Annotated in this window: 58 protein-coding genes and 1 pseudogene (1 of these 59 cut by a window edge); 33 read left to right on the top strand and 26 right to left on the bottom strand. The window is 56.7% G+C overall.

All coding sequences use genetic code 11. From position 1 onward, the window contains the following. From EAH74_RS29715 to EAH74_RS29695, 5 genes are all read left to right on the top strand, one after another. Positions 1–457, top strand: the 3' end of a protein-coding gene (locus EAH74_RS29715) for an amidohydrolase family protein (RefSeq protein WP_140683691.1). It extends 503 nt beyond the left edge of the window; only the last 457 of its 960 coding nucleotides appear in the window; the start codon falls outside the window, past its left edge; it ends in the stop codon at positions 455–457. A 30-nt stretch (positions 458–487) separates the two neighbouring features. After that, positions 488–2,065 (top strand): aldehyde dehydrogenase (NADP(+)), encoded by a 1,578-nt coding sequence (locus EAH74_RS29710; RefSeq protein ID WP_140683689.1) that lies wholly within the window; start codon positions 488–490, stop codon positions 2,063–2,065. 124 nt (positions 2,066–2,189) lie between these two features. Further along, the gene (locus EAH74_RS29705; protein ID WP_140683687.1) at positions 2,190–2,762 is read left to right on the top strand and encodes a PPC domain-containing DNA-binding protein; all 573 of its coding nucleotides are present in this window, start codon (positions 2,190–2,192) and stop codon (positions 2,760–2,762) included. 101 nt (positions 2,763–2,863) lie between these two features. Then, complete coding sequence (locus EAH74_RS29700; protein ID WP_140683685.1) at positions 2,864–4,171, top strand: OprD family porin; 1,308 nt, start codon at positions 2,864–2,866, stop codon at positions 4,169–4,171. Positions 4,172–4,591: 420 nt separating this feature from the next. Next, entirely contained in the window at positions 4,592–4,909 is a 318-nt protein-coding gene (locus EAH74_RS29695) for a DUF2388 domain-containing protein (RefSeq protein WP_123366494.1), read from the top strand. A 51-nt stretch (positions 4,910–4,960) separates the two neighbouring features. Here the strand turns inward: EAH74_RS29695 and EAH74_RS29690 are convergent, their stop codons facing one another. Then, complete coding sequence (locus EAH74_RS29690; RefSeq protein WP_140683683.1) at positions 4,961–5,890, bottom strand: pyridoxal-phosphate dependent enzyme; 930 nt, start codon at positions 5,888–5,890, stop codon at positions 4,961–4,963. Between the two features lie 68 nt (positions 5,891–5,958). Further along, positions 5,959–6,750, bottom strand: a complete 792-nt coding sequence (locus EAH74_RS29685) for an SDR family NAD(P)-dependent oxidoreductase (protein WP_140683681.1) — start codon at positions 6,748–6,750, stop codon at positions 5,959–5,961. A 123-nt stretch (positions 6,751–6,873) separates the two neighbouring features. Here EAH74_RS29685 and EAH74_RS29680 point away from each other — a divergent pair, with 123 nt between their 5' ends. Next, positions 6,874–7,821, top strand: a complete 948-nt coding sequence (locus tag EAH74_RS29680; protein WP_140683679.1) for a GlxA family transcriptional regulator — start codon at positions 6,874–6,876, stop codon at positions 7,819–7,821. 135 nt (positions 7,822–7,956) lie between these two features. Then, a complete protein-coding gene (locus EAH74_RS29675; RefSeq protein WP_140683677.1) occupies positions 7,957–8,616 on the top strand; it encodes a methyltransferase family protein in 660 nt (219 codons plus the stop codon). Between the two features lie 104 nt (positions 8,617–8,720). Here the strand turns inward: EAH74_RS29675 and EAH74_RS29670 are convergent, their stop codons facing one another. The 6 genes from EAH74_RS29670 to EAH74_RS29645 all read right to left on the bottom strand — a co-directional run bounded on the left by EAH74_RS29670 (position 8,721) and on the right by EAH74_RS29645 (position 12,250). Beyond that, the gene (locus tag EAH74_RS29670) at positions 8,721–9,389 is read right to left on the bottom strand and encodes an HAD-IA family hydrolase (RefSeq protein ID WP_140683675.1); all 669 of its coding nucleotides are present in this window, start codon (positions 9,387–9,389) and stop codon (positions 8,721–8,723) included. Positions 9,390–9,501: 112 nt separating this feature from the next. Further along, positions 9,502–9,714, bottom strand: a complete 213-nt coding sequence (locus EAH74_RS29665) for a DUF1059 domain-containing protein (RefSeq protein WP_008156959.1) — start codon at positions 9,712–9,714, stop codon at positions 9,502–9,504. A 175-nt stretch (positions 9,715–9,889) separates the two neighbouring features. Beyond that, positions 9,890–10,297, bottom strand: coding sequence for a response regulator (locus EAH74_RS29660; RefSeq protein WP_140683673.1), 408 nt, complete (start codon positions 10,295–10,297; stop codon positions 9,890–9,892). Between the two features lie 182 nt (positions 10,298–10,479). Next, on the bottom strand, positions 10,480–10,776 hold the full coding sequence (locus tag EAH74_RS29655; protein ID WP_140683671.1) for a pentapeptide MXKDX repeat protein: 297 nt from the start codon (positions 10,774–10,776) through the stop codon (positions 10,480–10,482). A 71-nt stretch (positions 10,777–10,847) separates the two neighbouring features. Further along, on the bottom strand, positions 10,848–11,633 hold the full coding sequence (locus tag EAH74_RS29650) for a molybdopterin-dependent oxidoreductase (protein WP_140683669.1): 786 nt from the start codon (positions 11,631–11,633) through the stop codon (positions 10,848–10,850). After that, on the bottom strand, positions 11,630–12,250 hold the full coding sequence (locus tag EAH74_RS29645) for a cytochrome b/b6 domain-containing protein (RefSeq protein ID WP_140683667.1): 621 nt from the start codon (positions 12,248–12,250) through the stop codon (positions 11,630–11,632). Before EAH74_RS29645 ends, EAH74_RS29650 begins: the two co-directional genes overlap by 4 nt. Before the next feature lie 284 nt (positions 12,251–12,534). Between EAH74_RS29645 and EAH74_RS29640 the strand changes: the two genes are divergently transcribed. Continuing rightward, the gene (locus EAH74_RS29640; protein ID WP_140683665.1) at positions 12,535–13,473 is read left to right on the top strand and encodes a class I SAM-dependent methyltransferase; all 939 of its coding nucleotides are present in this window, start codon (positions 12,535–12,537) and stop codon (positions 13,471–13,473) included. A 97-nt stretch (positions 13,474–13,570) separates the two neighbouring features. On the opposite strand, the gene EAH74_RS29635 is transcribed toward EAH74_RS29640, so the two are convergent. Then, entirely contained in the window at positions 13,571–14,344 is a 774-nt protein-coding gene (locus tag EAH74_RS29635) for a helix-turn-helix transcriptional regulator (RefSeq protein ID WP_140683663.1), read from the bottom strand. Positions 14,345–14,455: 111 nt separating this feature from the next. Here EAH74_RS29635 and EAH74_RS29630 point away from each other — a divergent pair, with 111 nt between their 5' ends. After that, a complete protein-coding gene (locus tag EAH74_RS29630; protein WP_140683661.1) occupies positions 14,456–15,559 on the top strand; it encodes an extracellular solute-binding protein in 1,104 nt (367 codons plus the stop codon). Positions 15,560–15,763: 204 nt separating this feature from the next. Continuing rightward, the gene (locus EAH74_RS29625) at positions 15,764–16,891 is read left to right on the top strand and encodes a P1 family peptidase (protein WP_140683659.1); all 1,128 of its coding nucleotides are present in this window, start codon (positions 15,764–15,766) and stop codon (positions 16,889–16,891) included. Between the two features lie 253 nt (positions 16,892–17,144). Here EAH74_RS29625 and EAH74_RS29620 read toward each other — a convergent pair whose 3' ends face one another. Then, complete coding sequence (locus EAH74_RS29620; RefSeq protein WP_140683657.1) at positions 17,145–17,867, bottom strand: GNAT family N-acetyltransferase; 723 nt, start codon at positions 17,865–17,867, stop codon at positions 17,145–17,147. An 84-nt stretch (positions 17,868–17,951) separates the two neighbouring features. Beyond that, positions 17,952–18,521 carry a YceI family protein gene (locus tag EAH74_RS29615; protein ID WP_140683655.1) on the bottom strand — a complete coding sequence of 190 codons (570 nt, stop codon included), beginning with the start codon at positions 18,519–18,521 and terminating at the stop codon, positions 17,952–17,954. A gap of 205 nt (positions 18,522–18,726) precedes the next feature. Here EAH74_RS29615 and EAH74_RS29610 point away from each other — a divergent pair, with 205 nt between their 5' ends. Next, complete coding sequence (locus EAH74_RS29610; protein ID WP_140683652.1) at positions 18,727–19,482, top strand: SDR family oxidoreductase; 756 nt, start codon at positions 18,727–18,729, stop codon at positions 19,480–19,482. Position 19,483: 1 nt separating this feature from the next. On the opposite strand, the gene EAH74_RS29605 is transcribed toward EAH74_RS29610, so the two are convergent. The 3 genes from EAH74_RS29605 to EAH74_RS29595 all read right to left on the bottom strand — a co-directional run bounded on the left by EAH74_RS29605 (position 19,484) and on the right by EAH74_RS29595 (position 22,324). Further along, positions 19,484–20,167 (bottom strand): phosphoribosyltransferase, encoded by a 684-nt coding sequence (locus EAH74_RS29605; protein ID WP_140683649.1) that lies wholly within the window; start codon positions 20,165–20,167, stop codon positions 19,484–19,486. Between the two features lie 157 nt (positions 20,168–20,324). After that, on the bottom strand, positions 20,325–21,668 hold the full coding sequence (locus tag EAH74_RS29600; protein ID WP_140683646.1) for a HAMP domain-containing sensor histidine kinase: 1,344 nt from the start codon (positions 21,666–21,668) through the stop codon (positions 20,325–20,327). After that, entirely contained in the window at positions 21,665–22,324 is a 660-nt protein-coding gene (locus EAH74_RS29595; protein WP_046815239.1) for a response regulator transcription factor, read from the bottom strand. Before EAH74_RS29595 ends, EAH74_RS29600 begins: the two co-directional genes overlap by 4 nt. A gap of 132 nt (positions 22,325–22,456) precedes the next feature. Between EAH74_RS29595 and EAH74_RS29590 the strand changes: the two genes are divergently transcribed. The 5 genes from EAH74_RS29590 to EAH74_RS29570 all read left to right on the top strand — a co-directional run bounded on the left by EAH74_RS29590 (position 22,457) and on the right by EAH74_RS29570 (position 27,275). Next, the gene (locus tag EAH74_RS29590; RefSeq protein WP_033060166.1) at positions 22,457–22,780 is read left to right on the top strand and encodes a PepSY domain-containing protein; all 324 of its coding nucleotides are present in this window, start codon (positions 22,457–22,459) and stop codon (positions 22,778–22,780) included. A gap of 92 nt (positions 22,781–22,872) precedes the next feature. Next, complete coding sequence (locus EAH74_RS29585) at positions 22,873–23,343, top strand: DUF2271 domain-containing protein (protein ID WP_140683643.1); 471 nt, start codon at positions 22,873–22,875, stop codon at positions 23,341–23,343. Between the two features lie 25 nt (positions 23,344–23,368). Next, a complete protein-coding gene (locus tag EAH74_RS29580) occupies positions 23,369–25,549 on the top strand; it encodes a PepSY domain-containing protein (RefSeq protein ID WP_140683640.1) in 2,181 nt (726 codons plus the stop codon). Beyond that, positions 25,533–26,504: an FAD:protein FMN transferase gene (locus tag EAH74_RS29575; RefSeq protein WP_240050583.1), complete on the top strand. Its 972-nt coding sequence runs from the start codon at positions 25,533–25,535 to the stop codon at positions 26,502–26,504. The genes EAH74_RS29580 and EAH74_RS29575 overlap by 17 nt, the downstream gene beginning before the upstream one ends. 69 nt (positions 26,505–26,573) lie before the next feature. Next, positions 26,574–27,275, top strand: coding sequence for a VIT1/CCC1 transporter family protein (locus EAH74_RS29570; protein ID WP_140683637.1), 702 nt, complete (start codon positions 26,574–26,576; stop codon positions 27,273–27,275). A 36-nt stretch (positions 27,276–27,311) separates the two neighbouring features. On the opposite strand, the gene EAH74_RS29565 is transcribed toward EAH74_RS29570, so the two are convergent. Continuing rightward, positions 27,312–28,670 (bottom strand): MATE family efflux transporter, encoded by a 1,359-nt coding sequence (locus EAH74_RS29565; protein WP_140683634.1) that lies wholly within the window; start codon positions 28,668–28,670, stop codon positions 27,312–27,314. A 266-nt stretch (positions 28,671–28,936) separates the two neighbouring features. Here EAH74_RS29565 and EAH74_RS33155 point away from each other — a divergent pair, with 266 nt between their 5' ends. The 4 genes from EAH74_RS33155 (at position 28,937) to EAH74_RS29550 (ending at position 32,230) form a co-directional block, all read left to right on the top strand. Further along, the gene (locus EAH74_RS33155; protein WP_170206647.1) at positions 28,937–29,074 is read left to right on the top strand and encodes a hypothetical protein; all 138 of its coding nucleotides are present in this window, start codon (positions 28,937–28,939) and stop codon (positions 29,072–29,074) included. A 330-nt stretch (positions 29,075–29,404) separates the two neighbouring features. Continuing rightward, the gene (locus EAH74_RS29560) at positions 29,405–29,917 is read left to right on the top strand and encodes a hypothetical protein (RefSeq protein WP_140683632.1); all 513 of its coding nucleotides are present in this window, start codon (positions 29,405–29,407) and stop codon (positions 29,915–29,917) included. After that, positions 29,914–31,020, top strand: a complete 1,107-nt coding sequence (locus EAH74_RS33505) for a hypothetical protein (RefSeq protein ID WP_140683628.1) — start codon at positions 29,914–29,916, stop codon at positions 31,018–31,020. Before EAH74_RS29560 ends, EAH74_RS33505 begins: the two co-directional genes overlap by 4 nt. Before the next feature lie 94 nt (positions 31,021–31,114). Next, the gene (locus EAH74_RS29550) at positions 31,115–32,230 is read left to right on the top strand and encodes a PIN domain-containing protein (protein ID WP_140683625.1); all 1,116 of its coding nucleotides are present in this window, start codon (positions 31,115–31,117) and stop codon (positions 32,228–32,230) included. A gap of 343 nt (positions 32,231–32,573) precedes the next feature. Here the strand turns inward: EAH74_RS29550 and EAH74_RS29545 are convergent, their stop codons facing one another. Further along, the gene (locus EAH74_RS29545) at positions 32,574–33,995 is read right to left on the bottom strand and encodes an SIR2 family protein (protein ID WP_240050582.1); all 1,422 of its coding nucleotides are present in this window, start codon (positions 33,993–33,995) and stop codon (positions 32,574–32,576) included. 428 nt (positions 33,996–34,423) lie between these two features. On the opposite strand from EAH74_RS29545, the gene EAH74_RS29540 reads away from it, so the two are divergent. Then, a complete protein-coding gene (locus tag EAH74_RS29540) occupies positions 34,424–34,696 on the top strand; it encodes a hypothetical protein (protein ID WP_140683622.1) in 273 nt (90 codons plus the stop codon). A 607-nt stretch (positions 34,697–35,303) separates the two neighbouring features. Here EAH74_RS29540 and EAH74_RS33500 read toward each other — a convergent pair. Beyond that, positions 35,304–35,445, bottom strand: a pseudogene (locus tag EAH74_RS33500) (LysR family transcriptional regulator); the annotation flags it as partial. A 121-nt stretch (positions 35,446–35,566) separates the two neighbouring features. Here EAH74_RS33500 and EAH74_RS29530 point away from each other — a divergent pair. Further along, positions 35,567–35,998: a hypothetical protein gene (locus tag EAH74_RS29530; RefSeq protein ID WP_345789621.1), complete on the top strand. Its 432-nt coding sequence runs from the start codon at positions 35,567–35,569 to the stop codon at positions 35,996–35,998. A 123-nt stretch (positions 35,999–36,121) separates the two neighbouring features. Here the strand turns inward: EAH74_RS29530 and EAH74_RS29525 are convergent, their stop codons facing one another. Further along, the gene (locus tag EAH74_RS29525) at positions 36,122–36,976 is read right to left on the bottom strand and encodes a LysR substrate-binding domain-containing protein (RefSeq protein ID WP_140683620.1); all 855 of its coding nucleotides are present in this window, start codon (positions 36,974–36,976) and stop codon (positions 36,122–36,124) included. A 105-nt stretch (positions 36,977–37,081) separates the two neighbouring features. On the opposite strand from EAH74_RS29525, the gene EAH74_RS29520 reads away from it, so the two are divergent. Next, positions 37,082–37,777, top strand: a complete 696-nt coding sequence (locus tag EAH74_RS29520) for an FMN-dependent NADH-azoreductase (RefSeq protein WP_140683617.1) — start codon at positions 37,082–37,084, stop codon at positions 37,775–37,777. Here EAH74_RS29520 and EAH74_RS29515 read toward each other — a convergent pair. Then, entirely contained in the window at positions 37,754–38,080 is a 327-nt protein-coding gene (locus EAH74_RS29515) for an AzlD domain-containing protein (protein ID WP_140683614.1), read from the bottom strand. The two genes, EAH74_RS29520 and EAH74_RS29515, sit on opposite strands and share 24 nt — an antisense overlap. Further along, complete coding sequence (locus EAH74_RS29510) at positions 38,077–38,817, bottom strand: AzlC family ABC transporter permease (RefSeq protein ID WP_140683611.1); 741 nt, start codon at positions 38,815–38,817, stop codon at positions 38,077–38,079. Before EAH74_RS29510 ends, EAH74_RS29515 begins: the two co-directional genes overlap by 4 nt. 146 nt (positions 38,818–38,963) lie before the next feature. Here EAH74_RS29510 and EAH74_RS29505 point away from each other — a divergent pair, with 146 nt between their 5' ends. After that, a complete protein-coding gene (locus tag EAH74_RS29505; protein WP_193560157.1) occupies positions 38,964–39,917 on the top strand; it encodes a LysR family transcriptional regulator in 954 nt (317 codons plus the stop codon). Positions 39,918–39,967: 50 nt separating this feature from the next. Here the strand turns inward: EAH74_RS29505 and EAH74_RS29500 are convergent, their stop codons facing one another. Continuing rightward, entirely contained in the window at positions 39,968–40,312 is a 345-nt protein-coding gene (locus EAH74_RS29500) for a cupin domain-containing protein (RefSeq protein ID WP_140683607.1), read from the bottom strand. 491 nt (positions 40,313–40,803) lie between these two features. Between EAH74_RS29500 and EAH74_RS29495 the strand changes: the two genes are divergently transcribed. Next, on the top strand, positions 40,804–42,813 hold the full coding sequence (locus tag EAH74_RS29495; RefSeq protein ID WP_140683603.1) for a putative bifunctional diguanylate cyclase/phosphodiesterase: 2,010 nt from the start codon (positions 40,804–40,806) through the stop codon (positions 42,811–42,813). A 218-nt stretch (positions 42,814–43,031) separates the two neighbouring features. On the opposite strand, the gene EAH74_RS29490 is transcribed toward EAH74_RS29495, so the two are convergent. Continuing rightward, complete coding sequence (locus EAH74_RS29490) at positions 43,032–44,462, bottom strand: IS1182 family transposase (protein WP_140683601.1); 1,431 nt, start codon at positions 44,460–44,462, stop codon at positions 43,032–43,034. A gap of 287 nt (positions 44,463–44,749) precedes the next feature. Between EAH74_RS29490 and EAH74_RS29485 the strand changes: the two genes are divergently transcribed. Together EAH74_RS29485 and EAH74_RS29480 are read left to right on the top strand one after the other, a co-directional pair. After that, positions 44,750–45,802: an alpha/beta hydrolase family protein gene (locus EAH74_RS29485; RefSeq protein ID WP_140683599.1), complete on the top strand. Its 1,053-nt coding sequence runs from the start codon at positions 44,750–44,752 to the stop codon at positions 45,800–45,802. A gap of 411 nt (positions 45,803–46,213) precedes the next feature. Further along, positions 46,214–47,227 (top strand): acyltransferase family protein, encoded by a 1,014-nt coding sequence (locus EAH74_RS29480; protein WP_140683597.1) that lies wholly within the window; start codon positions 46,214–46,216, stop codon positions 47,225–47,227. Positions 47,228–47,644: 417 nt separating this feature from the next. On the opposite strand, the gene EAH74_RS29475 is transcribed toward EAH74_RS29480, so the two are convergent. Both EAH74_RS29475 and EAH74_RS29470 read right to left on the bottom strand, forming a co-directional pair. After that, positions 47,645–48,169 (bottom strand): hypothetical protein, encoded by a 525-nt coding sequence (locus EAH74_RS29475; protein ID WP_193560156.1) that lies wholly within the window; start codon positions 48,167–48,169, stop codon positions 47,645–47,647. 89 nt (positions 48,170–48,258) lie between these two features. After that, on the bottom strand, positions 48,259–48,942 hold the full coding sequence (locus EAH74_RS29470; protein ID WP_140683593.1) for a winged helix-turn-helix transcriptional regulator: 684 nt from the start codon (positions 48,940–48,942) through the stop codon (positions 48,259–48,261). 104 nt (positions 48,943–49,046) lie between these two features. Here EAH74_RS29470 and EAH74_RS29465 point away from each other — a divergent pair, with 104 nt between their 5' ends. Both EAH74_RS29465 and EAH74_RS29460 read left to right on the top strand, forming a co-directional pair. Next, positions 49,047–49,988 carry a carbon-nitrogen hydrolase family protein gene (locus EAH74_RS29465; RefSeq protein WP_140683591.1) on the top strand — a complete coding sequence of 314 codons (942 nt, stop codon included), beginning with the start codon at positions 49,047–49,049 and terminating at the stop codon, positions 49,986–49,988. Between the two features lie 42 nt (positions 49,989–50,030). Further along, complete coding sequence (locus tag EAH74_RS29460) at positions 50,031–50,465, top strand: GFA family protein (protein ID WP_140683588.1); 435 nt, start codon at positions 50,031–50,033, stop codon at positions 50,463–50,465. A gap of 99 nt (positions 50,466–50,564) precedes the next feature. On the opposite strand, the gene EAH74_RS29455 is transcribed toward EAH74_RS29460, so the two are convergent. Beyond that, the gene (locus EAH74_RS29455) at positions 50,565–51,044 is read right to left on the bottom strand and encodes an anti-virulence regulator CigR family protein (protein ID WP_140683585.1); all 480 of its coding nucleotides are present in this window, start codon (positions 51,042–51,044) and stop codon (positions 50,565–50,567) included. 352 nt (positions 51,045–51,396) lie between these two features. Here EAH74_RS29455 and EAH74_RS29450 point away from each other — a divergent pair, with 352 nt between their 5' ends. The 4 genes from EAH74_RS29450 to EAH74_RS29430 all read left to right on the top strand — a co-directional run bounded on the left by EAH74_RS29450 (position 51,397) and on the right by EAH74_RS29430 (position 55,641). Then, positions 51,397–52,893 carry a methyl-accepting chemotaxis protein gene (locus tag EAH74_RS29450; RefSeq protein WP_140683582.1) on the top strand — a complete coding sequence of 499 codons (1,497 nt, stop codon included), beginning with the start codon at positions 51,397–51,399 and terminating at the stop codon, positions 52,891–52,893. Between the two features lie 474 nt (positions 52,894–53,367). After that, positions 53,368–54,177, top strand: a complete 810-nt coding sequence (locus tag EAH74_RS29440) for a glycosyltransferase (protein ID WP_140683579.1) — start codon at positions 53,368–53,370, stop codon at positions 54,175–54,177. 83 nt (positions 54,178–54,260) lie between these two features. Then, positions 54,261–55,064, top strand: a complete 804-nt coding sequence (locus EAH74_RS29435; RefSeq protein ID WP_140683577.1) for a 2OG-Fe(II) oxygenase — start codon at positions 54,261–54,263, stop codon at positions 55,062–55,064. Positions 55,065–55,212: 148 nt separating this feature from the next. Next, positions 55,213–55,641: a GNAT family N-acetyltransferase gene (locus tag EAH74_RS29430; protein WP_193560155.1), complete on the top strand. Its 429-nt coding sequence runs from the start codon at positions 55,213–55,215 to the stop codon at positions 55,639–55,641. A gap of 31 nt (positions 55,642–55,672) precedes the next feature. On the opposite strand, the gene EAH74_RS29425 is transcribed toward EAH74_RS29430, so the two are convergent. Beyond that, a partial coding sequence (locus EAH74_RS29425) for a transposase domain-containing protein (RefSeq protein ID WP_140683574.1) occupies positions 55,673–55,921 on the bottom strand: 249 nt, incomplete at its 5' end.

The following is a 55,921-nucleotide window of genomic DNA, read 5'->3' as shown; positions in this document are numbered from 1 at the left end:
TTACGCACAACTGGCTGAAAACGGCCTGCATTTCGAGTTGCAGGCACCCTGGTGGCATCTGTCGGAAGCCGCCGAACTGGCCAGGGACTTTCCCGACGTGACCATCGTGGTCAATCACACGGCGCTGCCATCTGATCGTTCGGAAGCAGGGTTGGCCGGCTGGCGTAAAAACCTCGCGTTGCTGGCACGGGAGCCGAACGTCGCCCTGAAGATTTCCGGCATTTGCATCCCCGGCAAGGCCTGGCCCGTCGAGTCGAACCGCGCGGTGGTGAACGACGCAATTTCGATTGTCGATGTCAGTCGCTGTGCGTTTGCCAGCAATTACCCGGTCGACGGCGTCGTGAACGGCATGAGCGAGATCTTCGACGGCTTCAAAACGATTGTCAGCGACCGCTCCCTCACGGATCGGCTCGCCCTGTTTCATGACAACGCCCGACGTATTTATCGGCTCACTTGACCCTCATTGAACAGCCCTTCAGGAGTTCCCATGTTCGAAGTTTCAGGCCACAACTACATCGCTGGCGCTCGTTCGGCTAAAGGCTCGAGCACCTTGCAAAGCCACGACGCCAGTACCGGCGAAGCACTGCCGTATCGCTTCCATCAGGCGACCGTGGATGAAGTGAATGCGGCGGCAGAAGCAGCGGCCACGGCTTACCCGATCTTTCGCACTCTTTCATCCGCCCGACGCGCTCAGTTTTTGGAGGCTATTGCCACTGAGCTTGAGGCCCTGGACGACTCGTTCATCGCCCTGGTGTGCCGGGAAACCGCCCTGCCCGCCGGCCGCATTCAAGGTGAGCGGGCACGCACCAGCGGCCAGATGCGTCTGTTCGCCACCCTGCTGCGTCGCGGCGATTTCTACGGTGCCCGCATTGATCGTGCGCTGCCCGACCGCCAACCGTTACCTCGCCCCGACCTGCGCCAGTACCGCACCGGGCTCGGTCCGGTCGCCGTGTTCGGTGCCAGCAACTTCCCGCTGGCCTTCTCGACTGCCGGCGGCGACACCGCCTCTGCCCTCGCAGCGGGCTGCCCGGTGGTGTTCAAGGCCCACAGCGGTCACATGGCAACCGCCGATTACGTCGCCGATGCGATCAACCGCGCGGCCAGAAAAACCGGAATGCCTGATGGTGTGTTCAACATGCTTTACGGCAGCGTCGGTGAAGCATTGGTCAAGCACCCGTCTATCCAGGCGGTGGGTTTCACTGGGTCATTGCGTGGCGGTCGGGCGTTGTGTGACATGGCAGCGGCACGGCCGCAACCGATTCCGGTGTTCGCCGAGATGAGCAGCATCAACCCGGTCTTGCTGATGCCGGAAGCACTGAAGGCGCGCGGTGAAAAGATCGCCGCCGAGCTGAGCGCTTCCGTGGTGCTGGGTGCGGGTCAGTTCTGCACCAATCCCGGTTTGGTACTGGGCATTCGTTCGCCAGAGTTCACTGCCTTCCTCGAACGTTTCACCGGATTGATGGGCGAGCAATCCGCGCAAACGATGCTCAACGTCGGCGCGCTGAAAAGCTATTGCCACGGTCTGGACAATCTTCACGCACACCCCAGCATGACGCACCTGGCCGGCGCCGCACAACAGGGCAACCAGGCGCAGCCGCAAGTGTTCAAGGCCGATGTCAGCCTGCTGATGAATGGTGATGAGTTGCTTCAGGAAGAAGTCTTCGGCCCGACCACCATTGTGGTGGAAGTCGCTGACCAGGCCGAGTTGATCCAGGCACTGCACGGTTTGCGGGGTCAGTTGACCGCGACCCTGATTGTCGAAGACGCCGAAACCGACACGCTGGGCGATGTTCTGGCCCTGCTGGAACAGAAAGTCGGGCGCGTGCTGTTCAACGGTTATCCGACCGGCGTGGAAGTCTGCGATGCGATGGTTCACGGCGGACCGTACCCGGCAACTTCGGATGCTCGCGGTACATCGGTCGGAACATTGGCGATTGATCGTTTTCTGCGTCCCGTTTGTTATCAGAACTGCCCCGACAGTTTGCTGCCGGACGCCCTGAAGGACGCCAACCCGCTGGGCATTGCCCGACTGGTGGACGGTGTCAGCAGTCGTGATGCGCTGTAAGTCACCCGGCTTCAACTAACACCCACTGTCAGCACAACTTCCGCGCCTGTTGAACAACAGGCGTCGGATTCGCTCGTCCGAAAAACCGCTGCACCCACACAACAACAAAAACAGAGGAAGTCTCATGCACGTTCAACTTCACCCGAAACACCGTTTTTGCAAATTGATGCTGGCCGTGACCGCCGCCGTGATGATCAACACCGCAGGCGCTCAACTGGCCGTTGCCGAAACCGCTCCAGCCGCGACGACAGCCCCTATGCAATGTGTAACTGAAACGACACCGCGCTACACCAAAACCCCCACCGGCTATCTCATGGTGCTGCGCATGGGCGACAACGCCTTCAAGGAACTGACCAAACTGGCCATCGCCGAGAAAATCCCCAGCGCGTCCATCAGCGGCATCGGTTTCGGCAATGTGAAGTTCGGTTTCTGGAACAAGAACAAGAAAGACTTCGACGCCAAGACCTTGAACAGTGTCGAGATGGCCAGCATCACCGGTTCCGTGGCCTGGAAGAACGACCAGCCTTCGATCCATATGCACGGTGTTGCCGGTGACGCCACGTTTCAAGCCTATGGCGGCCACATCCTCGACTTTGACGTCACCACCGGCTCGATGGAAATCACAGTGATCGTGTACCAGCGTCGTCTGGAGCGCGGGATTGACCCGTGCATCGGCGCCAACGTGTTGGGTATTTAAGCCAGGCGAATAACGCTCCCGCAGGCATCGAACGTTGCCGGCACCCGCTACTGCGGGAGCCACCCTCCCAAATACAAACTACAAAAAAAGGGGCGATTCAGATGAGTAACAAGAAAACGGCGGTGACGTTTGCATTGGGTGCCATTGCACTCAGCACCCAGGCACACGCCGACTTCCTGAGTGACAGCAAAGCGACATTGGGGATGAGAAATTTCTACTTCAACAACGACAACCGTGACGGCACCGCCGCGCCTTCGAAAACCGAAGAGTGGGCACAGGGTTTCATGCTGGACTACAAGTCGGGCTACACCGACGGCACGGTTGGTTTTGGCGTCGACGCGCTGGGTCTGATGGGTATTACGCTGGACAGCGGCAAGGGACGGCACGTCGGCAGCAGCATGATTCCTTCCGAGAGTGATAACAGCGCCGTCGACGAATGGAGCCGGTTGGGGTTGACCGGCAAAGTCAAAGTCTCAAAAACCGAACTGCGCCTGGGCACACTGATGCCCAAACTTCCAATCCTCGTATCCAACGACGGCCGCCTGCTGCCGCAGACCTTCGAAGGTGGCCAGATCACCTCGGGCGAGTTCAAGGACTTGACCTTCACCGCAGGGCGAATCGAACACGCCACCGGTCGGGGCTCGAGCGATCAGACGGGGTTGGCCGCCACGGGCGGCACCCGTGAAAGCAACGCGTTCGACTTCGCCGGCGGCGACTGGAAAGTCACCAAGGACCTGACGGCCCAGTATTACTACGCCAACCTCGACAACTACTACACCCAGCAGTTTTTCGGCCTGATCCACACGCTGGCGATCACGGAAGGTCAATCGCTGAAAACCGACTTGCGCTACTTCAAGACCGATTCATCCGGTAAAAACAGCTCGGGCACTTCAGGCTACAAAATCAGCGGCAACACCCAAGGCAATGATGGCGAGATCGACAATCGAACCTGGAGCGCCGCGCTGATTTACACGGTGGGTGGCCATGGCCTCACAGCGGGCTATCAAAGCGTTTCGAGTGGCAGCAACTTCACGCAGCTCAATCAGGGCGGGCTGGCCAACAAGGGCGCCGGCGGCTCCAGCGTTTACCTGTACACCGACCGTCTGATTCAAACCTTCACCCGTGCGGGCGAACGCACAGCCTTCGGTCAATACGCCTATGACTTTGCCGCCATGGGGTTGCCCGGACTGAAAGCGTCCGTCATGTACCTCAGCGGGGACGACATCAAGACGACCTCTGGCGATACCCAGAAGGAATGGGAGCGGGACATTGCGCTGGACTACGTGATTCAGTCCGGTTCGCTTAAAGGTGTCGGGTTCGGATGGCGTAACGGCAAGTCCAACAGCGAGGCGTCCCGTGATCAGGACCAGAATCGCTTGATCGTGAGCTACAGCATTCCGCTGCTGTAGGAGCAAAGCTTGCTCGCTCCCGCATTGGGCCTCTGGTGAACGCTGGATGTGTGACCAACTAATTCTCTGTGGGAGCGAGCTTGCTCGCGAAGGCGTCTGCACATTCAACATCAATGTAACTGACATACCGCTATCGTCGGATCGCCGCCCGGAGCAAGCTCGCTCCCACATTGAATCTCGGGTGGCCGCAGAATTTGTGGTCAACCTCGATCCCGATCAATGCCTGGTCTTGCGGCGAAGCCAAGCTGGCTGATCCAGAGTTATTGGTGGAGATCATCGTGTGTGCTGCGAAGGGCTGAGCCTTTTCAGACGCAGGCGTTGGACTGATCACGCATCAAGAGGGAACTCCTGACGACCGCCACGCATCCTAAATGATGAGGTACTTCCTTTTTTTGCTTCACGCTTGCAGAGGACACCGTCATGCGCCGTCTGATTATCATTTCTTCCCTTTTGCTGTGTTTACCCTTCGGCTCCGCTATGGCCAAAGTGGATGCGGGCGATGTCGCCACGTCAGCCGGGGTTTCCGCATCGTTGTACTCAACGTTCAAGGACCACAAACTCATGATTCCTGCCCGGGATGACGCCTCCAGCTTCGTTGCCAGTGGCGGTGCGATTCGTGGGGTTTATCTGGAGTCGGTCTTAAAACAGATTCGTCAGGACAATCCCGGCCTCAACGCCAGCGACGAAGATCTGGCCAGAGCGATCCTCGTCCAGGATGGCGCTGCTGCAGGGCAATGAAGGCTGAAAAAGTAGCGGTGGGGCTCGGACACCCGGATAGCGTTTGCAGCCCTACCTTGCTTCAGCGCCGGATAAACGCGCCCAACCTGCCACCAATTGCGCGCTGATGCTCACGCCGCCGCACACCACAATCACCACATCATGGGCCTCGGCAATCGCCGGATGGTCCAGGTAGCCAATCGCCAACGAAACACCACACGCCGGCTCGACCAACTGACGCAGGTCGTTGGCGTAACGAACCACGCCCATGATCGCCTCGTCATCGCTGAGCACGACACATTCGTGCGGGAAATCGAGGATGTGCTGCACCGGCCAGGCGGCTACCTGAGCAGCGCCAAGCGAAGTGGCAACGGTGTCGATCCGCGGCAGTCTGACCGGATGCCCGGCAGCGACCGCGGCCGCAAAAGAGGCTGCCCCCTGGGTTTCGCAGGCAATGATCCGGCAGTCCATGCGGTCATGGCGAATCAACCCGGTGAGAATACCCGCCAGCAAACCACCACCCCCTACCGACGTCACCACTGCATCGACCTGAGGACAATCTTCGAGGATTTCATCGACTATCGTGCTGTGCCCTTCCCACAATACGGGATGATCGAAGGCCGGCACGTATTCAGTGTCCGCGCCTTGCGAGAGTTCCTTCGCCCGTTGATTCGCATCGTCCCAGACCTTGCCATGGACGATCACCTCGGCACCGGTTTTCCTGATCCGCGCGCGGGTGGTTTCCGGTGTGGTGTGCGGCACTACAATGCAGGCTTTCAACCCCAGGCTGGCGGCAGCAACGGCGGTGGCGAACCCGGCATTGCCGCCGGAAGGACAGACGACTTTGCGTTTGCCCTGCGCTTTTGCCTGACTGCACAAAAGACCCATGCCACGCAATTTGAACGAACCGCTGGGTTGCAGGTTTTCCAGCTTGAGCCAGATCCGCCGGGCCGGCGTTGACAGGCCCGGGTGCAGGATCAACGGTGTTCTGATGTGAAGCATGGTGGAGCTCCTTAAAGGGTGAACGGTCCTTATCCAAGCTTAGTTCACCCTGCCCGGCGGCTACCGCTTCAGCGATAACGCGGTGCTGCCGTGGAATGGCCGAACAAGCCTGAAAGCGTCTGGCGCTGGGCTTCGTAGGTGTCCCACTGGTCGCCTTGGTGCAGGCCCGGAATGGTCACCACTTCGCCTTGTGCCAGGCCCGTCAACGCAGCGTCGACCATGTCCTGGGCAGACATCACGATCTCTTGCGGCAGGTTTTCCACCGGGTTGCCGGCCTCGCTCCAGAAGTCGGTGGCGGTGGCACCGGGCAGCACGGCCTGGATGCGAAGGCCTTTGTCGGCCAGCTCGTGGTGCATCGATTGGCTCAGGCCGAGGACAAACGCCTTGGTCCCGCCATACACGCCGTTGAGAATTTCCGGGGCGATGGCAACGATCGAGGAGATATTGATCACCGTCCCGGTGCCGCGAGCGACGAAGCCTGGCACCACCGCGTAAGCCAGACGCATCAAAGCGGTCACGTTTAGGGTGATCATGTCTTCCATGTCATCCACAGGGCTGCCGAGCAGCGGCATGACAGCGCCGACCCCGGCGTTGTTGACCAACAAGGTGATACTGGCGTCGGAGCGTAGAATTTCTTCGACCCGCCGCACGTCGGCCTTGTCTTTCAAATCGGCGACGACCACTTCCACGGCACGGCCGGTTTCGTTACTCAGGTGGTTGGCCTGGGCGTTCAGTTTTGCCTGGCTGCGGGCGACCAGAATCAAGTCGTAGCCTTGCCGGGCGAGACGGTCGGCATACACCGCGCCGATGCCTGAAGAGGCGCCCGTGATCAGTGCGGTACCTTTGGATGAGAGGGCCATGTCGATTTCCTTCACATTGAGGCGATAACGTCGCCGGATGTGAACCGTTATAAAAGGTCTAACGCCCGTCTCAAATGACGTTTAAAGTACGTTTTTCGGACATTACCTTTTGAGGACACTTCAATGACTTCCGTGGCGTTTGTGGTTTTTGAAGGTTTCCAGTCCATGGCACTGGCGGCCATGCCGGTGTTCGAGTACGCCAACTTCAGCGCTGGCGAGGCGCTTTATGACGTCAGCGTTCTGTCCGAAGACGGCCGAACATTGCGCGCTTCCGGTGGGCTGAGCGTCGGCACCGAGGCGTTTGATGAGCGGGTGTTTGATACGGTGATTGTGGTGGGCGGCGATGCCATCCTCGCGCAGGCACCCGAGGGCGTACTTAACTACCTGCGCGCCAACGTTAAAACCGCGCGGCGCACGGCGTCGATCTGCTCCGGGGCGTTCGTCCTGGCCCAGGCCGGTTTGCTCGACGGACGGCGGGCCACCACCCACTGGGCTTATGCACGGGAACTGCAAGCGCGGTTTCCGTCGATCAAGGTCGAAGAAGACCGCATCTACGTCGTCGACGGTTCGATCTGGACCTCCGCCGGGATGACCGCCGGCATCGACCTGGCGCTGGCCATGGTCGAAAAGGATCACGGCGCCGCACTGGCCCGTTCCGTGGCGCAGAAACTGGTGATGTACCACCGCCGCGCGGGCGGCCAGTCGCAACACTCGGCGCTGTTGGAACTGGAAGCGAAATCTGACCGGATTCAAACCGTCCTTGGCTATGCGCGAGAACACCTCACCGAGACGTTGTCGGTGGAGCAACTGGCGGACGTCGCACGCCTCAGCCCTCGGCAGTTCAGCCGGGCTTTTCGGGCGGAAACCGGTCAATCACCGGCCAAAGCCATCGAGAACCTGCGCCTGGAAGCCGCGCGGCAGATGCTGGAACGCGGGCGCCTGACCCTCGACCAGATCGCCGAAGAGTCCGGCTTCAGCGACTGCCGCCGCATGCGCGAAGCCTTCCTTCGGGCGTTCGGGCAGCCGCCGCAGGTGATTCGGCGCAATGCCAGGGCCGACACCGCCACGTAGGAGCTGCCGCAGGTTCGGGCCGCGTTCGGACGATCTTTTGATCTTGGCTGTCCTCAATACCGCTCAAGATCAAAAGATCGCAGCCTGCGGCAGCTCCTACACTGAACGGTGTCAGGTCCGTTTGTGGAGGTGTAGATGAAAATCTCGGCCAAACTGGCGTTTTTCGCCGTTGTTTCCACCCTCGCCTACCTTGGGCTCGCGGTGTGGGGGCTTGGCGGACTCTCAGCGTTTTTCTCTCATGCACCGCTGGTGGTCGTTGTGCTTGCCACTTTGGTGATGGCCATCGCGTCCTTGTTCACTGAGGTCAACCTGAGTTCCGGCGAACGTGAAGACCGGGCCAATCGTTGGGTACTGCCGGCGTTCGGGGTGATCGGTTTATTGAGCGGGTACCTGCCGGCCTATACCGACCGGATCGATTTCTGGACCTTTGGTGGCGAAGGCGTGCGCTGGCTCGGGGCGTTGCTGTTCATCATCGGCGGCACGCTGCGGCTGTGGCCGGTGTTTGTGCTGGGCAAGCGTTTCAGTGGACTGGTGGCGATTCAGCCGGGGCACACGCTGGTCACCGACGGGATTTATCGCACCTTGCGCAACCCCAGTTATCTGGGGCTGATGGTCACTGCCGTGGGCTGGGCACTGGCCTTTCGTTCCGGCGTTGGCCTGTTGCTGGCCGCGGTGACGCTGATCCCGCTGATCGCCCGCATTCACGCCGAAGAAGCGCTGTTAAGGACGCAGTTCGGCAGCGAATACGAGGCTTATTGCACCCGCAGTTGGCGGTTGATTCCCGGGGTTTACTGAAACAACACAACCCTAATGTGGGAGCGACTGCTCGCGATGGGGGCCTGACATTCAACATTTATTTTGAATGACACTCCGCCATCGCGAGCAGGCTCGCTCCCACATTAGATCTTCGTTAGGCGGATGAGACCGTCGGCATCTGTGCGGGCCTCGACCGAGTTGTAGCTGGCTAATGTGGCATGCGGAGTCTGGAGCGGATGGTCGTGGGTCGCGGTCACCACGATCAGGCCCGCGCCCGCCGCCTCGGCCGCGAGAATGCCCACGGTGGCGTCTTCAAAAATCAGGCAATCGGCCGGTTCAACGCCCAATCGCTTGGCCGCCAGTCGATAGCCCGCGGGATCAGGTTTTCCGGCACTGACGTCTTCGGCAGTGACCATCACCAAAGGCTCTGGAATGCCCGCCGCGGCCATCCGCCGCAACGCCAATGCCTTCGGCGCCGAGGTGACGATCGCCCACTGATTGACGGGCAGCGACTTCAGGAAGTTCGCCGCGCCAGGCACCTCAATGATCCCCTCGACATCCTCGATTTCCGCCTCGGTAATGAACGCCGCTTCAGCCTCGGCATCTACCCCGGGCAACGCCAGACGATTGATGGTGTCGATGGCGCGAACGCCATGGATGGTGGGCAGGAATGAGTCAACATCGACGCCATGGCGCAAGGCCCAGGCCGCCCAGATCCGCTCGGCAGCGGCGATGGAATTGAGGACGGTACCGTCCATATCAAACAGAAAAGCGCGGTACGGGGTGTTGAAGACGGATTCTTGAGCAGACAAGGGGGAGCTTCCTCTCGCAAGTGCCAGGCGGGTTCGCCGAGCAATGTAGCATTTGCGAGGAGCTGCCGAACGCGACCCGCGCCTTCGGCAACTCCTGAAGAGGATCTCCTTGCTAAGCGGGACGCGGTGCTTCAACAGGCGGGGTGCCGTCGTGAAACATCGTCTTCAGTTGAGCGCGCAGTTCCGGTGAGTCGGTGTGCTTGTGAACACTGACCGCATGCTGTGCGGCGGCTTCGAGCAGTTCGTTTTCAGAGTCTGCGGACAGTGCGACCGAGCATTTGGCATCGCTTGGAAACTCGCGGCAGTCGATGTATTTACGCGCCATGATCTTCTCCTCCCTACGACGAAGGCAGGCTGAGGCCTGCGTGAACGATCACTCGACGCGCCACCCCAGACATCAAACACGACGAGTGTGCCGACTCTTGAAGTATAGGCCCACCACAAGGCACATTGTGGCAGGCTCGCAAACACTCCGAATGTCCCCGGAGCTGCCGCAGGTTCTACAGGGTACGTTTCGACTTCAAGGCACCTTCCACACAGTCCAGCAACTGCCCAAGCGCCCACGGTTTCTTGATGAACGAAACCGCATGCCTGACCCCGGCGCTTTCCGGTGTTTCAAAACCGGACATGATCATGATCGGTTTGTCCGGCCAGCGGTCGCCGAACTCGTTGGCCAGGTCCGCGCCATTGCGTTTGCCTGGCATGGTGATGTCCGTGAGCAACAGCACCACCTCGTTGGCGTGCTGTTCCAGATATTCCGATGCGGCGTCTGCGCTGACATGCGGTTCAACCACAAAGCCTTCCTCCTGAAGAATTTCGCAGAGAAACTCCAGGATCAGCGGGTCGTCCTCAACCACAAGAATCAACCCGCCAGGAAGGTGATCGCCTGCCGTCGATACTGGACACATGACTTTGCCGCTCCCTGATCGTATAAATGATTTCGCGGGCTCAAATCCGCTACCTATCAGGTATGAGCAGCGGACTTCGCGGAAATTCATTTTTGATGCAGTCGGGCGATGAATCAGGCGCCATACAGCGCTGTATGGGCGCCTGTAAACCAGTGTCTGGCCTCGAAAGAAGGGTGTGCGGATCAGTACGACGGAGCGTCTTTTTTCATGGTGTCCTTGGACATCGCATCCTTCTTCATTCCGTCCTTGCTCATGGCGTCCTTGGACATAGTGTCTTTCTTCATCGCGTCCTTGCTCATGGAATCCTTGGACATGGCGTCCTTTTTCATCGTGTCTTTGTGCATGGCGTCTTTAGACATTGAATCCTTGCTCATGCTGTCGTTGCTCATTCCGTTATTGGTTGTTGCATCGGCGGCAAACACGCCAGCGGCGCCAAACGCCAGGCACATGGACAGTACGGTGGTCGCTAACTTTTTCATGATGAAACTCCTTGAAGCACAGGTTGCGAATGAGCGCAGCGAGCACTGCGCAGTGAAGTAGCCAGGCGCCATCAGCTGCCACCGAACCAGTTGTAGCCCTGATCTTCCCAGTAGCCACCCGGATAGGTGTTGGTGACGAAAAGCGCCTGAATATGTTTGGGATTCTTGTAGCCCAGCTTGGTGGGCATGCGCAGCTTCATCGGGAAGCCGTACTGGCGAGGCAGCACCGCGCCGTCATAGGTCAGCGTCAGCAAGGTTTGCGAATGCAGCGCGGTGGCCATGTCGATGCTGGTGTAGTAGTCGTCCGCGCATTTGAAGCCGACATACTTGGCATCCGTGTCGGCACCGACCCGCTTCAGGAAGTCGCTGAACCGCACGCCGCCCCAGCGTCCGATCGCGCTCCAGCCTTCGACGCAGATGTGCCGGGTGATCTGTTCGGTCTGGGCCATGGCGCGCAGTTCTTCCAGGCGCCAGCTGCGCTTGTCGGCGACCATGCCGGTCACTTCCAGTCGGTAACTTTCTTCCTCCACCGTCGGCGCCTCGTCGATGCCGTAGAAGGCATTGAACGGAAACGGCCGGGTGATCATTGACTCGGGATAGGTTGGCGCCAGGGCATTGGGGTTGAACAACCAGCCCTGCACCCGATCGTTGAACCGGGACATGGAGGACAACGCGGTTTCGACGCTCTCGTTGTCGGTGAGGTTGCAGCCGGACAACATGGCCACGCCGCCGAGGGTCAGGCCGCGCATCAGGAACGAGCGTCGTGAGCGGTCCTCGATCTGTGGTGCAAGGATCTTTCTGGCGTCTGTCAGGATGGACGACTCGTCCAGCCCTGAGCCTTGAATGCGCTTTTTCATACGACCTCCTTGCGACCGACAATCATGGCCCACAACGTTTTGGGAACCAGCGCGACCATCACCAGATGAACCGCGACAAAGGCCACCAACAGCGACATCGCGATGAAGTGCACGTGCCGCGCGCCTTCGTAACCACCCAGCAGTTCACGCAACAGCGGAAACTGGACGGACTTCCACAACACCAGCCCGGACATCACCAGCAGCGTGATGTCGACCATCACGAACAGGTACGCCACCCGTTGCACCTGGTTGTAATGACTCAGATCGGCATGCCCCAATCGGCCCCGCAGTGCCGCCCACAGGTCATGCAAAACCCCTTTGGGTGAAACCGGGAAAAAGCGCCGTTTCAGACGACCACTGACGAGGTTGATGATCAGGTAGACAAGACCGTTGACGGCCAGAAACCACATCGCCGCGAAATGCCATTGCAACGCGCCACCGAGCCAGCCACCCAAAGTGATCGTTTTGGGAAAACTGAAATCGTAAAGCGGGGAAGCGTTATAGATTCGCCAACCGCTGGTCACCATGACCAATACCGCCAGGGCGTTCAGCCAATGGGTCAGCCGTAGCCAGCGGGGATGGCTGCTGACGGCGGGTGAAGCAGGTAACTGCGACATGATGGGCTCCCGGCGGTTGATCGTTGGAGCCGAGTATGCGAGCCGACAGATCGCCAAATCCTCACGTAAAGTTAAATTAATCGTGATAACTCCCCCCCCATATAACCTGTGGGAGCGAGACTGCTCGCGATGGCGGTGGGTCAGTCAACATGTATGTTGAATCTAATGCCGCCATCGTCGGAACGCCGCCCGGAGCCGGCTCGCTCCCACAGTTTTTTTGCGTGGTCCGCCCTTGGCTCAATTGTGGTTAAAATGCCGCCCCAACAAATTGCTGGCCCTGCCCGATGAACGCTGACGCTCTCTCCACCCTCCACGACCATCTGCTGACAGCACTGGCCACTGCCCCCGCCGAAACCCGTCGGCTGTTCCACGGCCGTGGCCGGTGCTGGCCGGGGCTGGAGCAATTGACGGTCGACTGGTTGCAGGGCGTGGTGCTGGTGTCGCTGTTCAAGGAACCCGAAGCGTCGCAGCTGGAAGCGTTGAAACAGACGCTGATGGGCCTCACGCAATCGCCTGCATGGACGCAATCCGGCGCGCAGACACTCTTGCTGCAACATCGCTACCTGCTGCAAAGCACCACCGAGTGGCTATTGGGGGACGCGATCGACGAGATGACGATCACTGAGGGCGGCCTGCATTACCGGGTGGACCTGGGCCGCAAGCAGAACACGGGCCTGTTCCTCGACATGCGTTACGGCCGCGACTGGGTGCGGGCCAATGCCCAAGGCAAGCGTGTGCTGAATCTGTTCGCCTACACCTGCGGATTCTCGGTAGCGGCCATCGAAGGGGGTGCGACGCACGTGGTCAATCTGGACATGTCCAGCCCGGCCCTGAGCCGTGGTCGCGATAATCACCGGCTCAACGGCCACGACCTGAGCAAGGTGACGTTCCTCGGTCATGACCTGTTCAAATCCTGGGGCAAGGTGATCGGCAAGGGCCCTTACGACCTGGTGATCATCGACCCACCGTCCTTTCAGAAAGGCAGTTTTCTGCTGACCAAGGACTACCAGCGCGTGCTGCGCCGACTGCCGGAATTGCTCAGCCCCCAGGGCACGGTGCTGGCGTGCATGAACGATCCGGCGTTCGGTGCGGACTTCCTCATCGACGGCGTCACCCGCGAAGCACCGAGCCTGCGTTTCGAGCAACGGCTGGACAATCCGCCGGAGTTTCCCGATGCCGATGTTGAATGCGGGTTGAAGGCGTTGGTGTTCAGGCTGGGTTAGCTGAAGATCAAAAGATCGCAGGCTTCGCCAGCTCCTACAGGGTGTACGCCATCCCAACGTAGGAGCTGGCGAAGCCTGCGATCTTTTGATGTTGATCTCAGCGCGGCTGCAACACCAAAGCAAACAACTCACCATGCCCATTCACATTGAGCTTGTGATAGAGATTGCGCCGGTGCACCTTCACCGTCTCCGGGGAAATGCCCATCTGCTGGGCGATGGCCTTGCTTGAGAAGCCCTGAAGAATCAGGCGCGCCGTTTCGATTTCCCGCACTGACAGACGCGCGTCGAAGCGATCCAGCAGGGTCGCCAGATCCCCGGCCACCGCCTCGGTTGCCGGTCCTTCCGGCGGCATCAATTGCAGGTGACGGCGCATCGCCGCCAGTATCCAATCGCGCACGCAAAGCAGACGACCCTGTTCCTCAAGCGTGAATCGCGTCGAGCGTCCCAACGACAAACCGAGCACGGCGCCCTCGACGTTGACCATGAACTGCAACTCGTCACCGCCCACCACGGTGCGGAAGTAGCTCAGGTAGTACTCGCTCTGCTGGAACTGGTCGGGGGCCACCGATTCGAGGCTGTGCAAGCCGTCGGCGATGCCCGCACAAGCGGCCTGATAAAACGGGTCGAGCAAGTACATGCCAGCGCTGTAATCGGCCAGTTCTTCTTGCTCGGCAGCACCGCCCTTTGAGTCGAAGTCGATCAGCAGACGCGGCACCCGCCCGGCCCGCATTACCGCGACCAACGCGTTGTCCATCGGCACCAGCAGCCGCAGAGTGTCGACCAGCGCACGCCAGAATCCGTCCTGCCCCAAGGCACCAAATACCCGCGCCAGCCCTTGGTGCATCGGTAACTCTTTCAACAACGCGTCCACGCCCTACCCCTTTCGAGTAACCCATGATGGGAATGGGTGAGTCCACTCCCGATCGATACGCTGCAAGCACCTGATCATCACCGGCCTGCAGCAGGCCAGGAGTGCCGCATCATGAGTCGTCATCGCTCGTATATCAATCTTGGACTGGGCGCCTGCTTGTCGGTCTCGCTATCGGCGGTTGCCGCCGACGGCCCGACGGTTCACGTGTACAACTGGTACGACTACATTGGTCCCACGACCCTGCAGGATTTCAAGCGTGACACCGGAATTGCACCGGTTTACGACACCTTCGACAGTGCCGAAGTACTGGAGGGCAAATTGCTCACCAGCCGCAGCGGATACGACGTGGTGGTGGCCAGCAACTTCAGCTTGCCGACCCTGATCAAGGCCGGTGCCCTTGCGCCTCTGCCCCACGCGCAGATGCCGGACTTCAAAAACATGGACGCCGACCTGTTGGCAAAACTGGCCAACAACGACCCGGGCAACCAGTACGCCGTGCCATATCTGTGGGGCACCAATGGCATCGGCTACAACATCGACAAGGTCCGCGCCGCGCTGGGTGACAAGGCGCCGGTGGATTCCTGGGACCTGGTGTTCAACGAAGAAAACCTGGCCAAACTCGGCCAGTGCGGCGTGGCCATGCTCGACTCGCCGGCCGAGATGCTGCCGGTCGCCCTGCACTACCTCGGCCTGCCACCCAACAGCACCAACCCCGAGGACTACAAAAAGGCCGAAGCACTGCTGCTCAAGCTGCGTCCGCACATTGCCTACTTCAACTCGTCCAAGTTCATCAGCGACCTGGCCAACGGCAACATCTGCGTGGCGGTGGGTTGGTCCGGCGCGATGCTGGAAGCCAAGAACACTGCCCAGCAGGCGAACAACGGCGTGAAGATCGCCTACAGCCTGCCGAAAGAAGGCGCGCCGGTGTGGTTCGACACACTGGTGTTGCTCAAGGACGCGCCGCACCCGGAACAGGGTTTGGCCTTTATCGACTACCTGATGCGCCCCGAAGTCATCGCCCCCGTCAGCGACCACCTGTCCTACCCCAACGGCAACCGCAGCGCGACACCGCTGGTGGCCGAAGCGACCCGCAACAACCCTGCCGTGTATCCGTCCGCCGAAGCCATGGCCACGTTATTCACCCTCCAACCCCTGCCGCCCGCCACCGAGCGCGTGCGCACGCGGATCTGGAGCAAAGTCAAAAACGGTCAGTGAACCCGATGGGATCTGTAGCAGCTGGCGAAGCCTGCGTTCGGCTGCGAAGCAGGCGTAAATCAGGTTAACGCGATCCCCCTGAAGCACCGCGTACTCAGATTTACGACTGCTGCGCAGCCGAACGCAGCCTCGCAAGCTCGACAGCTGCTACAGGGATTGCGTTAGCCAATAATTTTTTTGAATGAATTGAAGATGAGAGAAACGATGAAACCACGTGCCCGCGACCTGAACATCCAGTTCGGCCAACTGCAACCCGGCCCGCTCAACGCCATCACCGATGTGCCCGGCGTACGGGTCGGCCACAGCAATGTGCGAGGACGCACCGCCAACGGCCGCGACATTCTGACCGGCGTCACTGTGATCGAACCGCGTGCCGGTTCCACCAGCCTGCAACCGTGCTTTGCCGGCGTCCATGTGCTCAATGGCAATGGCGACGCCACGGGTCTGGAGTGGATTCGCGAGGCCGGCCTGCTGACCAGCCCGATCGCCTTCACCAACACCCACAGCCTGGGCGTGGTGCGCGATGCGCTGGTTGTGCTGGACCGTGAACAGCAACCCGATGACGGGCGACTCTACTGGAACATGCCGGTGGTGCTGGAGACCTTCGACGGTCTGCTCAACGACATCAACGGTTTCCACGTGAAGGTCGAACATGTGGCCGAAGCCCTGCGCACGGCGGTGGGTGGTCCGGTGATCGAAGGCGCCGTCGGCGGCGGCAGCGGCATGATCTGCCACGAATTCAAGGGCGGGATCGGCACCGCTTCGCGACGTCTGAACAGTGCTCAGGGCGGCTGGACCGTCGGCGCCATCGTCCAGGCCAACCATGGCATCCGCAACGAACTGCGCGTCGACGGTTACCCGGTCGGGCGCTATATGGAACAGGCCGACTCACCGTTCCTCAAGGCGTCCTTGCCGCATCCGGGCATGGGCTCGATTGTCGTCTGCCTGGCCACCGATGCACCGTTGCTGCCACACCAGTGCACGCGCCTCGCGCAGCGCGCCAGCCTCGGCCTGGCCCGCACCGGCGGCGGCAATGAAGACCACAGCGGTGACATCTTCATCGCCTTCGCCACCGGCAACGATGTGCCTCCCGCCGCTTACGAGAGCAAGCGTGCGCCGACCACCGACAACCTGAGCATGGTCAACAACGACCACATCAGCGAGTTGTTCCTGGCCGCCACCGAAGCGGTGGAGGAAGCGATCATCAATGCCTTGCTGGCCTCCGACACCGCCGAAGGCAACGGGCATGCGGTGCCGGGACTGGACGCCGGGACGCTGCTCAACGCCTTGCGTCGGGCGGGTTGGCCAGGGGATTCGACTAGCGGTACTTGAGTGCCAGCCCCCAACTTTCTACGATAATTCTACGCAGCCGCTTGTTTGCTCAAGCCGTTGCGTAAGTGGTGAGTGAAATGAACCACTACCAAGCTCACCACTTGTTTCATGCGCATCTTGAGCCTCGAGGGCTCTACTTCCTCCCCATCAAAGAGCTTTGAGGCTCTTTTTTTATCTGCACGAAATCCAGACACAAAAAAGCCCTTGGCGCGTTGTCCGCACCAAGGGCTTTTTTTGCGTTGAGTCGAAGCGACTAGACCAACCGCAGCCGAGGGGAAGGAACTGGCACCGCACCTTCACCGAGTCGCTCCCGCACAAACTCACTCGCCTTGCGCGTCATCTGGTCCAGGTGTCGGTCACGCTGTTTTTCCGCATCGAGCATGGCCCGCTTGCCGTGTTTTTGCAGCAGGTACGTATGAATCTGTCGCACCTCGAGCGAGCTGTAGATCGATGCCACGTCCAGCACGGCCATCAAGCCATCGGTGCTGTGGTCACGGGTGTTCATCAGCACTTGAGTAGCGCGCACGCCCAGCACCTGAAACCCCATTGCCTCAAAATACGGAACCTTGGCCACCGCGCACGTCAGCTCGGCATGTGGGTAGCGGCCGACCATTTCCTGCAGCATCCGCCGGGCAATACCTTGGCGTCGATGGCTGGCACTCACCGCCATATACGCGACACCGCATGCATCGGGATCGTCCTTGACCGGCAGGTACAGCAAGAAGCCGACGACCTTCTCGGGGTCGTCTTCGTCGGTCGCGACGAGCAACTCCACCGCAATCCCTTTCGCCCTGTTCAACGCCTCCAGATAGAGGTGAACCTCGTAGCCGATCGCGTACTGGTACACGTTGTACAACAGGTTGCTTGGCGCGATAGCGACCATGCTGATGTCGGTCAGGTAATCGACCACCATCTGCAGGATCTGGCTATTGATGTGCTCGGGGCACGGGGTTTTGAAATGGGTGATCTGGGGCATTCGTGGCTCTGATTCCGGGGCGGACGTGAAGGGTATGTTCGCGGGCGTGCCTATCATAACCGACGCCATGCGCGCCTGACCGAGTTACCGCTGCGGCGCAACCATCCGAAACCGGATATTGATCTTGTCGGAGACGACACCGTCGGCCCATTCACCTTCACCGATTTTGAAGTCGCTGCGCTTGAGCGTTAACTGGCCATCGAAAATCCCGATGGCATTCACGGACTTCAGGAGGACCGGTACCTCCACTACGTGCGTGATCCCCCTGAGCGTGAGCTTGCCGGTGATCGAGTAACGGTTGTTGCCCAGTACTTTCACGCCGGTCGACACAAACGTCGCCACTGGATACGTTGCCGTGTCGAACCAGGCTGGTTTTTTCAGTTCGCTGTTGGCGTCGCTGCTTCCGGCATCGATGCTGTCGAGCTGGATGGTGAGCGCGGCGTGGGCTGCTGACGGCTTCGCCGTGTCGAAATCAAGCGTGGCCTCGAACTTGCCGAACGTGCCGTATACCTGCGAGGAGAACTGTTTATACGTGAAGGAGATCGTGCTGGCGGTTTCATTGACCTGCGTGTATTCGGCCGCCTGGACGCAAGGCAACGCGGCGAATGCAAGGGCGGCCACCAGCACGTAGCAGGTCGGGAATCGATGTTTCATGGGATTCTCCGGTCGGGCTCCCGTCTTGAGCTGAGGCGCTGCACACGTGAACCGGCGATAGGTGGACTAAAGCAAACAAACGCCGTTAATTCCACCTGCCGCTCAGACTTCCGACCACCTGTCGGCCCACGCCAATGGCCTTCCGATATGGCCGCTGCCAGGGTGTTTAATTATTGTCCCAACTCACCGCATCGGGAGACCGGCCATGAAATTCGTCATCATCGGAGGAAGCGGGCTGATCGGCAGCAAAGTCTGCAAGAACCTCCAGGATCTGGGGCATGAAGTCATATCAGCGTCACCGAGTTCCGGCATCAACGTCATCACCGGCGAAGGCCTGGCGGACGCGCTCAAGGGCGCCGACGTGGTGGTCGACGTGGCCAACTCCCCCTCATTCGAGGATCACGCGGCGTTGCATTTCTTTGAGACCGCCGGGCATAACCTGTTCGCTGCCGAGAAGGTAGCCGGCACCAAACACCATGTCACCCTGTCCGTCGTGGGCACCGAACGGATGCTCGACAGTGGTTACTTCCGGGCCAAAATGGCCCAGGAAAAACTCATCAAGGCCTCGGGCATTCCCTACACCATCTTGCGGGCCACGCAGTTCTTCGAGTTCATTGGTGCCATTGCTTACTCGGGTCGCGAGGACGGCAACACCATCCATTTAACGTCCGCAGCCCTGCAACCGGTGGCCTCGGTCGATGTCGCGGCCGCACTGACGGCTATCGCTCAAAAAGCGCCGATCAATCAGACCGTGGAAGTGGCCGGGCCGGATCGCCGACCCATTGTCGAGTTCGTGAGTGAGTACCTGAAACACACCAAGGACCCGCGCGAAGCCGTTTCGGATGACACGGTTCCTTACTTCGGCGCATCGATCAATGACAAGTCCCTCACGCCAGGCGATAGCCCCATTGTCGGAGCGACCCGGTTTCAAGACTGGCTGAACACGTCGCATCCCTCTTGAGTCACCAGTGCTGAGCGGCGCTGGACTCCCGCAGCCAGGCCCGCTGCAACAGCTTGATGACCTCGGCATCCGAGGTCTGGGTAAAGTCCATGTACCAACGGCTGATCGACATCATCCAGTCGGGAATGAGCGGGCATATCAACTCATCCACCTCGCTGCGCAGCGCCTCCGCGGTCTCAATCGGCGCCACCGGCACGGCGACGACGATGCGAGACGGCGCGTGCGCACGCACCGCGTGGATCGCCGCCATCATCGAGGCGCCTGTCGCCAGGCCGTCGTCGATCAGGATCACCACCTGATCCTTGAGTTGCACAGGCGCGCGCGTTCCCCGGTAAATCTGCTCGCGGCGTAGCAGCTCGCGGGTTTCCCGTGCGACCACGTCATCGAACGTGGCCGGGTCAATCGGGTGAACCCGCAGCGCATGTTCATTGAGGATTTGTATGCCGCCGCTGGCGATGGCGCCCATGGCGAACTCTTGATGAGAGGGAACGCCCAACTTGCGGACCAGCATCAGGTCCAGACGAACGTCCAGGGCCGTGGCCACTTCATAGGCCACCGGCACACCGCCTCGGGGCAAGGCAAGGACGATGACATCGGGTCGATGCGCGTATTTGAGTAACGGCTCCACCAGACGTCGACCGGCGGCGGCCCGGTCCTGCAGGAGGGTGGGCGATGAGGGACTCATTTGAAAACCTCCTCAGGCGATCACGCCTGTCGGTTCGCATCACACGCTCACTCAGGATTGTCGGTCTGATGTTGGCTGACATCAAGCGTAGCCATAACGCTCCAGCCCTTTATCGAGACTCCGGACAGCAAGTTAACGTCAATATCTGGCACCGCCCTCAGCCTTCGACCGTCGACGCGAGCGCAAACCAGACGCAGACTTCGAATCCATCCGTTCGACCTGTCGCCGGCGATACCAGCCGTATTTTCGCGTTGACGCCCTGCACAATGGTTTTGGCAATCGCCAACCCCAACCCTGAACCACTGGTTTCACTGTTGCCCCGCACAAAGCGCTCGGTGAGCCGCTGCAACACCGGCTCGGGCACCGGCGGGCCACCATTGACCACCCGCAGCAGCGCCTGGTCGGTAAGGCTGACCTCGACCGGTTGATCCGCGGCGCCATACTTGAGCGCGTTCTCGATCAGGTTGCGCAACAGGATGGCGAAAGCATCCGGATCAATCGTCGAGTACACGCTCGTCTGGGTTGGCAGGTGCAACTCGATCCGGTGCCCACTGTTGTGGTTCCACTCATCGACCACATGGGCCAACAACGGAATGAGGTCCTCGGGCGTTTCGGACAACAGCCCTCCCCCCTCGGCCTTGGCCAGCTGCATGAGTTTTTCCGAGAGCCGCGTCAGTTCGCGCAACGAGGTTTCGATTTTAGCCGCGCGTAACCGCAACGGGCCTTCAGGCGCTTCGTGATGCAAACGCTGGATCTGCGCCAGGGTCGCGGCCAGCGGCGTGCGCAGTTCATGGGCGCTGTTGGCAGTAAAGCTGCGCTCGGTCTCCAAGGCCTTGCGCAAGCGCTCCAGCAGATGATTGACCGCCTCGGCCAACGGGGCGATTTCCGCCGGCAGTCGCGCCACGTGGATCGGCGACAGATCGCCCACGCCGCGAGCCTCCACGGCACGACGATAGGCCAATACACTGCGCAGGCTGATGCGCACAAACATCCAGGTGCCAAACAGGCTGATGGGAATCAGCGCCAATAACGGCAACAACAAGGCAAGCAACGCTTCCCGCGCGGCTTCACGGCGATGTTCCAGAGGTTCGGCGATTTCGATAAACACCGTCTCACGCAGCGCACTGGCGCCGTACAGACGGTATTTTTTAGTGGTTGAAAAGCCTTCGGCCGGTTGTTGGTTGAAGATCTTCGGGTTGGCGTCGTGGGACTGCATCAGGATCTCGCCCTTGGCATCGCGCACCAGATACGTCAGGTATTCCTTGTGCATTTTCAGGGTGGCGACATGTTGTGCCTCACTGGGGTTTTCCCGGTTGCTGATTTCCAGCACGGCCAGGGGCAGGATGCGCTGCGCGGTCTCTTCCAGCGCGCTGTCGAACGCCTCGTTCAATTCATGTTGCACCACCAGCCAGGCGCCGACGGTCGCCGCCAGCCAAAGTAAGGTCGTGCCCAACGTCAATCCCAGGCCGAGACGTTTTTGCAGGCTTGACGACGGCTTCATGCGGACATCAACCGATAGCCCATGCCGCGCACGGTTTCAATCAGGTCGCGCCCGAGTTTTTTACGCAGACGGCTGATATAGACCTCGATGGTATTGCTCTCGATTTCGGCGCCGAAGGCATACAGCCGTTCTTCTAGCTGCGACTTGGACAGCAGCGCGCTGGGGCGCTGCACAAACGCCTCGAACAGCGCCCATTCCCGCGCCGTGAGGTCCACCGTCGCACCGGCCCGCTGCACCGTACGGGCACTCATGTCGACCTGCAAATCACCGAGCTTGATCTGCGGATTGGGGTTGCCGCTATAACGCCGGGCCACCGCCGCCACACGGGCCGAGAGTTCAAACAGGTCGAACGGTTTGACCAGGTAGTCGTCGGCGCCCGCGTTGAGGCCAGCGATACGATCGGAAATCTGATCCTGGGCGGTCAGGATAATCACCGGGGTCACATCCCCTGCCGAGCGTTGCTGACGCAAAAAATCCAGTCCGCGACCGTCCGGGAGCATCAGGTCCAGCAGGATCAGGTCGTAAGGCGTGGTGCGCACGCTGTTGCGCGCATGGTCCAGGCGCTGCACCCAATCGACTGCGTGGCCGTCATCGGCGATCTGTTCGCGCACCGCCTCTCCCAACCCTGGTGCGTCCTCGACCAATAAAACCCGCATCTGGCACCTCCTGTGATGGTTGTCATGCAGCACCTTAATCGCCTTACCTGACGTGAATCTGAAGATTCAGCTGGTTGTCAGGAATGCACCTTAGGGTATGCCACAGACGCCGACCTCGGCAGGAGACAGATCATGAAATCAGGTTTTATTGCCAATGCCGCGCTGTTGAGCCTGCTGCTCAGCGGTTACGCCCTAGCCGATGACGACTGCAGTGACCCGGTGAGCGACTGGCAACCGCGCGAAACCTTGCGTCAGCAAGTCGAGCGGCAGTACGGCTGGAGCGTGCAGCGCATCAAGGTCGACGACGGTTGTTACGAGCTCAAGGGGTTGGACCGCAAAGGCAATGCCATCGAAGCCAGCTACTCACCGGCATCGCTGCGCCTGCACACACTCGAGATCCATTTCCGGGACGACGGCGATGCCAGGGACTACCTCGGCAGCCCGCTCACCGAATGACGCCTCACCTGTCGATGAGTTTTTCCTGCGTTTCAGGTTGCTGTCAGCAAGCAGGTCCAGGCTCTCGACCTAACGATCAAAAGGACACCGCCATGAAAAAGATCATCGCAGCAACCTGCCTCGTCGGCACCATTGCCCTGCCGGGGCTGGCCCAGGCCCGTGAAGTGACCTTGACCACACAGCTCAAGGACTACAGCGGCAATGATGCCTACCTGGCGATCTACGTCACCGACGCCAATGGCCAATACCAGAAAACCCTCTGGGTGGCCGGCAAGAAGGCCAAATATTACAAGCACCTGGGCGACTGGGCCCGTGGCAGCGGGATGAACCCGAGCGAGTTTGACGGGGTTAGCGGCGCCAGTGTCGGCAGTGGGCGCACGCTCAAAGTCAGCGTCGAACTGGCTGACACCCTGATTGATGCCGGGTATCAGATTCGCATCGACAGCGCCGTCGAGGACAAACATGACGCCCGCGCCGATGTCAGCGTGCCCCTGACGTCCAAGGGCGCAGGCAAGCCGGCGACCGGCAGTGCCTACGTCGACTCCTTTACTTACGATCTGTAGCACCCGCCATCTCTGGAGGCTGAACATGCTTCGTCAGTTCCATTCCCTTCCTGGCCTGATCGCCGCCCTGTTGGTCATGTTATTGGCCATCAGCGGCGCGATCCTGTCTGTCGACCCGGCGCTGGAACGCCTGTACAGCACGTCCACTCCTGCCGGACAACTCAACGTCGGTCAACTGGCCGGGCGCGTTGCCAGCCACTTTCCGGGCGTGGAGCAGATCCAGCGCTCAGCGTCCGGCACGGTGATCGTCTACTACAACCAGAACGGCCAGGCCGGGGCGGAAAAGGTCGACCCATTGACCGGCCAAGGCCTCGCCCCTTACGAGCCATCCGCGTTCTCCCGCTGGGTGAAAGACCTGCACCGCTCGCTGTTCCTTGGCACCCCGGGCCATGGGGTGTCGGGTGTCGGCGCGCTGTTCATGCTGATGCTGTCGGTGTCCGGCGCGCTATTGCTGGCCCGGCGCCTGGGTGGCTGGCGCAACCTGCTGCGGCCACTGCGGGGCACTTTCAGCCAGCGCTGGCATGCTGAAGTCGGGCGACTGGCCTTGCTCGGGCTGCTGCTGTCGGCATTGAGCGGGCTCTACATGTCCGCCACCACCTTTGGTTTTATCGCCGACGGCAGTCAGAGTGAACCCGCCTTCCCCGCCCACGTCAGCACCGGCCCGGCCTTGCCGGTGGCGAAGCTGCAAGCCTTGCAGGCCACCGACCTGAACGACCTGCGCGAGCTGGTCTACCCGAGCCCCGGCAACCCGCGCGATGTGTTTTCCCTGCGCACGGCCCAGGGCGACGGCTACGTGGATCAGGCCAGCGGCGCCTTGTTGTCCTATCAAGCCCACGACTCGATGCACAACCTCTACGAATTGATCTATCAGCTGCACACCGGCGAAGGCCTCTGGTGGCTGGGCCTGCCGCTGGGGCTCTGCGCCCTTTGCGTGCCGTTGATGAGCGTGACCGGCATCCTGTTGTGGTGGCGCCGCCGCAAGGCTGGCCCGAACATCCGCCACAACAGCCCTGCCCACTCCGCCGACAGCGTGATTCTGGTGGGCAGTGAAAACAACAGCACCTGGGGTTTTGCCAAAACCTTGCACGACGCCTTGCACCAGAATGGCCATCAGGTGCATAGCGCGGCGATGAATGAATGGGTGGGCGATTACCGCAATGCCCAACGGGTGTTCATCCTCACCGCGACCCACGGTGACGGCGATGCGCCGGCCTCGGCTTCGCAGTTCCTGGCGCGGATGGCCAAAACCGGCCTCAAGCCCGGCCTGCCCTTTGCGGTGCTGGGCCTGGGCGACCGCCAGTTTGCGCAGTTCTGTCAGTACGCCCATCAGGTGCAGGACGCGATGTTGCAGGCCGGTGGCTCGCCGTTGCTGGAGCTGGAAACCGTCAACCACCAATCCTCTCAGGAGTTTGCCCGCTGGGGCCTCGCGTTGGGCGAAGTGCTGGGGCAGGACCTGACGCTGGTTCACACCCCGCAGCAGCCGCGTACGCATCAATTGCAACTGACAGAGCGGATTGCCTATGGCGAACAGGTGAATGCGCCGACCCACGTACTGCGCTTCAAAGCCTGCGGCGAGCTGCCAGAGTTTCTGGCCGGCGACCTGATCGGGATTCTGCCCCCGGGCAGCCCGATCCCGCGTTTCTACTCGCTGGCCAGCGGTTCCGAGGACGGCGTGCTGGAGATCTGTGTGCGTAAACACAACGGTGGCATGTGCTCGGAATTCCTTCATGGCCTGGACATCAGCGCGCAAATCGAAGCCTTTATCCAGCCCAACCCGCAATTTCGTCCGGCATCGGGCACGCACCCGGTGATCCTGATCGGCGCCGGTACCGGCATCGGTCCTCTGGCCGGTTTTATCCGCAACAACAAGGCCCGTCACCCGATGCACTTGTATTGGGGCGGGCGCAACCCGGCCTCGGATTTTCTCTATGAACCGGAGCTCAACCAATACTTGTCGGACCGACGCCTCACGGCACTGCGCGCCGCCTTCTCTCAGGTTCAGGACCGCAGCTACGTGCAAGACCGGCTGATCAGCGATGCCCTGGCCTTGCGCCGACTGATTGAAAAAGGTGCCCAGGTGCTGGTGTGTGGCAGCCGCGAAATGGCCAAAGGCGTGATGCAGGCCCTCGATGAAGTGTTGGCGCCTCTGAACCTGAGTGTGCTGACCCTAAAGGCACAAGGACGCTACCGTGAAGACGTCTACTGAGTTGCAGCGCTATAGCCTGAACGGCGAAACCATGGGCACCCGCTACACCGCCCTGTTTTATGCCGGGGCCGGGATCGATACCGACGACGTTGGCCATCGCCTGGCGCGCGCCGTGGCCCGGGTGGACCAGCAAATGTCCACCTGGAAACCCGACTCGGACCTCAACCGCCTCAACGCCGCCCCCGAGCAGCAATGGGTGGCCGTGCCCAAGGAACTGGCCACGGTGCTGTCTGCTGCGCTGCGCGTCAGTCAGCAATCCGGCGGCGCCTTCGACATCGCTGTCGGTGATCTGGTTAACGCCTGGGGGTTCGGCCCCGGGGAGCAGACGGTCACAGAGCAGGCGATCGGCACGATTGCGCCAAGCGCCCGGCTGTTAGCCAGCGCCGCGTTGGTGGTTGACCCGCAACGCAATCAGGCGCGCAAGCGCGTGCCGCTGAACCTTGATTTGAGTGGCATCGCCAAAGGTTTTGGCGTGGATGAACTGGCTCGTTGCCTGGAGGGTTTGGGCATCACCCGCTACCTGGTCGGCATCGATGGCGAGATGCGCGCCCGGGGCGTCAAACCTGACGGCCAGTGCTGGGTCGTGGCCCTGGAAAAGCCTAACCGGGGCGCGCGTGAAGTCATGGGCGTGATGGAACTTGGCGATGCCGCTATCGCGACCTCCGGGGACTATCGACATTGGGTGGACGTGGCCGGTCAGTCCTATGCTCATACCATGAACCCGGCCACCGGCGCGCCGCTGTGCAACCCGCTCGCCGCCGTCACCGTGGTGGCGGCCTCGTGCATGCTCGCCGATGCCTGGGCCACGGCGCTGATGGTCCTGGGCGAAACCGAGGGCCCGCGTCTGGCTCAGGAACGCGGGATGGATGCGTTGTTCGTGCTGCGCGAGGGTGCTCAGTTCAAAGAAATATCCATTGTCGGCGGCCAGTTGCAGGCGCAGATTGAAACCCGCTGACGCCGATTCCCGGACCGCTCGGAACCCGTCCCGCTTGAACCGCCCAATGACAGGGAGTCCCGTTAAACAATGAAATTCATGCACAGGCACACCGAGGCACACCGAAGCGATCGTATCGGCTGGCTGCGCGCCGCCGTCCTGGGCGCCAACGACGGGATTGTCTCTACCGCCAGCCTACTGATCGGCGTCGCGGCCGCCAACGCCAGCCACGCCACGTTGCTGGTCACCGGTATGGCGGGGCTGATGGCCGGCGCCATGTCCATGGCCGCTGGCGAGTACATTTCCGTGCACTCCCAGGCCGATACCGAGCGGGCCGATCTGTCACGCGAACGGGCAGAACTGGCGAGCGACCCGAAAGCCGAACACATCGAGCTCGCCAACATCTACATGCATCGCGGCGTATCACCCGAACTGGCGCATCAAGTGGCCGATCAATTGATGGCCCATGACGCATTGGGCTCTCACGCCCGGGACGAGTTGGGCATCAGCACCACCCTCACCGCCAAACCCTTGCAGGCCGCCCTGGCCTCCGCCGCCAGTTTCGTGGTGGGTGCCGCGTTGCCTCTGGCCGTGACTTTCTTCGCGCCGCAGCACAGCGTCGGGACCTGGATATCGGCCATGTCATTGGTGTTTCTTGGGACATTGGGCGCCATTGCCGCCAAGGCAGGCGGGGCCAAGGTTCTGACCGGCGCCTGGCGGGTGACCTTCTGGGGGGCTCTGGCCATGGGGATTACGGCACTGGTGGGGCACGTGTTTGGCGCAGTGGTCTAGCGGGTGCGTCTTCCAAAAACGAAGGGCGCCGTGCCGCTAGACCAACCGCTCAATCTTCTGATGCTGCCAGACCATTTTGTAATACGCCGTCTGCAACGCCAGCATCCCCAGGTACGCCACCGGAAACGCCATCCACACACCCTGCAACCCGAAGTGCCCGTCCAGCACATACGCCACCGGCAACTGCACCCCGACCACACAAAAAATCGAAATCGCCATCGGCACCAACACCGAGCCACTGGCGCGCATGATGCCGCCGACGATCGCCTGGAAGCCGAACACCAACAGGCTCCACAGCATGATGTGCAGCAGATGTTCCGCCTTCGCCCGGGTGGAATCATCCGTGAGGAACAACCCCAGCAACCAGTGCGACAACAGATAACCCAACACCACCAAGCCACCGGTCAGGCACACATTGATCAACAGCCCCGTGCGCAGAATCGGCCCCATGCGCTCAAGCCGCCCTGCCCCAATAGCCTGAGCACCGAGAATCGACGCCGTGATCGCAATCGACAACGCCGGAAACTGCACGTAATTGACGATCTGCGTCACCGCCCCATACGCCGCCGTCGCCTGCGAACCGTGCTGATTCACCAGCGACAGAATCACCAGCTCCGACACCGACAACACCACCATCTGCAACCCGGTGGGCAACCCGATGCGCAACACCTTGCCGAGAATCACCAGGTCCAACCGCATCGCCGCAAACATCTCCCGATCCGGCGCCAACGGATGCCCCTTGCGAATCAACCGCCACGCCAGCCACCCCATCGCCGACAAATTACCCGCCAACCCCGCATACGCCGCACTCTGAATCCCCATCATCGGCAACCCGAACCAACCGCGAATCAACGCCGGCGTCAGCGCCAACCCGATACACGTCGACACCACCAACGCAATCAGCGGCGACACCGTATCGCTCACCCCGCGCAGCAGTTGGGTGAACAGCACATAGACCAGCAGCGACGGCATGATCCACATCATCACGTGGGCGTAGGACACGGCGTCGTCGATAACGTCGACCGGGGTCCCCAAACCCTGCAACGCTGGCCTTGCGAATACGCTGCCGAGTACTGCCGCTGTCAGACCGATCATTGCGCCCAACAGCAAGGTTGTGCCGGCGATGGTCTTCACCAGATGCGGCTCCCGCGCGCCCCAGGCTTGACCGATGAGCACGCCCGCGCCGGCGCCGAGGCCGATGACCAGGGCGATGAAGAAGAAGACGATGGGGAACATGCCGGACACGGCAGCCAGGGCTTGAGTGCCGAGCATTTGGCCGATGTAGATGCTGTTGATGGTGCCCGACATGGATTGGAGGAAATTGGAGAGGACCATGGGGGCCAGGAAAAGGAGGTAGGTTTTCCAGAGGGGGGGTTGGGTGGCGGGGGTTTGCATTGAGGGTCCGTCTCGGGGTGGGCTCGTGTTTTGGAAATTCTACGCTAGGGGACTGACAACAACGCGGCCCGATTTCGAAGTTCTGGTTAGCATGATGCATATCAAGCTCGCCCAGAAGTGGTCCGTCGGTACGTCTGAGGAACAATGGGGAAGTGTTTTCTCATGAGAATTCAGTCCAGCGAGTGGAAAATAGTGGCAGATGGCCTATACCTATTCTCGGGATAAGCTCCATTCTCGGAGAAATCACCCATTTTAAGGGAAGCAAAATGGCGAACAATGAAAAAACCAGCAAAGGCGTAGCATCTAAAGCAAGCGAGCAACTCAAAGATAAAAAATCCACACCTGATCAAAAATCAGTTGCCGGTTCAGCGCTAACGCAGGCCGCAGACAAGAAAAAAAAATAAGGAAAATCTGGGGCGTATTTTAGACGGGTCGTTGACTTAATAAAATCGTCCCATTTGATTCGAATTTATGACATTTATTTATCACGCACTTTGATGATTAGATTGCGCGCAGCGGTCATATCGCTAGGATAATTTCTGGTTTATCGGTTTAGACAAAGGTGAAAGATTTATTTTTTAAAAAAATAAATCCGTCCCCTTTTTTCTTAAGGAAGGAAAAGATTGCGAGATCATGAATACTCGGTAATTGGGCATAGCCGCAGCACCATCGGCCGATATCTTGGCACGTTCGTAACAATAATAGTGTCTTTACTGCCTGCTGTAGGAATAGGCGTGTCCGATGCCCTGACACAGTTAGGATTACCAGAATGGGGAAAGTACTTCGTTGTAATACCAGTCACTGCTGGCGTTATTTATTCTGCTGTTCATTGGGCATTTAACAAATACGGGTGGAGGCCTTTGAGTTTTTTTTCTCAGTTGCCAAATATTTCAGGTGAATGGTCTTGTTCTGGAACCACTATCGATGATGACGACACAGTAAAATTCAACTGGGATGGCGATATAACCATCTCTCAGACCTGGGAAAAAATACGCGTTCGCCTAGAAACAAAGTCATCTATTTCGCACAGCATTTCGGTGGCGTTAATACCTGAACCTGATGGTTGTTGGATGCTAATGTACAGCTACAAAAATGAGCCAAAAGTCGGAAACAAGAGTCTCAACGCACATATCGGTTACAGCGAAATGAGATTCCATAAAAAACTTAGCACAGCGAAAGGCAAATATTTTACCGCCAAGGGCCGAGGCACTTGTGGAGCAATGAGTTTCAATAGGAGTTTGACATGAGCAAAGACATCAACAGCCGTCTTTCGGATCTAAAATCACGCCGCAGAGGCATTAGTTCAATTTATGCCTTAGATAGCATAAATAGTGCCACCGCAAGTGTTTTAAAAGAAAAATTTGAGCAAAGAGCAGATGGTGAGTGGTCTAAGTATGCCCTAGGTGCAATGGAAGAAGTGGACCCAACTTACACTAAGAATTCAATAGCTGAAGGAGAGCGAGTAAAAAGTCAAATCTCCAATCGCATCAACACAAACGTTACATTTGATTACCAAGGCTCCGTGCCATTAAACGTTCACATCAAGGGCGTAAGCGATATTGACATACTCGTACTACTCAAAGATTTCGTCACTATAGATAGACACGGAGCCAAAGCAAATTCAGTAAAATACTCGACCTGGACAGGCCCTACTGCAGTCGTACTACTTACCACATTAAGGTCGGATCTCGAAGCCCTGTTAAAAGAATCTTTCCCGAAAGTTAACATCGATGTATCAGGTGACAAGGCAATAGGAATGTCAGGCGGCTCCCTATCTCGGAAGGTGGATATAGTTCCATCACATTGGCATGACTCAGCAGCCTACCAATTAAGCGAGAGTAAAATAGATCGCGAAGTAAAAATCCTTGAACAAAAAAAAGCTTTAACTTTTCTTAATCGACCCTTCTTACACATTGACAAAATCAACACCAAAGATTCTGAAACTAGGGGCGGTACAAAGAAAATAATTCGAATGTTAAAAAACTTAAAAGCTGATTCCGAGAACGCCGATCTAATACTCGTCAATAGCTACGAAATCGCCGGACTGGTGTATCATTTCGAAAACTCCGTAATTGATGTACCCATCTACAATGAGCTTGCATTAGTTGCTGCAACACAGCAACAACTCAACATTATGATAAACAACAAGGCTTGGGCTATGAGCCTAGATACACCGGATGGCATTCGAAAAATATTGGAATCCGAAGAGAAATTTAATTCCCTTCGCACACTTCATAACGAAGTTAGCGAACTAGTAAAAAACCTCGCCATCGAACTATCGACGGAAGCTTGGTTAACTAGCGAGCAAGAAATTAACACTTTAAAAAAATCTTACATAAGAGGCGTGTAACGACCACACCTGATGTATAGCAAATAGAACGGCAGCCTCTTAGACGCAATTTACTTATCACCCCCATATAAAACTGAAAACCTGAGAAATCTAGATGACTGACGACATAAAATACGACTCAATACTTATAGACACATCAGTTTTCGATGGAAACGGTCTACGCCTAGAGAAAGGATTACTAGGGAAGCTTTTCCAATTCAAAAGAAGCCCGATTGATTTCTTGATGCCGGACGTAATTTGCAATGAAGTTAAGTCCCATCTTGAGAGAAAAATCAAAGAATCAAGAAGCAGTTTAGAAAAGTCTATCAACGATGCTGGAGATCATTTATTTTTTGATGGCAGTACCCTAAACGATGCAAGAAAACTATTACTCGGAAGTCACGACATTGAGGAATTAGCAGATACTCGCTTGAATTCCTTCCTCGACAACTCGGGTGCCATTGTCATCCAATGCGGCGATCACTTAGATGTCTCCAATCTACTAGTACATTATTTTTCAAACAAAGCTCCATTTTCCGAATATGGGAAAAAGAAAAACGAATTTCCTGATGCGATAATTCTTATGGCAGTAGAAGAATGGGCTAAAACAAACAACAAATCCATTCTCGCAATATCTCAGGATAACGACTGGGGTAGATATTGCGAAACGTCGGAGCGACTAACTTGTATAATCGAGTTGTCTGACGGCCTTGCCCTATTCAACAAAGCAAACGCACCATATACCTTCCTATCCAAGCTTGAGTCCGCTTTGGATGCAGATACGGCACAGGAGTTTTTGGATGGTATTTCGTCCCGACTCGAATCCGAGTTGGATGGATTCACTCCTGACCAAGATGCAGATTCGTATTTTTATTGGGAGCCTGATGGTAGCAATGGTTGGTTTAAAGATTTCCACCTTACTTCAAACGAATTCAGAATAATTGAAAGCGATGAGGAATATATAGTTCTTGAAGCTCAAGCAACAATTTCGGTAGAGGCTGAGGGAGAATTTTCCCTATCAGTTTATGATTCTATAGACAGAGACAATACCTACGTAGGCTCTGTTACCGCGACAAAAGAAGAAGAGTTCGATTCTAAACTTCTAATAACCATTGCAGGCGACCTTGATGGACCAATTGAAGAGCTCGTCATCGAAGAAGTTGAAATTGTCACCCCCCTCAAAAGAATTAACTTTGGAACACTAGAACCAGATTTTGGCGATCCTGAATAAGACCTACACAGTTTAGGCAAAAAGGAGACGGATCTATTTTTCCTGCACTCTGATGCACGTTGCTGCTCGCCCACAAAATAGTAGGCGACCCACTTAAAACGATAAGAAAGAGGATACATTTTAAGCCACATCTAAAAAGCAATAAAAGAATAACTTTCTACGACCTGATACAGGGCGATTTCTGCCTATTAAATGGCAGCAGCCGCCCCACGCCGGCGCGTAATTTTGGACAACTCAACCATTAAGGCAGTAGCAAGCCCAGAAACTTACCCCTCATGCTTAAGTAAATCATACACACAAAGAATACGTTTAAACTCAGTTATATTTCTATCCTTGAAGCTTTTTACATAAATTTCCAAGTCATCGATTGAAATTTTTCCGTTATAGGCTGACCAGATAATTGAGTTAATTTTATTGCTGTTCGCAATGCTGTCATCATCCAAATGCCTTGAATACTACCGTGCTCAGTCTTGATTCGGTCCTTGATAGCTTCGACAATAGCGTTAATCTTGTCCTTCTGTTGTTCCTTTAGACGTGCTTCGTCCTTAAGGGTTTTGCACACTTTGGAGAAGCCAAAAATGGGGAAAAATTGGCTAGATTGAATTTTCTGCTTATTTATGAGCTCCAGTATTTGATAATTGGACTCCTCCATGATTTTAAAGTAATTCGTAATCATTTCCGAAACAGTAAAATACTGATATTGAATAGTCTTTGATGATCCAATGGCTAAAATCTTATCGCTGTTTTTAAGCGAATCAAGGTCCTCGGTGATCGTTACTTTAATCTCCCCGCCTGCGTAGATTTCCTTCACGATATTCTGCACTTTTCGAACATCCATCGCGGTGATTGGCAAATTCAGTCCGGAAATCGCTTCATAAATAGCGCCAAAATTGTCCGTCTTTATCTTATTGATTCTAATTGTCGAAGAAAAACCTTCTAGATCTATATCATGCTCTGCGATGTCAGTCGATTTGGAACCGCCTTCAAACTCCACAAGTAAGAAGTTCTCTCGAATTTTCTTGGCATGATCCGAATTAGGCTTTACGTAGGTAAAAATAGTTCTCAGCAAAGCTTTTATATTGTCATCGCTTACACTGTATCCAATGAAGATAATAGGGTTGTGAATGAAAAGTGAAAGGAGCTGAGCTCTAATCAGTTCATACCTCGCGAAGAAAGACTGATAATCGGCCTCGCTAATTATGATTTTTGTAGGGTGATCGACGCATCCGTGAATCTTGTACACTGATCCATATGGATTGCTTAGCAATATGTCATTGCCTATCAGTGGTGAAAACTCGAAAAAAGTCTCCAAGAAATTGTCATAGTTGGTGGTTATTATTGAGCCAATATTTTTGCTTGCCCGCTTAAGCGCTGCCAGTTCTTCAGTGAAGCTTTCTTTTATCGTGGCATCATTGAGTAGGTGAGCTATGTAGATTTTCAGTCGACTGATGCTGATATTATTCTGCATGTTTTCATAGAAAACATCATTTACGAAACCCAAAGGGCCAGTGCGATTTAATGCCACTTCAGCATTGAAATTTTTTTCAAGTATGCTTGCAATCCTGTCGTACTTAAACTCTCCGTCGACCTCAGACGCGGCCTTGATATCATAATAGTATTCATCGTTCCCTTTCAGATCATGAGATATTTTTTTCAGCAGGCTATCCCAGGTATAAGATTTGTTGAGATACCTCAAGCTCATTCCTGTTCCGACGAACAAAATCGGGTGGTTTCGGTATTTCCCTATAAATTCGTCGATTTTCATTTTTGAAATGCCTTTTAATTCTTGGAAGGTATCTGGGCGTATTGCTTGAGTGTGCTAAAGATTGCGGTCTCGACTTTTTCTGTTGCGGTCCAGAAACAACAAAACCATTCTATTTATGCGCTTGCAACAAGAAATGGTTAAGCCTTGGATTCTTCCGATCTTCTCACGCCGGGTTTGTCAATTAAAAGGCCTCGTATCCGTTTCCCATCGGGAGCAGCGTCTCAACCACGCGACGCTGCATTTTTTGAGAGTTAAAAGATCTCCAGCATCACACCTGTTTTCCATACTGGTCCTACAGCATCTTCGGAAATCGCTCCTATCTCCCATGAGCGATGAAATCTACAGTCACCCCGTCACCCAAAAAGCGACCAGGTTTGGCGACCTGCTGATCGAATCGGTCCCCACAAATCTGATTCGGAGTTTCACCTATGGAAAGATACATGCCCCTCACCGGAATCGACCTGGTCCCGGCCTCCCTGCTCATCGACACCCAAGCCCCACTCGACGTCCTGCAAGCCATGGCCGATTACCGCATCCGCACGGTCACGCAGGTGCTGGAGAACATCGCCTACCGCGGCGAACTCGGTTGCGACACGGTAGTTCTGTCGGACTTCTCCAAACTGCTGGCCATTCCGTTACGCGACGGCTGTGACTTGATGGACGTGATCGGTCGACGCTTACGGGCGGAGGTGAAGGAGTAAGTAGAAACGGGCGCCTTAATGGGTAATGCCGATTAGTTAAGCCGCAATGGTATTTGTAGCAGCTGGCGAAGCCTGCGTTCGGCTGCGGAGCAGTCGTGAAACCTGAGTTTGCGGTCTTCCTGAAACACCGCATTGTCTGATTTCACGACTGCTTCGCAGCCGAACGCAGGCTTCGCCAGCTGCTACGGATTGTGTCGTTGCTTGACTGATCGGCATTGCCTCAATGGGCGCCCATTTTTTTGCAGTTGTGGTCTGTGCATGAACGCGGCTGACGGATCCTTTCGTGACCCCAATTGACCGAAACCACTTCACAAAAATATGTGAAATAAAATGTGAAGGTAATTTTGTTTTAAGCGCCTACAAAACCTCTGGAGGCCAGGAAATTAGCGCCTCTTCCTCAAGTCAGTATGTGAAATAAAATGTGAAGGCTCTCATACGGTAATAACCGCTATGTACGGTCAATTAAATGAAAGCGGGCGCCATCAAGGCGCCCTTTTTTGTGCCCATGATCAAAGTGGTTCCCCACCATCCAACAGACGGCTGACCTTCCCTCAGGAAGGCAAAGACCGCGTACCCGAGACGTTCAAGCACGCCCTTGAAATGACAATCAGGCCCTCCGCTGAAAGCAATACTCCACAATTAGCTGAGTGACCGTAGCCACCAATCGCCTGATCCGCGTCAAGCGAGGCGAACAGCCGACATTGCGCATCCGGCAAATCCGGCAACCCTTGCTCTACCCCAATAACCGCCGAGATAAAAGGTGACTAGGATTAGAGGTGAAAGATCTATTTAAAGTGTTTTTGGCGAATGGCGTTATGAAGCAAAGCAGTATGTCGCTCTGACACATTCGCTCTTTTTCAGGAGGGAAAAATGATGCGAAGGATTATCGCAACGGGGGCGCTCTTGCTGGCCTTGGGCGGGTGCGCAACGTCACCTATGCGGGTTTCTGAAGCGCGGCCAGTGCCGGCCAGTGAGATGTACGCGATCAAAAGCCAGGGTACGGAAGATCCGGGACGCCTGACCATTTTCCGTGATGACGGGTTTGTCGGTTCGGGATGTGACGCCGTGTTCTACATTGATGGTCAGCGCGCAGCCAAGATAGGTCCCGGTCAGAAGGCATCTTTCGTTTTGCCTGCCGGTGAAGTGAGCCTCGGCACCGGGCTCGCCGAGTCTGGATTATGTGCGGGTGTCGCGATCAAAACTGTTGTGGCCAACATTAAGCCAAGGAAAGAAGTGATTTATCAAATCAACTGGGATACGCAGGATTTCTCTTTAGGCCCCTATGTTGAATATGGACGTTGAGCCCAGACAGTTCCGGCCTTTTTCGCACGCCACACCACCTAATAGTGAATGAGGCGGCTCGCAGTCACTGCCTCGTAGTGAGGTCGCTACCCAAGACGTTCAAGCAGGCCCTTGAAATGACAATCAGGCCCTGCGCGTGGCGCAATACTCCACAATGAGCTGAGTGACCGCTGCCACTATCGCCTGATCCGCATCAGGCGAGGTGAACAGCCGACATTGCGCATCCGGCAAATCCGGCAACCCTTGCTCTCCCCCAATAACCGCCAATCCTTGCCCCAACTGACTGAGTGGCATGGGCGCTACTGCGAAGCCTGCCAGGGCTGCCGCCCGCAACCCGGCGGTGCTGCTGCACAACATCGCCGTGCGTTGGGCGATCCCCGCCTGCGCCAGCCTCGTCAGCGCGGCTTCGCGATAAGGGCACGGTTCGGGGAACAGGGCCAGCGGCAGCGGCGTCGGTAATTGGGTGACGGGTTGCGCCGACCAAGCCCACACCAGCGGTTCTTGCCATAGCAACAGCCCCGCTTCGCTGGTTTCGCACAGCGAACCGATGACCACCTCCAGATGCCCTTGCTTCATCAGCGCCAGTAACGTACCCGGAATGTTCACCTGCACCTCGATCTTCATGCCGGGGTACTGCGCTGCGAAATCCTGAACCGTGCGCAGTAATCGAGACTCGACAAAATCTTCGGACACCCCGATCCGCAGTCGCCCGTGAAACGGCGTGCGTGTCAGGTCTGTCCAGGCATCACGGTTCAGCGCAAGGATCGTGCGCGCATAAGAGACCAGGCGTTCGCCATCGGCCGTCAGTTGTTGGGAACGGGTGGTGCGCGTCAGCAGGGGTTTACCAATCTGTTCTTCCAATCGCCGCACGTGGCCACTGACCGCCGACTGAGTCAGGTGCAGCTTCTCGGCTGCACGGCTGAAGCCGTCTTCATCGACGACGGTGACAAATGTCTTGAGCAGCAGAGCATCGAACATAGTTTTATACGTGATCAATTGAGTATGAATTTACGATTTATATTTCAAATCCAACTATGTTGCAATGCTCCCACCTGCCCTGCCCCCCATCATTCGAGGTGTGCCATGACGACTCTTCTCCATATTCAGTGTTCTCCCCGCAAGCAGCGTTCGGCTTCCCTTGAAGTCGCACGCAGCTTCATTGCGCGTTATCAAGCCAACAACCCGGACACCGAAATCATCACCCTCGACCTCTGGAACCTGGCGCTGCCGGAATTCGATGATCTGGCCATGGAGGCCAAATACGCCGGGCTCAATGGCACCCCGTTGACCCCCGCACAACAAGACGCCTGGAACACGTTAAAAGAGTTGGCCAGTCACCTGCACCGCGCGGATGTACTCGTGATGTCCGTACCGCTGTGGAATTTCAGCATCCCGTACAAACTCAAGCACTTCATCGACCTGGTTTCGCAGAAAGACATCCTGTTCAGCGTTGACCCGGAACGCGGTCTGGAAGGCATGCTGCACAACAAACTCGCCGTGGTGATGTACGCCCGCGGCCTGGATTTTTCCGCGCAATCGAGCACACCGGCGGAGCGCTTCGACTTCCAGAAGCCCTACGTGGAAGCCTGGCTGAAATTTATCGGCGTCACGGATGTGCATTCGGTGATTGTGGAGAAAACCATCCTGGGGGAAGACGTTGATCGGCGCGCGCGTGAGGACGCGACTCTGCAGGCCAGGCGCCTGGCAGACAGTTTGTCGCTGACGCTTCCGGCCCCCCGGCTGCACATCGATTCATTACAAACCGAAAAACTTGAATAGCCACAGCCCTCCCATCCCGACCGCCAGCGTCAGGAGCGTATTGCGAGTCTGCCAAGCGACCCAGGCCGCAATAATGGCGGCGGGTATCTGAGGGTTATTCAACACGAATTCACCCTGCCCGTTGGGGTACACCACGGCGGGCAGTACAAGGGCCGCCAGCACACTCGCCGGTACGTAAAGCAAGGCCCGACTCAGCACTGACGGGATGCGCAACCGGCCATACAGTTCGACAAAGGAAAGACGCATGGCGAAGGTTCCCAAACCGACCGCCAGGAACATCCCCCACAAGGCTAGATCACTCATGGCGTCTCCCTCTCGACGTCATGGGTCAGCGCATCGCTCAATGGGCGCTTGCGAATACTCTCGATCAACAGACCCGCCATGACACCGCCGATGGAAGCGGTTACCAGTCCAAGGTTGTAGGGCATATTCACCGCAACCACGGCGAGCAACCCGCCGACCGAGGCGGCGGCCAAGCTCGCCGCGCTGCGTATGCCGGGAACCAGTAGCGCCAGAAACGAAAGCGGTATGGCAAAGCTCAATGACCAGGTTTCGGGGATGCTTGCGCCCAGGTAGATGCCCGCCATTACCGACAATTGCCAGGTCAGCCACATGGCAGCGGCGGTGCCGGCATAGTAGTGGTGAGCGAATTGACCCAGTTCGCCAGAGGAAAGCTTGAGACTGAACAGTGCGTAGGACTGGTCAGAAAGCATGTAGGAAACCGGCCAGGTCCAGCGCCGGGGCAAGTGGTGCAGATGGGGGGCCAGTGACGCGCTGTACATGATGAAGCGCAAGTTGATGACCAGGGCGGTCACCACAATCGCCAGCGGCACAACGCCCGTATGGAGCAGTTGCAGCGCAACCATCTGAGCGGACCCAGAGTAGAACAGCAGCGTCATGCCCATGGTCGTGCCGGGCGACATGCCCATGTTGATCGCCATGACCCCCGTCAACAAGCCGAAAGGAACGACTCCGGGACTCAATGGAATGAGCGCCCGGACACCTTGCATGAACGCTTCCCTTCCTGATTGGTACGGCATTTCGTCTCCTTGTTTTTGTGTTCGCGGCGCGGGTTTGATCGACCGTTGACTGGCCCGTGGTCCGCAGCCCATCGTGCGGTAGAGTGTGGACCCGTAGCCCGATGGGCAGAACCGACTTTTTTTCGAGAATACAGGTAGTTTTTGTTATGGCTAAAAGCTCCCAGCCTGATCAGGCCCTGCTCTCAATGCCGTCCTTCAAGGCCATGAGATCCTTCGTGGCCGCCGCCAAGTATCGGAACTTTACCCGGGCCGCCGAGGCGTTGTGCGTCACCCAGGCGGCCATCAGCCGTCAGATTCGCGATCTTGAACTCTACTTGGGGACGGAGTTGTTCACCCGTACCGGGAGGGAAGTCAGGCTGACAGCGTCGGGCACCGCACTCTTCGACGCTGCACAACTGTCCCTGCTCAACATCTTTCAAGCAACCGAAAGAATCCGCCGGGAAAAAAGCGACAAGCGCCCCCTGACCCTTTGCTGCTCACCCGCCTTATCGGCGCTTTGGCTATCCCACCGACTGAAAGACTTCTTCAGCGCCAACCCCGATGTCGACCTGAATGTCATCACCACCCAGCACTTTCTGGTGATGGAGCCCGGGATTAATCCAGATATCTTCATCACCAAGAACAGTGATCTGCGCCCCGACTATCTGCGAATACCCTTGTTTCATGAAGTCGTCTATCCCGTGTGCACACCTCGCTATCTGGAGGCTCATCCAGAACTGAGCACCCTGGAGGGCATGCGCAACAGCGTCCTGCTGGACCTGAATCCTTATGGCCGTTCCCAGCTGTCAGAACAGGTCGACTGGAATGTGTGGTTCGCTTTCCAGTCCCATGACTTACAGATCCCGGCCTCGGAAAACCCGAACTATTTCAGCAGCAACGACTACAGCCTTCTCGTGCAAATGGCGCTGGATGATCAGGGGCTCGCCTTGGGCTGGGATCATTTGGTGAGACATCTGGTACAGCAGGGGCGCCTGGTTCGGCCGGTGCCGGAGGAGCTGACGCTCAGGGAGGCGGTTCAGTATTTGATGATCAATGAGAAGAAGGCAGAGGACCCGGCGTGTGGGCGCTTGAAGGATTGGCTGATTGCTCAGTTCAAGTGAGACCAGGGGACACGACTACAAAATACGTCCGTCCCCTTTTGGTCCCGTGCTTACTCTTGCCTGACAATATCGACCGAGATCTCCACCGCCGCAATCGTGCCTCTGTTCTCAAGCCAGTGTGTGGTGTTCCTGTCCTCGGGCCAGCCCACTCCCGGCCCATAATCCGTGGCGACTCCATTTCGATGGTCAGTGATCGTTCCTTGCAGAATGTAGACGGTGCCGGGTCTGTCGATATGGTTGTGAATCGGCCCGAAGACGCCTCCGGGCTCGATGGTCACCCTGCGCATTCTAAGTTGGCGCCCTGCCATACCCTCGATCTCAGGACCCAGGTCAATCGTTGCCAGTAACGTCACCGTAACGCCTTTCGTCTCAGGTGCCACCTGTTCGTTGCTCATCGCGCGCTCCTCTCTGTATGTACAGGGCCTAACTAGAAGTAGAGACCCTAAAAGGAGTGATCAGTGGGGAGGCGACAGAGGGTCGATTGCCGCCCTTCGCGAGAGGCTGTTATCGGCCCAGGCTGTGTGAAAACGCATGCGCCGTTTTGAACTCTGCGTTGCTACGTAAAATCTGCCAGCGTTTGGTTAATTCAGCAGGCCGAAAATTTGCGTAGGAACGCGATTTTCGTTCCAGACCTGACTGTAAAACCTGCTCCAAAACGTTTTCACACAGCCTGGACCCAAAGCGGACATTTAGACCATATAAACTTCTATTTTTCTAATCTCGACTACCCTCCTAGGATGTGGCAGGAAAGCCACACCCATAATTGCTAGGAGCGCTCTATGCCGGATATTCAGCATGGAAGAGGTTCAGGCGGCGGTCATATTCGACAGGTCGGAAAATTGAATCATCGACCGAATACCGTCTCGATTGAAGCGACTGCTGTCGTATGAACAGTTCACAGCGAATCAGTCCTAAGTCTACTGTTGCCTTTGGGCAGGAGAGTGTGGCACCAGAGGTATTACACTGGAGCAAAACAGTATTCTCCAAGTGGGCGAGTTCCGGGCTCGCTATCGTGTTGCTTTCAATCAGTGGATTCGCGGTGTGGTCGTCTATAACAACGGATCACTTGGGTCGAGAGGCCATTTCATCGAGTGTCCTGTCAGATTACTACTCTGCAGCGGCGACGGCAGTTTCCGCTGCAGAGTCTCAGGAGCGTCAATACCAGTTGGAGCCAAGCCCGGAGGTTCGTCGTCTCTTCGATGCTGCAATGAAGGAACTGACGAATTCGCTAGAGCAGGTTTACCATTCCGGATCGCGAAAAGATCGCCTCCTCGTCGCAGACGTGCGTTCAGAGTTACCTTCCTATCTGGAGAGCATCCAGCGGTTGTTCGATGCAGTTGATCGTCGAGATCGGGCGGAAGTGCGTCGGATCGACAATAACGAGGCCGACCCGACGTTCGACAAAATCGAAAAGGCAGTTCTGCAAGCATCGGCTGAGCATGACCAGGAATCGATTTCGTCACTGGGAAAGCTTCGTACGCGTGAGTCGTTCAACGCTAATACTACCCCCATCGTTTTTGTCGTCGGGCTGATTCTTGTTGGTCTGTTTGCCAAGGTGCTGCAGCGCACGCGTGTCGAACTCGACAGTCAGCGCGAAGGTGCATTGCATGCTTCGCTGCACGACAAACTTACTGGGCTGGCCAATCGAACCCTGTTGGCAGACCGTTTAGAACAGGCATTGCGCCTAGGCCGACATCATAACTCAATCACAGGATTGTTGCTGTTTGATCTTGACCGGTTCAAAGAAGTCAATGACACCTTGGGACACCACTATGGGGACCTTCTGCTCAACCAGATAGGCCGGCGGCTGGTAAGCGTTGCACGGGAAGTTGATACGGTCGCCCGGTTGGGAGGGGACGAGTTTGCCATCCTGCTACCCTCCGTAGACGGTCTGGAAGGCGCATTAAAGGCGGCGCTACGGCTACATGCTGCAATCACCGCTGTGTTTGAAATCGAAGGTATTGATCTCGACGTTGAAGCGAGCGTTGGTGTGGTCATCTCCGGCCTTCATGGCGATGATGCTTCGACACTCATGCAGCGCGCCGACATTGCCATGTATGAGGCCAAGAAACAGGGTAATGGCATACTCACTTACGATCCTGGCGCGGATCAGCGCTCCCCGGAGCGTCTCGCCATGCTCGGTGACTTGCGGCGAGGCCTGGATCGTGGAGAGCTGTTCTTGGATTACCAACCCCAGGTCAGCCTGAGCACAGGAAAAATCATGGGGGTTGAAGCACTCGTGCGCTGGCGGCACCCGGTACGCGGCCTCATTAGCCCAGATGAGTTCATCCCCTTCGCCGAGCTCACCGGGATCATTGGCTCTCTAACACAGTACGTACTCAATCTGGCGCTGTGCCAGGTGCGGACTTGGGCAGACGCCGGGATATGGATGCAGGTAGCGGTGAACATTTCTTCGCGCAACTTGCTGGACGAAAAGCTGGTGATTCAGATCACTGACCTTCTTGGACGTTATAAGCTTGACCCAAACCTGCTCGTCATCGAAGTGACTGAGTCGGCGATCATGCTTGATTCATATTTGGCTCGGACAATTCTTAAGCAGTTGCATTCGATGGGCATCCGTATTGCCATCGATGATTTCGGGGCCGGTTATACCAGCCTTGCGCAGTTGAAGGACTTACCCATCAGCGAACTCAAGATCGATAAGTCTTTCGTGCTCTCCATGCAGGACGATCAGGCTGACGAACTGATCGTGCGTAGCATCATCGATCTGGGTCACAACCTTGGCATGAAGGTCATTGCCGAAGGCGTAGAAACAGCGGACGTTTTCAGTGCTTTAGGCGCATTCAGTTGCGACATGGCCCAGGGCTTTCATGTGTGCCGTCCGATAACCGCTGAAGCGTTTACACAGTGGTATGAAGAGCGAGCCCGCACATAACTCAATAACCTCCAACGATTTCTGGGTACATCGATACCCCTTGGCCATTGACTGCTTTTGGCCCAGAGTGTGTAAAAACGCTAGATCCCGTTTCGATCTTCAAGGCTGAGTGGCTGTCCGGATTCATAGCCTGATCAAGGCTCGATGTCCCTTCCTGATGAGCTAAACCGCCCCAGCAACGCGCCAGATCATCGGGAGACGTAAAAACAGGCCGGGTTTTAGGCCGTTAGCGCCTTCATCAAATGATGGGTGCCGATGATTTTCATGACCCGTTTCAKGTTGTAGGCGAGCACRTTCAARCTCATCTCSGCRCYCACCCYGKYMAGCTTYCGSGTCARGAARTGCGTCGCACCCATCCATTGYTTGAGCGTCCCGAAGGGATGCTCAACCGTCCGTTTTCGGACTCGCATCATCTCCGGCGCGTTGSTCAGTCGGGCCTGCATTTCCTCCAATACGGCTTCATGCTCCCAGCGTCGAACYCGYCGTTCCGTGCTCGGTGTGCACTGCGRTTTCAWKGCGCAGCCCYGGCATTTCGAACTCCAGTGGCGGTGCAACTTCAGGCCTTTTTCAACGTTGGTATAGCGCCAAATGAGCGCTTCTCCAGCCGGACAAATGTATTCGTTTTTCACCGTGTCATAGATGAATGCATCGTTATTGAAGCGCCCGTCAGCCCTGGCTCCAGAGGTCATCGGCTTGGGCACATAAGCGGTGATGTCTGCATCGTGACAAGCCAGGATTTGTTCGCTTTTGAAGTAACCTCGGTCAGCTACTACCGACAGTGTTTCTGACGCCATCGCCTCGCGGGCCTGCTTGGCCATTGAGCTGAGTTGATCGCGGTCGGAACCGACGTTGGTCACCTCATGCGCAACGATCAGATGGCGCTGCGTATCGACCGCGGTCTGCACGTTGTAGCCGACGATTCCCGTGCCACGCGTCATCATGGAACGGGCGTCTGGATCGGTCAGTGAGACCTGTTTATCCGGCGATTCATTGAGCTGGATTTCGATCGCCAGAAGCTCCTTCATTTGAGTTTTGAGCTTGGCGATTTTCTCTTCCAGCCGCACGGCTTTTGGCTCAGAGGATGTGGGTTCTTGCCGATCGGCAGTATCGAGCGCAGTCAGATACCGATTGATACTCGATTCAATTTCTTCCATTCGCCGCTTCAGTTTGGCGCTGGTGAAATTGCGGTCGCGGTTGTTGACTGCTTTGAATTTACTGCCATCGATGGCGACCAGATTTTCCCCGAACAGCCCCAACTGCTGACACAGCACGACGAACTGGCGACAGACGCCTCGAATAGCCTTGCTGTTGTCTTTTCGGAAGTTGGCGATGGTCTTGAAATCCGGCATCAAACGCCCGGTCAGCCACATCAGCTCGACGTTGCGTTGGGCTTCTCGTTCCAGGCGTCGGCTCGACTGAATGCGGTTGAGATAGCCGTAGATGTAGATCTTCAGCAAGATCGCGGGGTGGTAAGCAGGTCGGCCAGTATCGGCGGGAATGACGCCTTCAAAACCCAGATTGACCAGGTCGAGTTCGTCGACGAAGACGTCGACTACGCGCACCGGATTGGTATCGCTGACGTAGTCGTCGAGGCTCTCGGGAAGCAAGGTGCCTTGGCCTCGATGTTCACCTTGGATAAAGCGCTTCATGGGCGATCCCTGTGATGAAATCCTCAGAAATCATAGCAAGTGTTCGCGAAGACGTTTTTACACACTCTGGGCCAATAGCGGCCCTTCGGACTTGCCCCGAAAGCATGGCTGCTGACCGGTCAATGTAGATAACGAAAACTATGCATGTCAGTCGGAGTATCGGCTTTAATGTCGGTGCAGATTCACCTGCTCACGGCGCTGGATTTCTATAATTTGCGAGATGTGATGCACGCTATCGGTGGGTTTCAGGTTCTGAACCCCTATCTAAATCAAGGAAGACAACCCCATTGAAAACAGCTCACGGCGCCCTGCTTTTAACCTGTCTGACGACCAGCGCTCTCGCTGACGTCAACTCTGTCGGCTTCCAATCCTCCACCCTGCCGGACCCACACAATGAGCGTCCGCTGGAGATGGTCGTCTGGTATCCCAGTACAACGACCGTCACCCCACAGTTGATCGGCGACGATGTGGTGTTTGTCGGTGCTTCTGCGGTTCGCAACGCGCCACCCTCTGCTGGAGAGCACCCATTGGTGGTGCTCTCCCATGGATTCAGAGGCAATTGGAACAATCAGAACTGGTTGGCGAGTGCATTGGCCCATAAGGGTTACATTGTCGCAGCGGTCAACCACCCCGGCACCACGACCCATGATCGCAGCCCGCAAGCGGCGGCGCAGTTATGGCAGCGGCCCATTGACCTGCATCGGGCCATTGAGGCGGTCACCATTCAACCTGAAAAATTTGGCGTGGTCGCAAAGCGTCAAATTGCTGTAGTGGGCCATTCACTCGGCGGCTGGACTGCAATGGAGATCGCCGGTGCTCGTTTCGACCCGGCCCTGTTTGCCCGTGACTGCAAACTCCATCCGCAGTTATCCAGTTGCACCAATTATCAAAAGATCAACCCTGAGAGTACTCCGGCATTAAAGGCTGGTCTGGCCGGCGATTTGCGCGATCAACGCGTCACCGCTGTGGTTTCTTTGGACCTGGGACTCTCGCGCGGGATGACCGATGAGAGCCTTGCGGCACTGCCGGTGCCGGTGCTAGTTATCGCTGCCGGCGCACCATCGGTGGAACTGCCTGCTCAGTTGGAGTCCGCCAACCTGGCCACACGCCTGCCCCAAGCGTCCAGCCGCTATGTCGAGATCAGTGACGCCAGCCATTTCAGCTTCTTGCCGATTTGCAAACCAGGTGCAGTGGCATTGCTCGAAGAGGACATTCCTGGCGATGGCATCATTTGCGGGGATGGCGACAATGCTCGCCCGCGCGAGGTAATCCAACAGCAGGTTACGTCACTGATCACCGAGTTTTTGACGCAGTCCGCGAACAACAAAGTGGAGCTCTAGGATTGCTGGCACTCGGCAACTCAGCAGACCTGAAATTTGCGTAGGAGCGCAATTTTTGTGTCAAATCCAGCCACCTATTACGATCAAAAACGTTTTTACACAGCCTCGGTCAAATGCCGCCGGTCAGGATATCTACCAAAAGTGGGCGATTCACTTAGCGCCCTGCTATCAAGCAACGTCAAACAAGCAACGTCAAAACCCAGTCATTTAGCGCATTCCTCGCGACTGAAATTTTTTCATGGCGTGAAGTGTAAAGTGCAAAAGGTGTCCTAGACTACAGGCTTAAATGGTCTGATTTCTTGAATTTTTCACCGCTGCAACTACTGGGTTTTTATATGAATTCAGACAGTTTTCAGACGCAGCACTGCCTTTATCAAATACCCTCGATCGACCCAAGAGCGGGATGAAAATATGAACAGTAGTTCCGTAGCGGGCTCTCGATTCAGCGTACTTGATGGATGGCGCGGCATAAGCATCTTGCTTGTCTTGGCGTGCCACCTGCTACCACTTGGCCCAAAGCTTTGGCAATTTAATGCCGCCGCAGGCGTTATGGGAATGGCCATATTTTTTACGCTATCGGGTTTTCTGATAACAAATTTTCTGCTCAACAACAGCAGCGTCGTTGATTTTTTAATCCGCAGAATCTTTCGGGTTGTGCCGCTCGCCTGGTTGTACATGATCATTGCTTTACCTGTCATGAACAGCACTTCGGATTTCTACATCGCAAACTTTCTGTTCATCGCCAACTGGCCGCCTATGTGGCTTGGCGATGTAAACGGCCACCTATGGAGTTTGTGCATGGAGGTCCAATTTTATTTCGCCATCGCTTTGCTGGTAGTTCTGATGAGAAACAAGTGGGTAGTGCTAATCCCTTTTCTCTGCATCGCCGTCACGATGTACCGAGTCATGAATGATGTCCATGTCGCAATCAACACTTATTACCGTATTGATGAAATACTTTCCGGATGCATACTTGCACTGATATACAACAATAGACTGGGCAACATCCTTGCGAAACTTCCGACACAAACGGTGACCACACAAATATTTTTATTCCTCCTATTTGTCTTGTCCTGTCATCCCGATGCGGGCTTCATGAACTACTTCCGCCCCTATCTTGCCGCAGCAATGGTGGGGAGCACGTTACTCAATAGCCGGACACGAGTTGCCCAGCTTCTGAATAATCGCGCTCTATTTTATATCGCCACCATCTCGTACGCTCTCTACGTTGTTCATCCGCTGCTAATACATACTTGGCTGGGTAGCGGAGACACCGTCATAAAATATCTGAAGCGCCCTTTGTTGTTCGCCGCAATCTTTCTCACCGCGCATATCTCGACCTTCTATTATGAAAAATGGTGGATTGCTTTTGGTAAGAAACTTGCCAAGAAAGTAGCTAGCCAACCTGTTACATCGACCGGTTGAATCCACAGTCGATTGCGGTCCTTCACGGTAGGAAGCAAGCAGCGGAACAAACGAAAACGGGCGCCTTGTCGGGCGCCCGTTTTGTTTAGGATTGCGTACTGCGTGGGTTGGTAGCTTGCAGCCCACCCAGTGCCGAACGAGGCAGGCCATCACAGCAAGCAGCTAAGCTTTACCAGGAGGCCTTCGCGAAACCCTGAAAGTCTGGAGGCAAACAATGAGCAAACAACCTCAACCCCGGAGCCGCTCCAACCCCCAACCCAGATCCCGCCCGGTAGTGCCTGCCCTGCCCTGCAAAACAGGCGCCGAATCCGGGGGCTTGCGCGGTCACTACCCGTCGAAGAAGTACAATTGACCTCAAGCGTGCGACAGGCTTTGCAGTTGAGTCTGTTGTACTTCCCTATCAGCCGTTATGGCTGATCAGTACGATTTTTTCGATACCGACGTCCCGGCTTTGCTCAAACCTTTCGCGTTGTGATCACCTGGCGTCGAGGTCGAGATTGCACTGGCTTTGGTCACGCCGCGAGTATCTTTGGAATGGGCGATGCCTGAAGTCGTTTGGCCATGACCGCGATCACTATTGCGTTCACTGCCATAGTGGTTTCCGCTTTCACCACGGTCGCGAACAGCCTTGCCGGCATGATCGCTGCTCAGTCCATTGCCGCGGCCATTACTGGTAGAGCCGCCGGAGTGATCTGAACCGCTGTGACTGCCGCCTGTACCGCCGCCGTGGCCACCGCCATTACCACCTCCGTTGCCTCCCCCATTACCACCTCCGTTACCGCCACCACCACCACCACCACCACCACCACCACCACCACCACCACCACCGTCTTTCGCATAGGCGGAGTTCATGATGGACAGGTCAGCAGGGAGTAATGGGGCGGCTGCAAGCATCAGGGCGCAGGACATTACAGCAATGAGACTCTTATTCTTTAAAAGCATGATGGCTTCCATAAGGTTGATATCGCGAGTGTTATGACGCTTTAAGCCCCTTTCAGTTCAAGTCCTGCGACCGACGGGTGCTGCCAGCGCTAGCGTGCAGCGCTCCGGGTACCCGCGAACGCGCTCGTGCCAAGCCAGCGCCACAAGCTTTCCGCATCCTTCACCGCGCCATCTACACGCAGCTCTCGCGACTGCAGAACTTCCCGAGGTGTGCGGTCGCCCGTCCACACCTCGGTCAACGCTCGCACGCTGGAGTCCACAACGAGCGTCAGTTCCCGTCCGGGATCGTCGCGGCACAGGTCTGCCACGCCCTGTTCAACCACGAGCCACCACGCTTGCTCGCCAGGCCGCGCGTCGCGGAATTTGAACTGAATGACCACCGGTCGGGACGGGAACGTTTCGATGCGCACGAACCGGCGCACGTCCCACATGAGCAGGCCCGCGTCGAGTTCGTCATCGCGAAGGCGACTGCCGATCCAGCGCGCGCCCCAATGCCCTAGCGCCATGATGATGGGGCGCAATTGCTCGCCTGCCTCGGTCAGGCTGTACTCCCAGACTTTACCGGTGGCCGTGCGGTGCACGACGCCGATTTCTTCCAAATGGCGCAGACGTTGTGCCAGCAGGTTGGTGGACATCCGTGGAACGCCGCGGTGCAGTTCATTGAAGCGCTTGCTGCCGCACAGCAACTCGCGCACGACCAAGGGTGTCCAGCGCTCGCAGAGGGCTTCAGCACCGCGCGCGACTGTGCAGAACTGACCGTAGCCTTCTTCCATCGCCAGGACTCCGCAACTATAAACGCTTCAGATTCTGAACTAGCCCCGCCACCTCGCCACGCGCACGCTGAAACCTCGAAAGCTAACCGCCAAAGGAGAACGCCATGACCAAGGTAGCCATTATTCAGCGCCCGCCCGTGCTGCTCGATCGCAGCGCGACGATCGCCCGGGCCGTGCAGTCGGTCGCTGAGGCAGCGGCGGCGGGAGCCTCGCTGATCGTTTTGCCCGAATCGTACATTCCCGGGTACCCGTCATGGATCTGGCGGCTGGCGGCTGGAAAGGACGGGGCTGTAATGGGCCAGTTGCACACGCGGCTGCTGGCCAACGCCGTCGATATTACCAACGGTGACCTGAGCCAATTGTGCGAGGCCGCCAGGGTTCACGCCGTGACGATCGTGTGCGGCATCAATGAATGCGACCGGCGCAATGGCGGGGGCACGCTCTATAACAGCGTAGTCGTTATCGGCGCGAACGGCGCCGTGCTCAACCGACACCGCAAGCTGATGCCAACCAATCCCGAGCGCATGGTGCATGGCTTCGGTGATGCCTGCGGGTTGCGTACGGTCGATACTCCGGTCGGTCGCGTGGGTGCGCTCATCTGCTGGGAAAACTACATGCCGCTGGCACGCTATTCGTTGTATGCCCAAGGGGTGGAAATCTACGTCGCCCCCACGTACGACACGGGCGATGGCTGGATCAGCACGATGCGCCACATTGCTCTCGAAGGCCGTTGTTGGGTGCTCGGCAGCGGTACTGTGCTGCGCGGCAGTGACATCCCCGACGACTTCCCGGCGCGTGCGCAACTGTTTCCCGATCCAGAGGAATGGATCAACGACGGCGACTCCGTGGTTGTCAGTCCTCAAGGCCGGATCGTGGCCGGTCCATTACACAAAGAGGCAGGCATTCTGTATGCGGACATCGACGTCTCACTTGTGGCGCCAGCGCGGCGGGCGCTCGACGTCACCGGGCATTACGCGCGCCCTGACATTTTCGAACTGCAGGTGCGGCGCACGCCGGCGACAGCGGTGCGCTACATCGACGGGTGAAGTCCGGCGGTATCGCCTGAGCATTGATCAAGGAGTCATGCCATGAGCATTGAACGGTCTTACAAGGGCAGTTGTTTTTGCGGCGCAGTCGAGTTCACCGTCAGTGGCGAGCCGGTCGGAATGGGCTACTGCCATTGCGAGTCGTGTCGGCATTGGTCAGCGGGACCGGTCAATGCCTTCACGCTGTGGAAACCCGACGCAGTGCAAGTGACTCGAGGTGCTGACAACATCGGCACCTACAACAAGACACCGCAGAGTTTGCGCAAGTGGTGCAAGACCTGCGGCGGGCACATCTTCACTGAACATCCGGGGATGGGGCTGATCGATGTGTATGCCGCGGTCATCCCGGATCTCGCGTATTCGCCAGGGCTTCACGTCCACTATCAGGAGACCGTGCTGCGCATCAGGGATGGATTGCCCAAGCTGAAGGACGTCCCCAACGAATTAGGGGGATCGGGCATCAGCGTGGACGAATAGTGCGGGATACGCCGGTTGCCACCTGCTCGGCAGCAACTCGGCAATTTCATGGGCAGCCGCGTCTGAACAGCCTTCAAATGGGCATATGGATCATGCCCATTAATCAAAAGCACCGTTGAGCACTTCGTAGATAAGCCCGGTTGCCAACGCGACCAATATCAAGTCGGTGCCAACTTGCTGCCATTCATACCCATCATACTGAGGCAGCCTGCCGATCAACCGGCCGTCCAGTTTTTTGGCAATCCCGGGAGGAAGCGGCTTACCTCGCGCGAGGTTCTTTTGAATGCCGGGTGGCAATGCAGGTCCGGGGCTCCAGTAGTCTCGATACCCGCCAACAATCCCAAGAACGCTGCCGCGATTGATGCTTGGGCCATTATCCCAATCGCCGCCCCCGGAGTTTTTGCCTTTGCCTCCCTGACCTCCCTGACCTCCCTGGTTGCCATGAACCTGGCTGTTTTGCGGGTTTCCCTTACCGTTTCCCTGGCCCTTTCCATTACCAGGATCGGCCAATGCAGTCACTGAACCGGAAACCAGCGCAAGGCATGTAATTGCTGCAATCAATGAGCGAGATCTGAGCATGAGTCGTTCCTTCGGGGTGGCGGGACATCTCTCTGTAATTTAGACGCTGTCGGTGATGTGGGTTCCATTTCCTCCCATCGACACCCAAATTCCCACGGCCGGATTGCAACGGAGCCTGTCGTACTGCCCGTCACTTCAGCATTACTTGCCTCTATTTCTGACATTGTTTCCGGTGTTCAGCGTCGAACACGGGAGGTGTGATGGCAAACGGCTACGCTCTTCAGGGTTTCTCATGTATGCCTCGACATGCCGACTACAGATTTGAGTACCTGACTCTGCAGTTCAGTCAAGAGATAGCACGAGCGACAAATGACCTGCTTTATTCCGGCTCAATTACATGGAGTAAACGTGAATGCCTTTGCCCCCTCGTTTTCTTGACCACTACCGCAAGGCCGACCGAATCCTGCTGGGCCTGATCTGGCTGATGTTCCTCTTCGCGTTGGGTCTGGCTTTCTGGCACGACACCTTTATTCAGGCGTTTTTGGTGGGTGGCGGCACGAGCCTGCTGCTGACGGTGTGTTATCGCGCAATGGGCGGCACGCGGTTGATGCGGTGTTGCCTGGGCATTGGTTTGATGGTCATGGCGGCGTTGCATATCAATCAGGCCGAGGGCGTCATTGAAGCCCACTTCGGTATTTTCGCGTTGCTGGCGGTGCTGACTTTTTATCGCGACTGGCTACCGATTCTGGTCGCCGCTGCAACGATCGCCGTTCATCACGTGGTTTTCCATGCGCTGCAACACCAAGGTTTTCCGGTCTACGTCATGGCGCATCACGGTGGGTGGACGATGGTGTTTGTTCACGCCTTCTATGTGGTCATGGAGACGGTCGCCCTGCTCTATCTGGCCCTACACAGTCAGGCCGAGGCAGTGGAGAGCCAGGACATGCTGGACAAGATGCTCGCGGCCACGTCCCAGCTCGCCGTCGATGCTGGCAAGGGAGACAAGGCCACAATGCATGTATCGCTGGCGGATCGTTTCGATCAATTTCTGATGCAGATTACCGCCCTGGTTGACGGGGTTGTTCGCGACTCTCACGGCTTGGGTGAGCTGGGCCAGGAGCTTGCCAAGGCGAGCAATACGCTGGAGAAAGGGGCCAAGCATCAGCTGACGGAAATTGCCCAGATGACGGGTTCGATGCAGCGGATGGGGGACGCGATGGGGCATATTGCCGTTCACGTCGAACATGCCGTTGAACATGCCGGCCAGGCCAGCGTGCAAATCACTCGAGGACAGGAAAGTGTGAACCGCGCGCAGCATGAAATCACTCAGTTGGCGTCTCGCCTGAAAGGCACCCACTCAACCGTGCAGGTGCTGGCGGGACAGGCGGAGCAAATCGGTACTGTCCTGGAGGTCATCAGCAGTATTGCTGACCAAACCAACCTGCTGGCGCTCAACGCCGCCATCGAAGCTGCTCGCGCTGGTGAGCAAGGCCGAGGCTTTGCCGTAGTGGCCGATGAAGTGCGCAGTCTGGCGCAGCGCACCGCCCTCTCCACGAAGGAAATCAGAACGATCATCGAGGACTTGCAGCAAGGCAGCCGCAAAGCCGTCGAGGCGATGCATGACAGCCGTGAAGGCGTGGAGCGCTGTGTCGAAGACAGTCAACTGGCGGCGGCGATGTTGCAGGCGGTGGGCAGCGACATTTCGCATATTGATGAACTCAATGGGCGCATTGTCACCACCACCCGCGAACAATCCACGGCAAGCCCCGAAGTGGTCGGGCGCTTGCAGTCCGTGCAGGCCATCGCGCAAAACACGTCAGACGATGTCGAAACCCTTGCCCTGAGCAGCCAGCGCTTGCCCCCCATCGCCGTTCGCCTGGATGCACTGGGCCGCACGTTTCATCAGTAATGTTCAATGCGCAGTTAGTGCCAGCATGTACAGCAACGGTTGTTTTCTGTGGCGCCGCCTCGGTCATAACAACCCGGTAAATTTTCCACACAGTGCATTTCCCTCATAACCATGAAAGATAGGTCCCAGGGTCATCAAAGGGCGACAGTCGACACGAGATCCGGCGCTCATTAATTTGGCCAGCGACAGTAATCTACGTGCCTGCGACTTAGCCAGGCTGCGTGTATGAGAGATAGCTAGCAGGGGACATGTAACAAATTAAGTCACGAATGTTTACCGACAGAGCCGATCCTTATACGATGAAGTCCGCATATACTGCGGACCCTCAGGCAGAGTAAGCTATGATTATGTTTGACAAGCGGCCTAACAAATTGTGTTTTTATAGTCAAGCAAATCTTGCGCAGACAAATTAGCGAGAGCTGTATACATGTTCAATTATTCCTACAACATGCAATATCATTGGGCGCCTGAACGATGAATAACACTAGTTCCCTGGCTGACAGTTCCAAAACCTTCAGCATAGTTATAGTCAATTACAAAACACCAGAAATCACCAAGATATGCTTAGACTTATTGCACCAGCATTTCGGCAGCCACGGCGTCCCAATATGGGTAGTTGACAACTATTCCGCCGATGAAAGCACTGAGTATTTACGAACTCTTGACTGGATAAATTTAATCGAGCGCTCTGTTTCTGAACCAGAACCTGGGCATGTCGCGCATGGCAAAGCACTTGATCTGGTGTTGGAGCGAGTTGAAACTGATTATTTATTTCTAATGCACACCGACACATTTGTTTTCGATAAAAATGTTTTTCCGATGATGCTGAATAAATGCTTGAAAAACCAAAAAGTCGTAGCCGTCGGTTGTGTTGAGCAATTAAACCGCGGCACCACGAGAACGCTTTGGCGCTTTAGTTCACGACTATTCAAACACCATTTCAGGCATCTGAAAATCTCCATGGGATTACGTTCCAGAGAACCAAAACCGTACAGAGAAGTCTACTTGAAGAGTTTCTGTACATTGTGGAACTGCAAACTTATCAAACAGCACAACATGCATTTTTCGATGGATGATCGCGTACCAGGCTACACCCTCCAAGACCGCATGACCGAACTTGGCTATGTCGTTGAAATGTTATCACCGCGTAAAATCTTCAGTTATCTGGATCACATGCAGTCTGGCACTGTCGCAGCGGCTGGCGGCTATGAAAAGACTCATAGACGAACCAAAATGTACAACGATATCCTTAAGCGTCTGAAAAAAGAAGGCAGCAAAAGTTAAACGACGAAGAGACACAGCGAGCAGTCCGCCGGACGCTGCTTGAAGTCATCCACAAGTCTTTATATCAAGTTATTGGAGCGGTAATGGCACCCATCACTCAAGCACTACCTATGACCCTCTCCCCGGAGCTTGATTTCGACCAGAACGCCGCCAGTGCCTTGGGTTCTTCATTGGCCAGTCGCTATATTCAGGCTACGCCATTTCCGCACATCGTCATCGATAATTTCCTGGATGAAGAGCTGATTGCGAGTATCTGCTCGCACTTCCCGATCGAACCCACCAACAATGAAATGCTCTATGAGCGCGGCTATAAAGGTCAACTAAAACGTCAAATCAGTCCCAACGAATGCCCCCCCTTTTTGAAGACTGTTTTCAACGCCTTCAACTCAGCCCCCATGTTGCAGTTTCTTGAAAAGCTCACAGGCATTGAAGGCTTGATACCCGACCCCTACTTTTCTGGTGGCGGCTTGCATGAAACGAAAAGTGGTGGCTTCCTGGGGGTACACTCGGACTTCAGACTCAACAAAAAACTTAATGTTGAGCGCCGACTGAATATCATCATTTATCTAAATGAAGACTGGCTTGAGGAATACGGCGGCAACCTTGAACTTTGGGATGTCGGGATGAAGACCTGCCTTAAAAAAGTCCTGCCCATTTACAATCGCTGTGTCATTTTCAATACAGACAAAGACAGCAATCATGGGCACCCAGAGCCTTTAACAACTCCAGAGCACATCACGCGCAGGTCCATAGCGCTTTATTACTACACCGCAGGAACCATGGTGATCGATCCTGCACAAAGAAATAAAACCCACTACAAGCCAAGGCCCAAAGATCGTTTAAGCCTAAAGTACTACCTGGCTAAACTAATCAAGAAAAAAAACTAGACTACGAAACGCCCGCTGAAAGATTTAGCCAATCTGCTGCATCGACAGGTTGAATCCACAGCCAACAGCAGCCATTGCGCAGCAAGAACGCATTTCCGCCCTCGCACGCTTATAGGACGATAAAGTTTGGCCATCGTTAAGGAAGAACATGGACATTCGATTGACGGAAGCCAAAGACTGGATGTTGTTGAAGCAAGTCCGTCTTGCTGCGCTTCTGGACACACCGACAGCGTTTGGAGTGAGTTACCAAACGGCCGCTCATTACACTGACGAGCAGTGGATAGCACGCGCCTCGTCAGCGGCCGGACCGGAATTCTGGTTGGCCATCAAGGACGATAAACCGGTGGGGATGATAGGTGCGGGAGTCAGTCAAGCGAATCGCTATAACCTGATCGGAATGTGGGTAGAACCCGCTGCACGTGGTTCTGGTGTGGCAGCTCAGCTTGTTGGGGCGGTGAAATCTCGCGCGATCGGCAAAGGGCATGATCGCGTTTTTCTGGATGTCTCCCCGGATAATGCAAGAGCCTCGAATTTCTACCTAAAGCAGGGATTCTCTTTCATCGTAAGCGACCCATAAACCACACATGGCAAAAAACCGATGTGTGCATTTAGCGCGAGATAGTCGGGGAACAGTTCCACGGCAGCAAGGCTTCGAAGTCTTCTACCGAAGTAGCTTGTGGCAGGCGTTCAAGTACGTGGCGCAGCCACGTATAGGGCTCTTGGCCGTTGGCTTTGGCAGTTTCGACCAGGCTATAGATCTGCGCACTGGCCGTCGCGCCCTTGGGCGTGTCGCTGAACATCCAATTTTTGCGACCAATCACAAAGGGTTTTACCGCTCGCTCGGCCTTGTTGTTATC

This window comes from Pseudomonas mandelii (assembly GCF_006438925.1).
Taxonomy (GTDB): domain Bacteria; phylum Pseudomonadota; class Gammaproteobacteria; order Pseudomonadales; family Pseudomonadaceae; genus Aquipseudomonas; species Aquipseudomonas mandelii_C.
The sequence above is the reverse complement of the archived record's forward strand: the minus strand, read 5'-3'. Positions and strand labels throughout refer to the sequence as shown.

Excerpts from the sequence above, each read along its gene's own strand:
- EAH74_RS29610 (WP_140683652.1), top strand. The coding sequence starts at position 18,727 with ATGAAATTCGTCATCATCGGAGGAAGCGGGCTGATCGGCAGCAAAGTC.
- EAH74_RS29650 (WP_140683669.1), bottom strand. The coding sequence starts at position 11,633 with ATGAAAAAGCGCATTCAAGGCTCAGGGCTGGACGAGTCGTCCATCCTG.
- EAH74_RS29525 (WP_140683620.1), bottom strand. The coding sequence starts at position 36,976 with ATGTTCGATGCTCTGCTGCTCAAGACATTTGTCACCGTCGTCGATGAA.
- EAH74_RS29505 (WP_193560157.1), top strand. The coding sequence starts at position 38,964 with ATGGCTAAAAGCTCCCAGCCTGATCAGGCCCTGCTCTCAATGCCGTCC.
- EAH74_RS29520 (WP_140683617.1), top strand. The coding sequence starts at position 37,082 with ATGACGACTCTTCTCCATATTCAGTGTTCTCCCCGCAAGCAGCGTTCG.
- EAH74_RS29620 (WP_140683657.1), bottom strand. The coding sequence starts at position 17,867 with ATGCCCCAGATCACCCATTTCAAAACCCCGTGCCCCGAGCACATCAAT.
- EAH74_RS29675 (WP_140683677.1), top strand. The coding sequence starts at position 7,957 with ATGAAAATCTCGGCCAAACTGGCGTTTTTCGCCGTTGTTTCCACCCTC.
- EAH74_RS29590 (WP_033060166.1), top strand. The coding sequence starts at position 22,457 with ATGAAATCAGGTTTTATTGCCAATGCCGCGCTGTTGAGCCTGCTGCTC.
- EAH74_RS29480 (WP_140683597.1), top strand. The coding sequence starts at position 46,214 with ATGAACAGTAGTTCCGTAGCGGGCTCTCGATTCAGCGTACTTGATGGA.
- EAH74_RS29565 (WP_140683634.1), bottom strand. The coding sequence starts at position 28,670 with ATGCAAACCCCCGCCACCCAACCCCCCCTCTGGAAAACCTACCTCCTT.
- EAH74_RS29510 (WP_140683611.1), bottom strand. The coding sequence starts at position 38,817 with ATGCCGTACCAATCAGGAAGGGAAGCGTTCATGCAAGGTGTCCGGGCG.
- EAH74_RS29545 (WP_240050582.1), bottom strand. The coding sequence starts at position 33,995 with ATGAAAATCGACGAATTTATAGGGAAATACCGAAACCACCCGATTTTG.
- EAH74_RS29595 (WP_046815239.1), bottom strand. The coding sequence starts at position 22,324 with ATGCGGGTTTTATTGGTCGAGGACGCACCAGGGTTGGGAGAGGCGGTG.
- EAH74_RS29655 (WP_140683671.1), bottom strand. The coding sequence starts at position 10,776 with ATGAAAAAGTTAGCGACCACCGTACTGTCCATGTGCCTGGCGTTTGGC.
- EAH74_RS29645 (WP_140683667.1), bottom strand. The coding sequence starts at position 12,250 with ATGTCGCAGTTACCTGCTTCACCCGCCGTCAGCAGCCATCCCCGCTGG.
- EAH74_RS29605 (WP_140683649.1), bottom strand. The coding sequence starts at position 20,167 with ATGAGTCCCTCATCGCCCACCCTCCTGCAGGACCGGGCCGCCGCCGGT.
- EAH74_RS29550 (WP_140683625.1), top strand. The coding sequence starts at position 31,115 with ATGACTGACGACATAAAATACGACTCAATACTTATAGACACATCAGTT.
- EAH74_RS29640 (WP_140683665.1), top strand. The coding sequence starts at position 12,535 with ATGAACGCTGACGCTCTCTCCACCCTCCACGACCATCTGCTGACAGCA.
- EAH74_RS29440 (WP_140683579.1), top strand. The coding sequence starts at position 53,368 with ATGAATAACACTAGTTCCCTGGCTGACAGTTCCAAAACCTTCAGCATA.
- EAH74_RS29540 (WP_140683622.1), top strand. The coding sequence starts at position 34,424 with ATGGAAAGATACATGCCCCTCACCGGAATCGACCTGGTCCCGGCCTCC.
- EAH74_RS29470 (WP_140683593.1), bottom strand. The coding sequence starts at position 48,942 with ATGGAAGAAGGCTACGGTCAGTTCTGCACAGTCGCGCGCGGTGCTGAA.
- EAH74_RS29680 (WP_140683679.1), top strand. The coding sequence starts at position 6,874 with ATGACTTCCGTGGCGTTTGTGGTTTTTGAAGGTTTCCAGTCCATGGCA.
- EAH74_RS29450 (WP_140683582.1), top strand. The coding sequence starts at position 51,397 with ATGCCTTTGCCCCCTCGTTTTCTTGACCACTACCGCAAGGCCGACCGA.
- EAH74_RS29495 (WP_140683603.1), top strand. The coding sequence starts at position 40,804 with ATGAACAGTTCACAGCGAATCAGTCCTAAGTCTACTGTTGCCTTTGGG.
- EAH74_RS29475 (WP_193560156.1), bottom strand. The coding sequence starts at position 48,169 with ATGCTTTTAAAGAATAAGAGTCTCATTGCTGTAATGTCCTGCGCCCTG.
- EAH74_RS29570 (WP_140683637.1), top strand. The coding sequence starts at position 26,574 with ATGAAATTCATGCACAGGCACACCGAGGCACACCGAAGCGATCGTATC.
- EAH74_RS29455 (WP_140683585.1), bottom strand. The coding sequence starts at position 51,044 with ATGCTCAGATCTCGCTCATTGATTGCAGCAATTACATGCCTTGCGCTG.
- EAH74_RS29660 (WP_140683673.1), bottom strand. The coding sequence starts at position 10,297 with ATGTGTCCAGTATCGACGGCAGGCGATCACCTTCCTGGCGGGTTGATT.
- EAH74_RS29530 (WP_345789621.1), top strand. The coding sequence starts at position 35,567 with ATGATGCGAAGGATTATCGCAACGGGGGCGCTCTTGCTGGCCTTGGGC.
- EAH74_RS29700 (WP_140683685.1), top strand. The coding sequence starts at position 2,864 with ATGAGTAACAAGAAAACGGCGGTGACGTTTGCATTGGGTGCCATTGCA.
- EAH74_RS29625 (WP_140683659.1), top strand. The coding sequence starts at position 15,764 with ATGAAACCACGTGCCCGCGACCTGAACATCCAGTTCGGCCAACTGCAA.
- EAH74_RS29580 (WP_140683640.1), top strand. The coding sequence starts at position 23,369 with ATGCTTCGTCAGTTCCATTCCCTTCCTGGCCTGATCGCCGCCCTGTTG.
- EAH74_RS29695 (WP_123366494.1), top strand. The coding sequence starts at position 4,592 with ATGCGCCGTCTGATTATCATTTCTTCCCTTTTGCTGTGTTTACCCTTC.
- EAH74_RS29690 (WP_140683683.1), bottom strand. The coding sequence starts at position 5,890 with ATGCTTCACATCAGAACACCGTTGATCCTGCACCCGGGCCTGTCAACG.
- EAH74_RS33155 (WP_170206647.1), top strand. The coding sequence starts at position 28,937 with ATGGCGAACAATGAAAAAACCAGCAAAGGCGTAGCATCTAAAGCAAGC.
- EAH74_RS29685 (WP_140683681.1), bottom strand. The coding sequence starts at position 6,750 with ATGGCCCTCTCATCCAAAGGTACCGCACTGATCACGGGCGCCTCTTCA.
- EAH74_RS29710 (WP_140683689.1), top strand. The coding sequence starts at position 488 with ATGTTCGAAGTTTCAGGCCACAACTACATCGCTGGCGCTCGTTCGGCT.
- EAH74_RS29585 (WP_140683643.1), top strand. The coding sequence starts at position 22,873 with ATGAAAAAGATCATCGCAGCAACCTGCCTCGTCGGCACCATTGCCCTG.
- EAH74_RS29435 (WP_140683577.1), top strand. The coding sequence starts at position 54,261 with ATGGCACCCATCACTCAAGCACTACCTATGACCCTCTCCCCGGAGCTT.
- EAH74_RS29665 (WP_008156959.1), bottom strand. The coding sequence starts at position 9,714 with ATGGCGCGTAAATACATCGACTGCCGCGAGTTTCCAAGCGATGCCAAA.
- EAH74_RS29515 (WP_140683614.1), bottom strand. The coding sequence starts at position 38,080 with ATGAGTGATCTAGCCTTGTGGGGGATGTTCCTGGCGGTCGGTTTGGGA.
- EAH74_RS29460 (WP_140683588.1), top strand. The coding sequence starts at position 50,031 with ATGAGCATTGAACGGTCTTACAAGGGCAGTTGTTTTTGCGGCGCAGTC.
- EAH74_RS29500 (WP_140683607.1), bottom strand. The coding sequence starts at position 40,312 with ATGAGCAACGAACAGGTGGCACCTGAGACGAAAGGCGTTACGGTGACG.
- EAH74_RS29615 (WP_140683655.1), bottom strand. The coding sequence starts at position 18,521 with ATGAAACATCGATTCCCGACCTGCTACGTGCTGGTGGCCGCCCTTGCA.
- EAH74_RS29705 (WP_140683687.1), top strand. The coding sequence starts at position 2,190 with ATGCACGTTCAACTTCACCCGAAACACCGTTTTTGCAAATTGATGCTG.
- EAH74_RS29465 (WP_140683591.1), top strand. The coding sequence starts at position 49,047 with ATGACCAAGGTAGCCATTATTCAGCGCCCGCCCGTGCTGCTCGATCGC.
- EAH74_RS33505 (WP_140683628.1), top strand. The coding sequence starts at position 29,914 with ATGAGCAAAGACATCAACAGCCGTCTTTCGGATCTAAAATCACGCCGC.
- EAH74_RS29600 (WP_140683646.1), bottom strand. The coding sequence starts at position 21,668 with ATGAAGCCGTCGTCAAGCCTGCAAAAACGTCTCGGCCTGGGATTGACG.
- EAH74_RS29630 (WP_140683661.1), top strand. The coding sequence starts at position 14,456 with ATGAGTCGTCATCGCTCGTATATCAATCTTGGACTGGGCGCCTGCTTG.
- EAH74_RS29430 (WP_193560155.1), top strand. The coding sequence starts at position 55,213 with ATGGACATTCGATTGACGGAAGCCAAAGACTGGATGTTGTTGAAGCAA.